Below are 57,493 nucleotides of genomic sequence, written 5' to 3'. Positions count from 1 at the left end.
CGTCGCGCCTGGAGATCGGCCGTGAACTTGAAGACGGGCGCGGGCAGCAGGTGCACCTCGTCGTAGACGATGAGTCCCCAGTCCCGGGAGTCGAACAGCTCCAGGTGGGGATAGACGCCCTTCCGCTTGGTCGTCAGCACCTGGTAGGTGGCGATGGTGACCGGGCGGATCTCCTTCCTCGTCCCGCTGTACTCGCCGATCTCGTCCTCGGTCAGCGAGGTCCGCTTCACCAGCTCGTGCTTCCACTGCCGGGCGGAGACGGTGTTGGTGACGAGGATGAGCGTGGTGGCCTTGGCCTGCGCCATGGACCCGGCGCCGACGAGCGTCTTCCCGGCTCCACAGGGCAGGACGACAACGCCCGACCCGCCGTGCCAGAAGTTCTCCACGGCCTGCTTCTGGTACGGCCGCAGCGCCCAGCCGTCCTCGGCCAGCTCGATCGGGTGCGCCTCCCCGTCGACGTAACCGGCGAGGTCCTCGGCCGGCCAGCCCAGCTTCAGCAGCGTCTGCTTGATCTGCCCGCGCTCGGAGGGGTGCACGGCCACGGTGTCCGGGTCGATCCGGTTGCCGACGAGCGGGATGATCCGCTTCGACCGCAGGATCTCCTCCAGGACGGGCCGGTCGGTGGTGGTCAGCACCAGCCCGTGGGCCGGGTGCTTGCTGAGGGTGAGACGGCCGTAGCGGTCCATCGTCTCGGCGATGTCGACGAGCAGCGCGTGCGGCACGGGGTAGCGGCTGAACTCGACGAGCGCGTCGACGACCTGCTCGGCGTCGTGGCCCGCGGCGCGCGCGTTCCACAGGCCGAGCGGCGTCACCCGGTAGGTGTGGATGTGCTCGGGCGCGCGCTCCAGCTCGGCGAACGGCGCGATGGCCCGACGGCAGGCGTCGGCCTGCTCGTGGTCGACTTCCAGGAGCAGGGTCTTGTCGCTCTGGACGATGAGGGGTCCGTTCACACCCGTCCCTTTCTGCGTGCCGTCACCCCGCGCGGATGACCGGCCAAACGTCCAGTGTGCCTCAAGGGGCGGTGATCACGGCTGGTCGTCGGCGAGCTCGGCGACCCCCGTCACGCGGTGCAACGGATAGGTGCGGACCTCGTCCGCGGTGTGGTCGTACGCCGTCACGAAGCCGCCCTCCACCCGGATCGGGGCGATCACGCGCTGGCTGGCGGCGCCCTCGGCGTTCACGTACCCGATCCACACCGCCTCACCGGTCATGACGGCGGCCTGCATGGTGGCGAGGGTCTCGGCGGAGCTGGTGCGCGGCAGCTCGCCGGTCCCCGGCGCCGGTGCCTGCGTGTCCTTGCGCGGGGTCGTGGAGGCCAGGTCACCGGCGCGGATGGCGCGGATCGCGGCACCGAGGAGGGTGGCGTCGGGCACCGGCGGACCGTCCGGGACCGGCACGGGGGCGGAGCGCGGCGGGGTGCGGTGGGCATGCGCGCGGGTGATCAGCACATCGCCCTCGGCGGACTCCGCGGCGGGCGCGAAACCCATCGAGCGCAGGCCCTCCAGCAGGGCCGCCGGGTCGGCCTGGGCGGCGAGCACGGTGGGTGCGAGGCGGCGCAGCCGCAGTCCCTGCGAGCGCTTGTCGGCGAGGATCTCGCTCAGCAGCGCGTCGTCGTCGCAGCGGACGTACGCCGAGGCCGCGCCGATCCGCAGATGGCCGTGCCGGCGCGCCACGTCGTCGATCAGATAGGCGAGCGGCTGCGGGACGGGCGTGCGGGAGTGGGCCGCGAGGAACGCGTGCAGGTCCGAGGCCGACCGGCCCGCGTCCAGAGCCCGCCGCACCGACCCCGGGGTGAAGCGGTAGACCGTCGCCCCGCCCTTCGACTCGACGTCCGCGAGCACGCCGAGCGTGTCGGCGAGGGGCCGCTCCAGCGGGCCGGGGGCGACGGCGGTCAGGTCCGCCTGGAGGAGGACGTGGTCCAGGGGCTCGGGCAGCAGCGGGGCGAGGAGCCGGGCGGCGTGGGCGACGGCGGCGGCCTGCTCGGCGGGGGAGCGCGGGGTTTCGGAGAGGGGGGCTTCGACGGCGGGGCGGTGGTGCTTGTGGGCGGGGAGCTTGTCGCCGGGACCGGACGGGGCGCGCGTCCCGGTCTCCCGCACGCTCGCCGACGGCAGCCCCAGCAGCGCCCGCCCCTGCGCCGAGAGGGCGCCCCGGCCGGTGACTCCCAGCAGCTCCGACTCGGACAGCGTCCACCGGGCGAGCCGGGCCCGCAGATCCTCGGCCGTGCTCCGGTCCCCGCGCAGCGGACGCTCCCACTGGAGGTGGGCGAGGACCGAGTCCGGGGTGGCGGCGGCGCCCTCGGGCAGGGTGGCGAGGAGGGTGAGGACGCGGTGGCGGACCTCGGGGGCCGCCGAGCGGTCGAGGCCGGGTCCCAGCGCCGACAACGTACGGTCCTTCGTGTCCCGCCCGCCGATCAGGCCCGCCGTGCGGGTCGCGGCCAGCCAGGCCGAGGCGAGCGTGGCCCACCGTTCGGCGGCGGGCCTCTCCAGCCACTCGTCATGGGCGGGGGTGGCCGCGTACCGCTCGTCGGCCTCCCCGTCCGAGGCCAGCAGTCCCGCCGCGTAGGCGAGCTCGACCCAGAACGCGGCCACCGGCTCCGCGACGTCCAGCGCCACCGCCGTCCGCTTCAGGTCCCGCACGCTGAGCCCACCGGCACGCAGTACGGCGGGCCCGCCCTCGTGCCAGTCCTTCAGCAGCTCCTCGACGGTGGCGAGAGCCGTGTACGCCTGGCCCGCCGCCGCACTGTCCACAACCTGTGGACGGTGCGTCCGCGCTGCCTCGACCGCCGGGGCCACCGGTTCCGTCGCCCGGTGCGCGCGGCCCGCCCGCAGATGCAGGGCGACCTCCCGGGGCAGTACGACCGTGCCGGGTGCCGTCGGCAGCAGCAGCCCGCGGTCGATCAGCCAGCGCAGGTGGCGTGCCGGGTCGGCGGTCACCTGGCCGTACGGCGGGCCCCACACCAGCCGGGACAGCACGTCCACCGCCTCGGCGGGGGCGGTGTCGAGGAGCGCCGACATCCGGGCCCGGTCGGTGAACAGCGCGGTGAGCGAGGTGACCGCGGAGACGGAGTCGTGGGTGGTCGGCAGTCCGGCCTCGGCCACGATCTCCTGGATACGCCCCGGGGACATCCCGGCCGTGGCTTCGGCGACGGTCGGGCCCAGGCCGGTGGGGGACGGGTGCTGAGGAGACGGCGCGAGCAGCTCGCGCGCCGTCCGTACGAGGCGCAGGCGGTCGTCGGGGCCCCACACCAGGGCCTGCTCGCGCAGCGTCCCCAGAGCGCGCGGGAACGCCGCCGTGACCGCGGGGTCCTTGTCGTCGCCCGCTAGGAGTGCGAGCAGTTCGTCGTGCGCCGCCGGGTCCGACGCGACGGCGAGGGCCTCCGCGGTCTGGAGCGCGAACCGGTCCAGGCGCTCCAGGGCGCGGACCACCGAGGCGCGGGTGCCGGCGCGGGTGGCGAGCTGGGTGAGGTCCGTGGGGACGGGGGTGATGAGGTCGGGGCGGGTGCGGAGGAGGGCCGACAGGGAGGCGTCGTCCCGGGCGCGGAGGGCTTCCGCGAGGGAGCGCGGAGCGGTGCCCTGCGGGGCGCGGTCCGGCTGGGGGTGCTCCTCTGTGCTCATCCGCTCAACGGTAGTGGTTTCTCGCCCCCGCCGCCCCTACCCACCCCATCCCCAGGGCTACGCCCCGCACCCCGGGTGTGTTGCTCAGTTGACGGCCGGTGGGGGCTGGCCGCGCAGTTCCCCGCGCCCCTGGGGCCCGGGGCTGCGCCCCGACGCCCCCACCCGGGGGTCTGGGGGCGAAGAACTCGGGGTGTACGCGGTACCGTCGTGGCCACGGGGTCTCTAACGTGCGCGCCCCGGAGGGGACTTCGTGGGGATTGAGAGCGACCAGCTCGTATTCGACTATCTGAGCCGCGTCGGAGACCTGGCCCAGCAGCGCCAGCTGCCCTCGGCCACCCGCATGCGACTCGTGTCGGAGCTGCGCAACGAGATCGACCGACGCCGGGCGAAGGCCCCCGTCGACAGCCCGGCCGCCGTCCGCCGCATCCTCTCCCGCCTCGGCACCCCGGACGACATCGTCGCCGCCGCCCGCGAGGGCGCCCCCGAGGCCGGTACGGACACCTGGGCCGCCGTCCCCACCCAGCGCGCCGGCCAGGACGCCGACCGCCCCAAGGGCCTGCGCCGAGTCGTCCCGAGGCCGCGCCCGGCGGAACCGAAACCCACGCCCCGCCCCACCGAGGCCGACGACGCCCCCTCCCCGCCCCACCTCGCGAGCACGCACGAACTGGGCGACAGCTCCGCGGATCCGGACTGGTGGCGCAAGGACACCAGCCCGTTCGGGCTGGGGGACAGCGTGCCGGGATTCGTCGGCGGCGTGGAGATCCCCGAGCTGCTCAAACCGCCACCGCAGCACGAGGACGACGACGAGGACGCGACCGGGGACGGGGACGATCCGGCCAAGTCCGCCAAGTCCTCCAGGTCTTCCAGGTCTTCCAAGCCCTCCAAGCCCTCCAAGTCGGTCAAGTCGCCCAAGGCCGAGAAGTCCGCCCCCGTCGAAGATTCCGACGTCGCCGCCGCGCCCCGTCGTCGGCTCCCCCGCCCCGGCAACTGGAGCAACCCCCTCCTTCTGCTGTCCGCCGTCCTCCTCGTCGTCGGCGCCGCCCTCGGCAACTGGTTCGCCCTCGGCCTCGGCTGGCTCATCGCCTGGGCCTCCCGCCGGCTGAGCCCCCTCGAGTCGAAGTGGGCCGTGCTCGGCATGCCGGGGCTGGCCGTGACGGCGGGCGTCGTCTGGCTGTGGGGCCGTACGGACGGCCGCTGGGGCGATCCGATCGTCAAGGGGCACATGAACGAGGCGGTCGCGCAGACCTGGCCGTGGGTGGTCAGGGGCGCGGCCGTGGCCTCGGCGCTGTACCTGGTGTGGCGCTCCCAGCGACGCCGCTGACCCGCGCGACCGACCGCCACCGGCCCTTACATGGGCACATGGGCGCGTGGGCACAATGGTCCATATGCCTATCGCATCGACGACCCCCCGGACTCCCCACCTGCTGACCGTCGGCTTCGACCTCGACATGACCCTGATCGACTCCCGCCCCGGCATCCACGCCTGCTACCAGGCACTTTCGGAGCGCACGGGGACGTACATCGACTGCGACCTGGCCGTCACGCGCCTCGGACCGCCGCTGGCGGAGGAGTTGATCAACTGGTTCCCGGCGGACCAGGTGCCCGCGATCGCCGACCTCTACCGCGAGATGTACCCCGCGCACGCGATCACGGGCACGCTCGCGATGCCCGGCGCCCGCGAGGCCGTCGCGGCGGTCCGCGCGGCGGGCGGGCGCGCGGTCGTGGTCACCGCGAAGTGGGAGCCCAACGCCAAACTGCATCTGGACCACCTGGGCATCGACGCCGACGCGGTCGTCGGCAACCTGTGGGCCGAGCAGAAGGCGCAGGCGCTGCGGGAGCACGGCGCGAGCGTGTACGTCGGCGACCACACCGGCGACGTCCGCGGTGCGCGCACCGCGGACGCGTACTCCGTCGCGGTCGCCACCGGCCCGTGCGACGCGGCGGAGTTGCGCGTGGCGGGCGCGGATGTCGTGCTGGCCGACCTGACGGAGTTCCCGGCGTGGCTGAGCGACTACCGGGGGGATTACCGGGAGGCAGTACGGGCCTGAATCGCGCGGGCCTGACGGCGTCCCGCGGCGATGGACCGGAACACCCCCGCCGCGGCGATCAGGAAGCCGACGCCCATGAGCATGCTCAAGCCGAACATATACGTCGGAAAAGGCGTCGTATGGAGGAGTAGCGGGGCCACAGTGAACAGTGTGGCCACGGCTCCGATGAAGAACACGATGGCACCGGCACGGATCAGCCGGTCACCGGGCTCGGCGGAATTCGGTTGGGTTTTGTCACGCACCGGACCAGGGTAGTTCCCAGCGCGAAGGAACAATCCGGCGACGTCTTGTCACCGGCCCCGGGACCATTAGCCTTGGTACCGGCGGGTCGACGACCCGCTGTAGTGCTATCCGGGGCAGTTTCCGACCGTTGCCCGTGCAACGGCCCGAGTGTGCGCCCGTGCAGTTTCAGAGCAGTTTCCGACGAGTACGAGGACGAGGACAGACGTGCCTACCGGCAAGGTCAAGTGGTTCAACAGCGAGAAGGGCTTCGGCTTTCTCTCCCGCGACGACGGCGGCGACGTCTTCGTTCATTCCTCGGTCCTGCCCGCCGGAGTAGATGTGCTCAAGCCCGGCCAGCGCGTGGAGTTCGGCGTCGTCGCCGGACAGCGCGGTGACCAGGCGCTTTCGGTGACCATCCTGGACCCGACCCCCTCCGTCGCGGCCGCCCAGCGCCGTAAGCCGGACGAACTGGCCTCCATCGTGCAGGATCTGACGACCCTTCTCGAGAACATCACGCCGATGCTGGAGAAGGGCCGCTACCCCGAGAAGACCTCCGGCAAGAAGATCGCGGGCCTTCTGCGAGCGGTCGCCGACCAACTCGACGTATAGCCCGCGGGCGGGCGGAAGGAAGCGCCGGAGGCGTATCCGGGCCGGGGGGCGTGAACTGCCTCCCGGCCCCGTCCATGCCGTCGGCCGGGGATCAGGGGAACGACAGGGCGTGGGGTCCGAGTGCCGGGACCAGTCCTTCGGCGGCGGCGCGGGTGAGCAGGCCCCGGATCGCGGCGTAGCCGTCCTCCCCGAGGTCGGCGGTGAACTCGTTGACGTACAGGCCGATGTGCTGGTCGGCGACGGCCGGGTCCATCTCCTGGGCGTGTTCGAGGACGTAGGGGCGGGAGATCTCCGGGTCGTCCCAGGCGGCGCGGACCGAGGCACGGACGGCGTCGGCGAGGCCCTTCAGACGCTCCTCGCCCAGCGCGCGCTTGGCGATGATCGCGCCGAGGGGGATGGGCAGTCCGGTCGTGCGCTCCCAGTGCTCGCCCATGTCGGCGAGCTTGTGCAGCCCGTAGTTCTGGTACGTGAAACGGGCCTCGTGGATGACGAGTCCGGCGTCGACCTTCCCGTCCCGTACCGCCGGCATGATCTCGTGGAAGGGCATGACGACGATCTCGCCGACCCCGCCGGGAACGGTGTCCGCGGCCCAGAGACGGAAGAGCAGGTAGGCGGTCGACCGCTCGCTCGGCACGGCGACCGTGCGCCCGGTCAGGTCCGCGTCCGGCTCACGGGTGAGGACCAGCGGCCCGCAGCCCCGGCCCAGTGCGCCCCCGCACGGCAGCAGCGCGTACTCGTCGAGGACGTACGGCAGGACGGCGTACGACACCTTCAGCACGTCGAACTCGCCGCGCTCGGCCATGCCGTTGGTGATGTCGATGTCCGCGAAGGTCACGTCGAGCGCGGGCGCGCCCGGGACGCGGCCGTGGGCCCAGGCGTCGAAGACGAAGGTGTCGTTCGGGCAGGGCGAGTACGCGATCTGCAGCGTCTTCTCAGGGCTGGTGGTCTGGGTCATGTGGGTTCCAACTCTCCAGGACGGGCGCGAGCTTCCCGAACGCCTCGGTGAGGGCCGCGAGAGCCTCCCCGATGCGCCAGGCGGCGCGGTCGCGCGGGCCGACGGGGTTGGAGACCGCGCGCATCTCCAGCACGGGCACACCGTGCGCGGCGGCCGCCTCGGCGACGCCGAAGCCCTCCATGGCCTCGGCGAGGGCGCGCGGGTGGCGGGCCCGCAGCTCGGCGGCGCGCTCGGCGCTGCCCGTCACGGTGGACACGGTCAGTACGGTTCCGGCGCGTCCACCCGTGGCCGACACGACTTCTCGTACGAGTGATGATGGCGGACGGTGGCTGACGGTCCCGAACCCGAGCTCGGTGACCGGCAGGAACCCGTCCGCGGTCTCGGCGCCCAGGTCCGCCACGGTGATCTCGTCGGCGACGACAAGAGACCCCACCGGAGCCTCCGGCTGAAAACCGCCCCCGATCCCGGTGGAGACGACGAGGTCGTAGGGGGCGCCGTCCAGGGCGGCCGCGGTGAGCGCGCCCGCGGTGGACGCGGCGGCCGGAGCGGGCCCCACCCCGGCGGCCAGCAGGTCGAGGCTCACGCGGGCGGACGTGCTGTCGCGGGCGGCCGGGGACAGCCGCTCCAGGGTCGTCCCGGGCAGCCGCAGCGAACGGCCGGTGGCCGTGAACGCCCCGGCCACCGCGTCCCTCTCCACGGGAACGGCGGTGGCCACCAGCACCTTCAGCCCAGCGGCAGCGATCAGGCGTCCTTCTTGAACTTGAAGGTCCACAGCCCGGTCACCGTCTTGTCGCCCTCCTTGATGGAGACCAGCGTGGAGTTGCCGCTCGCGCCGTACTGCGCGTTGAAGAACACGCTGCCCGGGATCGTGCGGTACGTCTTCTTGCTGGAGTCGGTCAGCGGCTGACCGTTCATCAGGATCGTCCAGCCGTTGTCGGCGATCTTCGGGTCCACACCGAACCGGACGGTCTCGTCGGGGTCGACCTTGATGGACTTGATGTCCGTGCCCTTGAGGCACTTGGCCAGGTCCGCGGCCTTCACCTCCTTGCCGTCGTTGTAGCAGTCGGTCTCGGAGCTGACGGAGTTCTTGCCGACCGTGATGGTGGCCAGCGGCGTCGGCTTGTCACAGGCGGACAGGACGAGAAGTCCGGCGGAAACGGCGCCGAGAGCGGCAACGGCGCGACGGCGATGTCCATTGGCGGCTCTGCCGCGGGGCAGGGAGGTCATGGCCGAAGGCTATCGGGCACGTCCACCGCTCTCCCCACGTGGGGTACGGCGTGCCGCCGTCAGGCCACGCGTGAGCGCGCCGGGCCCCCGCGCCGCGCCGCGCCGAGCAGCCCTCGCGTGGTGGTCAGCCATCCGACGGCGACGATCGCGGCGGCCACCGACAGGCCGAGCGTGCCGTTGAGGGGCAGCACGATGCCGATCGCGCCGCCGAACACCCAGGCCACCTGCAACAGCGTCTCCGAGCGCGCGAACGCCGACGTACGGACGAGTTCCGGCACGTCCCGCTGGATCAGCGCGTCCAGGGAGAGCTTGGCGAGCGCCTGCGAGAACCCCGCGACCGCCGTCAGACAGGCCACCAGGAAGGCCCCGAAGAAGAGGGCGGCGGTGATCGCGGCGCCCAGCACGCACGCGACGACCGTCACGATGATGATCTCCGGGGCGCGCGATTTCAGCCAGGCCCCGACCGCCGTGCCGAGCGCGTTGCCCGCGCCCGCCGAGACGCCCACTATCCCGAGCGAGACGGCCGCGCTCTCGCCGGTGAGCGGGTGCTCGCGGAGCAGGAAGGCGAGGAAGAAGATCAGGAAGCCGGAGAGACAGCGCAGGGCCGCGTTGGCGCCGAGGGCGTGGGTGACGGCCGTACCGACGGTGCGCAGTCCCGGCCGCCGCAGCTTGTCCTTGATGAGCTGCGGTCCGTGCAGATGCTCCTCGTCCGCGACCAGCAGCGCCCGGTCCTCGCCCTTGGCCGAGTCGACCTTGGGCGGCAGCGTGAACGACAGGAACGTGCCCGCGATGAAGATGACGAAGGCGCCGTAGAGCGGATAGCGCGGGCCGAGGGCCTGCAACCCCGCCCCGATCGGCGCGGCGATGCCGGTGGCCAGGAGTCCGCCCAGGGTGACCCGGGAATTCGCCTTCACCAGGGAGAACCGGGGTGGCAACAGCCGCGGCACCACGGCGCTTCGTACGACCCCGTACGACCTGGACGCGACCAGCACTCCCAGCGCGGCGGGATACAGCTCCAGGCTGCCGGTCACGACCGCGCCCGACAGCAGCAGCGCGAGCAGGGCCCGGGCGAACATCGCGCCCGCCATCGCGGCCCGGCGGCCGTGCGGCAGACGGTCCAGAAGCGGGCCGATCACCGGGGCGAGGACGGTGAACGGCGCCATGGTGATGGCGAGGTAGAGAGCGACGCGCCCGCGTGCCTCGTCGGTGGGCACCGAGAAGAAGACGGTGGAGGCGAGCGCGACGGTGATCATGACATCGCCGGCGCCGTTCACCGCGTGCAGCTCGATCAGTTTCCCGAGGCCGGATTCGCCCGCTCCGTGCGCGTGGGTCGCCTTGCGGATCCCGCGCGCCGTTCCGGTCACCGGGAAATGCAGGGCACGGCCCACCGCGCGGACGGAACCGGTCATCCGGCCCGATCCGCCACTTCTGGTGCCCCCCTTGGCAGCGCCGACACCGGCGGCTCCTTGGGGCGACCTTGCGGCTGCCACTCCGCAATAGTGCCCCGAGAAGTGCGTACGTAGTGGGGTTACCGCGCGTATGGCGGCCGAGTGGGCTGGTGACGGGCCGTATGCGGGGCGCGTGTCGGGGTGCCGAACCGGACCGGGGCGGGGGCGAGGAGCGTTTTCCGGCCGACCGCGACGGTTGTGCGAGGTTCTTTTCGATCCGTACGAGAGGGCGTGTGGGGTGGGAAAACACTGCCTCGGAGCGGTCCGGAAACCTGGCGCGGAGTGCGGAAGCGCCCCGCCGGTGTGGGCCCAGGGCTCAGGAGAAGGTAGCGTGCGTAGCGCGCCTGCGGCGGTTGTTCTCGGCCGCGCGCCTCTCGGTCATCCCGCAGAATGGATGACGTAGGTGCGCCCGAGTGCGATCGGGCGTGGACGTCGACGCGGCCCACCGGTCCGCTCCGTCCGCACTCCCGCCGAGGAATGGCGCACCCGTGAGACGGCGTAGGAGAGAAGCGATACCTGTGAGCGCAGCGACAACGCGAAGCCGCACCCCCGACCGCCTGTGCGCCGAGGCCGTCGACCTCGCGCGCACCGCCGCCGAGGAGGCCGCCGCCCCCGGCGTCGTCGGCGAGTACGTGGGACTGGTCTCCGAGGGGGACCGCGTTGTCACGCACTACTTCGAGTGCAAGGAGTTCGGGTACCGCGGCTGGCGCTGGGCCGTCACCGTCGCCCGTGCCTCCCGCGCGAAGGTCGTCACGCTCGACGAGACGGTGCTGCTGCCCGGCCCCGACTCCCTGCTCGCCCCCGAGTGGGTGCCGTGGAGCGAGCGGCTGCGTCCCGGGGACATGGGCCCGGGCGACCTGCTGCCCACGGACGCCGAGGATCTGCGTCTGGAGCCCGGTTTCTCCGGGGAGGACGAGCCCGCGCCGAACTCCGCGGTCTCCCAGGACATGGCGGAACTGGTCGAGGCGGAGGACGCCGAGGTCACCGCCGGTACCCCCGCGCACCTGCCGTTCGCCCCGCGCCGCGGCTCGATCGCGGCCGTCGCGGAGGAACTCGGCCTGCGCCGGGCGCGTGTCCTCTCCCGCTACGGCCTGCATGTCGCGGCCGACCGCTGGGAGGAGTCGTACGGCCCCAAGACGGCGATGGCCCAGGCCGCCCCCGCGTCCTGCGTCAGTTGTGGCTTCCTGAACCCCATCGGGGGCTCGCTCGGGCAGGCGTTCGGTGTCTGCGCGAACGAGTTCTCTCCGGCGGACGGGCGTGTCGTCTCGCTCTCCTACGGCTGTGGCGGCCACTCCGAGGCCGCGGTCATGCCCAAACCTCCCCGCCCGGCCCCTCCGGTCATCGACGAGACCCAGGTGGACCCCTTCCCCCTGCGCCCGTCCCCGGACTCCGGTTCGGTCTCCCTCACCCCCGACGAAACCGCAGCCGAACTGGGCCACTCGTAGGTTCCCTCGCCCCCGCCGCCCCTACCCGACCCATCCCAGGGGCTCCGCCCCTGACCCCCGCATCGGCCTGAACGGCCTCGTCCTCACATGCCGGACAGGCTGAAGATGCGCGCAGCGCCCCTGCAAGGGGCGCGGGGAACTGCGCGACCGGCCCCCGCCGGGCCCGCAGCCAAACGAATCGGGCGGGCGGAGGCACGGGCCCTGGAACGCCGGGTGCCCGCGGGTTTTCAGGGGCGCGGGGAACCGCGCGACCAGCCCCCACCGGCCCGCAGGCAGGGGATCTGTGGGCGGGGATTCCGGGGCGTAGCCCCGGTTCAGGCCCCCCGGCGGCTCGCACGCACCGTGGGCCGGGCCGGAACCCCTTCCGCCGCGCGGTACCTTCATGCCGCGGCCGAGCCCAGCGCTCGCGATCGCGCGAAGCGAGAGGGAGAGTGAACCGTGAGCAAGTTCGTGCGGCCGGCAGCCGAGGGCGCGGACCCGTTCGGCACGGCCCGCCTGCGCCGCGGCGTGCAGGACGCCTGGGCCACCAGCCCGGCCCGGTTCCGCGAGGACGCCAACGCCGAGGAGGACCTCGTCCTCGGCGGCTACCGGGACCGGCTCGTCGTCGAGCTCGCCCAGAACGCCGCCGACGCGGCAGCCCGCGCCGGCGTCCCCGGCCGTCTCCGCCTCACCCTCCGCGACGGAGTGCTCCTCGCGGCCAACACCGGCGCCCCCCTCGACGCGGCCGGCGTCGAATCGCTCGCCACCCTCCGCGCCTCCGCGAAGCGGGACGCGCACGACACCGCCGTCGGCCGCTTCGGCGTCGGCTTCGCGGCCGTCCTCGCGGTGACCGACGAGCCCGCCGTGGTCGGCCGGCACGGCGGCGTGCGCTGGTCCCTCGCCGAGGCCCGCGAACTGGCGGCGGACACCGCCCGCCACAGCCCGGGCCTCGGGGACGAGATCCGTCGGCGCGACGGTCATGTGCCGCTGCTGCGGCTGCCGTTCGCGGCCGAGGGCACCGCCCCGGACCCGTACGACACCGTCGTGATCCTCCCGCTGCGCGACCCCGCCGCCGAGGGCCTCGCCGAGCGCCTCCTGCAGAACATCGACGACGCCCTCCTGCTCGCCCTCCCGGGCCTGGAGGAAGTGATCGTCGAGGTCGGGGAGGGCGGCGAGGACGTCCGCACGCTGCGGCGCCGCGGCGACGAGCACGGCGTCACCATCGAGGACTCCCGCCACGGCACCACGCCCTACCGCACCGTCTCCCACCACGGCCCCCTCGACCCCGCCCTGCTCGCCGACCGCCCGGTCGAGGAGCGCCTGCGCCCGCACTGGTCGGTGACCTGGGCCGTCCCGGTGGACGAGGACGGCACGCCCGCCAGGCCCCGTACCAGCCCCGTCGTGCACGCGCCCACCCCCAGCGACGAACCCCTCGGCGTGCCGGCCCTCCTCATCGCCTCCCTCCCGCTCGACACCACCCGGCGCCATGCCGCGCCCGGTCCGCTCACCGAGTTCCTGGTGGAGCGCGCCGCGGACGCCTACGCCGAACTCCTCGCCGCCTGGCGCCCCGTGGACACCGGGATCATCGACCTCGTGCCCGGCCCCCTCGGCAAGGGCGAGCTGGACGGCACCCTGCGCCAGGCGATCCTGGACCGGCTGCCGCGTACCGCCTTCCTGCCGCCCGCCGTCCCGCAGGCCAAGGACCAGGACACTCCGGTGGACTGGCCCGAGGGCGAGAGCGACGCGACCGGGGCCGGGATCGCTCTCGCGGAGATCGCGGAGATCGCGGAGATCGCGGAGAACCCGGACGCCCTCCGGCCGCGCGACGCCGAGGTCGTCGAGGGCGCCGGTGCCGATACCGTCCGCGTCCTCGCCGAGGTGATCCCCAGCCTGCTGCCCGCCGGGCTGGAACGCCGGGTGGAGCTGCGGACGCTGGGTGTCGCCCGCGTCCCGCTCACCGAGGCCGTGGACCGGCTGGCCGGCCTGGAGAAGGACCCGGGCTGGTGGCGGCGGCTGTACGACAGCCTCGCCGGCGTCGACCCGGACCGGCTCTCCGGCCTGCCCGTACCGCTCGCCGACGGCCGTACGACCATCGGCCCCCGCCAGATCCTGCTGCCGCTCCCCGACGGACCTACTCCCGACGACACCTGGGCCGCCACCTCCGACGCCCTCGCCCGCCTCGGCCTCAAGGTCGCCCACCCGGACGCCGCCCACCCCCTCCTGGAGAAGCTGGGCGCCCTCCCGGCCACCCCCCGCGCCGTCCTCACCACCCCTCAGGTGCGTGCCGCCGTCGCCGCCTCCCTCGACGACGAGGGCGCGGCCTGGGACCAGGAGACCCCGGACACCGAGGAGCTGGCGGACCTCGTCCTCGCCCTCGTCCGCGACGCCGCCCTCGAACCCGGCGACGAACCCTGGCTCGGCGCCCTCGCCCTGCCCGACGAGGAGGGCGAACTCCTCCCCGCGGGCGAACTCGTGCTGCCCGGCAGCCCCTTCGCGCAGGTCATGCGCGAGGACGAACTCGCCCTCGTCGACGGCGAGCTGGCCGACCGCTGGGGCGAACAGCCGCTCGCGGCCTGTGGTGTGCTCGCCGACTTCACCCTCGTCCGCGCCACCGACGTCGTCCTCGACCCGGACGAACTGGAGCCCCGCGACTCGGACTTCGCCGAACCCGACGACGCGGGTCTGCTGGATGCCGTCGACGTGTGGTGCGAGGACGTCCTCGACCGGCTGCCCGACACGCCGGTGCCGCCGGTCGCGACGGAGATCGTCGCCGTACGGGACCTGGACCTGGTCGACGACGACCGCTGGCCGCAGGCACTCGCCCTGCTCTCCCGGCCGCCCCTGCGGGACGCGCTCACCCAGCCGGTGCGGATCCTCCTCCCGGACGGCACGCACGAGATCGTCCGGCCGTACACGGCGTGGTGGCTGCGCGACCACCCCGTCCTCGACGGCCGCCGTCCGGCTGGTCTGCGGGCCGAGGGCGGCGACCCCCTCCTGCACGGCCTGTACGACGCCGCCGACGCCACCGGTTTCGACGACGAGCAGGTCCTGCGGGCGCTGGGCGTACGCACGTCCGTGGCGGCCCTCCTGGGTGAGCCCGGCGGCGCCGCCGAACTCCTCGACCGGCTCGCCGACCCCGACCGCGAGGTCTCCGGAGCGCAACTCCACGCCCTCTACGGGGCCTTGGCCGACCTCGATCCCGAACAGGTGACCCTGCCGGACGAGGTGCGGGCCGTGGTGGACGGCGAGGTGGCCGTGGTGGACGCCGCCGACGCCGTGGTCGTCGACTCGCCCGACCTGCTGCCCTTCACCGGCGGCATGCCGCTGCTCCCCGTGCGGCCCGCGCGCGCCGCCGATCTCGCCGAGCTGTTCCAGGTGCGGCGGCTCAGCGAGTCGGTGACCGGCGAGGTGACCTCGGAGGGCACCGAGCACGACGTACCGGAGTCCGTGCGGGTCCTGCTGGGCCCCTCGACCCCCACCTCGTACGTCGAACACGAGGAACTCGTCGTCGACGGCACCGAATTGGACTGGCGCCGCACGCGGGACGGGGTGCTGCACGCCGCCACCCTGGAGGGCGTGGCGGCCGGCCTCGCCTGGGCGGCCGGACAGTGGCCGCGCCGCTTCGAGGTCGCGGCCCTGCTGGAGGACCCGTCCCGCACGGAGGAACTGGCCCGGGACCGCTGGTTCGACTGAGCTCGGGCAGGGGCCCGTCGGAGGGCGTACGCGGTCGTCCGCGTCCCCTCCGGCGGGCTCGTGCTGTGACCTTCGTCATACCCGCACAAAGGTTCCACAGGCCGTACAACCATTCGCTCGCCTCGCGAATCTGATCACCCGAGTCAACAGACTCCATGATCACTTGGGCCCCAAGGGAAGACGAGCCGTGAGGAACGACCACTCACCACCGGGGCCCCTTTCTCCACTTGGGGATCGCATGCGCATTCGCGCCACTGTGGCCGCCGTCTCCGGCGCCCTGGCCCTCTCTGCCTTCGTCGTGCCGGCCGCTCACGCCGACGAGGCCCATGGAGACACCAAGATCTCCAACGTCGTCGTCAACGGCGGCAAGGGGGTTGTCTTCGGCACGACCACGAAGAAGACCATCACGGTCACCTTCACGGCCTCCGACAACTCCGGCATCAAAATGGCGCTCGCGGTCCTGTACCACGGCGCGAACATCGACGACTCCGACAACGGCGCCGTGCCGAACGAGAACGGCGGCGCGAAGGCCACCTGCACCGCGGTCAGCAGCACGACCTCGAACTGCAAGGAGACCTTCACGATCCAGGCCAACGAGCAGCTGCTCAACGCGCACGCGGGCACCTGGAAGGTCTGGGCGATCGCGCAGGGCAAGGACGCCAACTACGTCCAGAAGGACAACGCCAAGAGCTTCTACGTCCAGCGCGCCTCCAAGCTGACGGTCAACGCGGCCCCGGAGCCGGTGAAGAAGGGCAAGACCATCACGGTCACCGGTGCCCTGACCCGCGCCGACTGGCAGACCGGCAAGTACACGGGTTACACGGGCCAGCCGGTGAAGCTGCAGTTCAAGAAGAAGGGCGCCAGCGCCTACACCACGGTCAAGACGATCAAGACGACCTCGGGTGGCGCGCTGAAGACGACGGTCACGGCGTCCGTCGACGGCACCTTCCGCTACTCCTTCGCGGGCACCACGACGACCCCGGCCGTCAGCGCCACGGGCGACTACGTCGACGTGCAGTAGTCACCACCAGCTGTTTTGTGCTTCTCCCCGCGTCCCATCCAGGGGCGCGGGTTCGTCGTTTGGCACCTCGCTCGGTTCGTCAGCCGGCACATCAACCCATGGGGGGAATCCATGCGCAAACGCACCACCACCGTCGCCCTGCTCGCGTCCTTCGCCGCAGCCGGAGCCGCTCTGGCGCCCGCGGCCTTCGCGGACGGCAGCCAGGGGGACACGAAGATCACCAAGGTCGTCGTGAACGGCGGCAAGGACGTCGTCATCGGCGCGGCGACCGTCAAGAAGTTCACGGTCTCGGTCACCGCCACCGACGACAAGGGCATCAAGGGCGCCGACATCACCCTCAACGGCCCCGGCTACGGCATCCTCACCACGTCCTCGGTGAAGTGCGTCGCCGCGAGCGCCACGACGTCGACCTGCTCCACCAGCTTCACCGTCGACCCGCGGGTGTACGACGTCACGAGCGACCAGGCGGGCACCTGGTACGTGGACGCCTGGGTCGACGCCAACGGCGACGACTCCCACTTCATCTGGAAGGAGAAGGCGGGCAGCTTCAAGCTCCAGCGCCTCTCCAAGCTGACGGTCAACGCGGCCCCCGAGCCGGTGAAGAAGGGCAAGACCATCACGGTCACCGGTGCCCTGACGCGCGCGAGCTGGGAGTACGGGAAGTACGTGGGCTACACGGGTCAGCCGGTGAAGCTGCAGTTCAAGAAGAAGGGCGCCAGCGCCTACACCACGGTCAAGACGGTCAAGACGACCAGCGGCGGCGCCCTGAAGACGACGGTCAAGGCGTCCGTCGACGGCACCTACCGCTATGCCTTCGCCGGCACCACGACCACCCCGGCGGTCAACGCCACCGGTGACTACATCGACGTGCGCTGACCCACGCGGGCCGCGACACGAAGGCCGGGTGCTGCCCTGTTGACGGGCGGCATCCGGCCTCTTCTCCTCCTGATGGGTTACGCCGGGAAGCGGCGGTCCACCCATTTCCACAGGAACTCCAAAGTGGCCGCCGCCACCACCGAGATGCCCACCGCGATCCACGGCATCTGCACGCCCACCAGCTTCAGGGCGAAGAAGTGCTGGAGCCACGGCACGATCAGCACGACGAGGAACGCCAGGCCCATCGAGGCCACCAGGGCGACGCGCCACCAGGTGTACGGGCGGGCGATGATCGCCAGCACCCACATCGAGATCAGGAACAGTGTCAGCGTGGCGGCGCTGGTCTCCGCGTCCAGCTCGCCCGGCCCGGTGTAGTGGTGACGGGCCACCAGATACGTGATGAAGGTGGCGACGCCCGCGACGACGCCGCCGGGGATCGAGTACCGCATGACCCGCCGGACGAAGTGCGGTCTCGCCCGCTCCGTGTTGGGCGCGAGCGCGAGGAAGAACGCCGGGATGCCGATGGTCAGCGTGGACAGCAGGGTCAGGTGCCGGGGCAGGAAGGGGTATTCGACCCGCCAGCACACCACCAGGATGGCCAGCAGCACCGAGTAGACCGTCTTCACCAGGAAGAGGGTCGCGACGCGGGTGATGTTGCCGATGACCCGGCGGCCCTCCGCGACCACCGAGGGCAGCGTCGAGAAGCTGTTGTTGAGCAGCACGATCTGGGCCACCGCCCGGGTCGCCTCCGAGCCCGATCCCATGGACACGCCGATGTCGGCGTCCTTCAGGGCGAGCACGTCGTTCACGCCGTCGCCCGTCATCGCCACCGTGTGGCCGCGTGACTGGAGCGCGCCCACCATGTCCCGCTTCTGCTGCGGGGTGACCCGTCCGAACACCGTGCCCTTGTCCAGCGACTTCGCCATCTCCTCCTTCTCGTCGGGAAGGTGGCGCGCGTCCACGACAGTGCCGCTCAGGCCGAGCTTCCCGGCCACCGCGCCCACCGAGATCGCGTTGTCGCCGGAGATGACCTTCGCCTTGACGTCCTGCTCGGCGAAGTAGCGCAGGGTGTCCGCCGCGTCCGGGCGCAGCCGCTGCTCCAGGACCACCAGCGCGGTGGGGCGGGCGCCCTCCGTCACCTTGGGGTCGTCGAGGTCCTTCGAGGCCTTGGCGAGCAGCAGCACCCGCAGCCCGTCCTCGTTCAGCCGCGCGGTCTCGGCGAGCGCCGGATCCCCGTCGGGCAGCAGGACGTCGGGGGCGCCGAGCAGCCACGTACTCGACTCGCCGTTGCCCTCGCTGAAGGACGCCCCGCTGTACTTGCGGGCCGAGGAGAACGGCAGCGACTCGGTGCAGCGCCAGTCCTCGCTGTCCGGGTAGGAGTTGATGATCGCCTGGAGGGAGGCGTTCGGGCGCGGGTCGGACTCGCCGAGCGCCCCGAGGGCCTTGCGTATGTACGTCTCGTCGGCGCCCTGGACGGGCCGCAGCTCGGTGACGTCCATGCCGCCCTCGGTGAGGGTGCCGGTCTTGTCGAGGCAGACGGTGTCGATGCGGGCGAGGCCTTCGATGGCGGGAAGTTCCTGCACGAGGCACTGTTTCCGGCCAAGCCGGATGACGCCGATCGCGAAGGCCACGGAGGTGAGCAGGACGAGGCCCTCGGGGACCATCGGAACGATCCCGCCGACCGTACGGGCGATGGAGTCCTTGAAGCCGTGCTGCTTGACCACGAGCTGGCTGATGACCAGACCGATCGCGGTCGGGATCATCATCCACGTCACGTACTTGAGGATCGTGGAGATACCGCTGCGCAGCTCGGAGTGGACCAGTGTGAACCGGGACGCCTCCTCGGCGAGCTGCGCCGCGTACGCCTCCCGGCCCACCTTCGTCGCGGTGAACGCGCCGCCGCCCGCGACCACGAAGCTGCCCGACATCACCTCGTCGCCGGCGCGCTTGACCACCGGGTCCGCCTCGCCGGTGAGCAGTGACTCGTCGATCTCCAGACCGTCCGCCTCGACGCACGAGCCGTCCACGACGATCTTGTCCCCGGGCCCGATCTCGATCACGTCGTCCAGCACGATCTCCGACGTACTGATCTCGCCCGCGACCCCGTCCCTGCGGACCGTCGGCTTCGCCTCGCCGATCACCGCGAGCGAGTCCAGGGTCTTCTTGGCCCGCCACTCCTGGATGATGCCGATCCCGGTGTTGGCGATGATCACGTACCCGAACAGGCTGTCCTGGAACGGCGCCACGAACAGCATGATCAGCCAGAGCACACCGATGATCGCGTTGAACCGGGTGAAGACGTTGGCGCGGACGATCTCGCCCATGGAGCGGCTGCTGCGCACGGGGACGTCGTTCACCTCGCCGCGGGCGACCCGTTCGGCCACTTCGGCGGCGGACAGCCCCGGAGCCCGCTTGGGGGCGGGCAGGGGCACGGGGTGAACAGGGTCGAGTTCGGCGCCCGCGTCGATGTGCGTCATGCATTCGACGGTACGTGTGGAAATACGGCTTCACCCGCCGAGTGCCCCAAAGATCCGACCAGGGGAGGACCGGGGCGGCGGCGCGTGATGCCGTGGTTGTAGGGGGAGCTGGTTACTCCGCAGCAGCGCCCGGTTACTCGGTAGTGGCGGAGGGCTGTTGCTCCGCTTCGGTGGCGGCTCTCTTGAGGGCGGCGTCGCGCCCGCGCACGTACCAGATACCGATCAGGCCGAGGCCCGCGCCGGCCAGGCAGGTCCACAGCCACCACAGGTGCCCGTGATCGTCGAACCAGCCGTAGAACGGCAGCTGCACCACGAAGAGGACGAACCAGAGGATCGTGCCGCCCGTGATGGTGGCGACGACGGGGCCCTCCAGGGGCTCCGGCGCCTCGTGCTTGGGGGTCCACTTCGCCATGGACACAGCTTACGAGGCCGTTCGCCCCGGCTCCGCCGGACCCGGGCGGGCCTTGTATACCAAGGGTCTACGCGCGGAGATAGCGATTTCGGACTCATATGTTCATACTGAAACGGTCCGAGTCTGGCTCTTTCTGTTCGTACGAAACTCCAACGGAAACATCTGAGAAACCTGTTGGTGATCGCGCGGCGGCCAGACTCGATCATGTTTCCCCCAGCCCGGCGCCTTCCCCCAAGCTCTCTGCTTCGCTCGAGCAGGGGGTACCCCCATCGCCCGGCGCCAGTCCTGGCCCGCAAGGCCCCGCACGTATGAGGTCACCCATGTCCACCTCGGCCACCACCAAGGCCCCCGCCCCGGACCAGCCGGGGTCCGGCCCCGCGCAGGGTGCGCTGGACCGCTACTTCAAGATCTCCGAGCGCGGCAGCTCCCTGCCCCGCGAGATCCGCGGCGGTTTCGCCACCTTCTTCGCGATGGCCTACATCATCGTGCTGAACCCGATCATCCTGGGCAGCGCGAAGGACATGTACGGGCACCACCTGGACAACGGCCAGCTGGTCACCGCGACCGCCCTGACCGCGGCCTTCACCACGCTGCTCATGGGTGTCATCGGCAACGTGCCGATCGCGCTGGCGGCGGGCCTCGGCGTGAACACGGTCGTCGCCCTCCAGCTCGCCCCGCGGATGTCCTGGCCGGACGCCATGGGCATGGTCGTCCTCGCGGGCTTCATCGTGATGCTGCTTGTCGCGACCGGTCTGCGCGAGCGCGTCATGAGCGCCGTGCCGCTGGGCCTGCGCAAGGGCATCGCGATCGGTATCGGCCTGTTCATCATGCTGATCGGCCTGGTCGACTCCGGCTTCGTCACCCGCATCCCGGACGTCGCCCAGACCACCGTTCCGCTCCAGCTCGGCGCCGACGGTCACCTCAACGGCTGGCCCGTCCTGGTCTTCATCCTCGGCACGCTGCTCACGCTCGCGCTGATGGTGCGCAAGGTGCCGGGCGCGATCCTCATCTCGATCGTCAGCATGACGGTCCTCGCGGTGATCATCAACGCCGTCGCGAAGGTCCCGTCCTGGGGCCTGACCACCCCGAAGTGGCCGGGCAACCCGGTCGCCACCCCGGACTTCGGTCTCGTCGGCAAGGTCAGCCTCTTCGGCGGCTTCGACAAGGTCGGCGTGCTGACCGGCATCCTCTTCGTCTTCACCGTGCTGCTGTCGACCTTCTTCGACGCCATGGGCACGATCATGGGCATCAGCGACGAGGCCCAGCTGACCGACGCGCAGGGCAACATGCCCGGCATCAACAAGGTCCTCTTCGTCGACGGCATCGCCGTCGCCGCGGGCGGCGCCACCTCCTCCTCGGCCACCACCTGCTTCGTGGAGTCCACGGCGGGCGTCGGCGAGGGCGCGCGCACCGGCTTCGCGAACGTCGTCACCGGCGCGCTCTTCGCCGTGGCCCTCTTCCTGACCCCCATCGCCACGATGGTTCCGTCCCAGGCCGCCACCCCCGCGCTCCTCGCGGTCGGCTTCCTGATCATGTCCCACTCGATCAAGGAGATCGACTGGGCGGACTACACGATCGCCATCCCGGCCTTCGTGACCATGATGATGATGCCGTTCACCTACTCGATCACGAACGGCATCGGCATGGGCTTCATCACCTTCGTGGTGCTGCGCCTGGCCGCCGGCCGTGCCCGGGAGATCCCGGTCGCGATGTACGTCGTCTCGGCGGTGTTCGCCTTCTACTACCTGATGCCGGCCCTGGGCCTGACGTAAGCGGCCCCAGGGGGCACGCGAGCGGCCCCACGGGGTCTCACGTGACCCCGCCGTAGAACTTCTCCGTCTCCTCGACCGCGGTCTGGAACCGCTCGTCGAAGTCATCGCGAATGAGCGTCCGGACGACATAGTCCTGGACGCTCATTCCGCGTTTGGCGGCATGGTGTCGGAGCCGGTCGAGCAGCTCCCCGTCTATCCGCAGGCTGAGCACGCTGGTCCCCATGCAGACGAGGGTCGCGGGACCAGGAGGGACGAGGGGTCACTTTCTGGAGGCGACTCACTCATATGGGTGACGTAAAGGTTCAGTGGCCCGTGTCACGGGCATCCTGTGGCTCTTTAGAGAGAGTAATGAGTTACCCTAAAGACATGGCTGACCTCACCCATGGCGACGACGCTGCCGCCGTGAACGCCCTGCGCTCCGCAGTAATGCGGCTGTCGCGTCGACTCAAGCACCAGCGGGTCGACGAGTCGCTGAGCCCGACCGAGATGTCGGTGCTCGGCACCCTCGCCCGCTGTGGCACCGCCACACCCGGCGAGCTCGCCCGTAAGGAGCATGTGCAGCCACCGTCGATGACCCGCATCGTCGCGTTGCTGGAAGCCAAGGGCCTGGTCAGGCTGGAGCCGCACCCCGAGGACCGGCGCCAGAAGGTCGTCACCCAGACCGACAAGGCCGAGACGATGCTCGAGGAGAGCCGCCGCAAGCGCAACGCGTTCCTTGCCGGACTGGTCGAGGCCCTCGACGAGGACGAGTGGGCGAAGGTCCGCGAGGCCGCGCCCGTCCTCGAAAAGCTCGCGCAACTGTGACAGGGGCGCACACCCGGCCCGGGCCCGCACGCGACGGGCGCGGCTTCGGCGCGGGCGCCGCGCGGCGGTCGCAGCCGCGCACGGCGGAGCGCCGGATGTGCGCCGGCCACGGTGTCCCGTGCACCGCGAGGGGCACGCCGTGACGGCCGTGCGCACTGTCCCGCACGCTCCGCCGTGCCCGAACCTCACCGTGACAGACGCGGCCGCGCCCGCGTGAAATGACGTCCCACGCCAGGAGGCGAATCCCTTTGAGTACGGGATCCGGAATACCTTCCGCCCCCGGACCAGCCACCCCCGACTCCCCGCCCGCCCCCGAGCGTTCCTCCCGTTCCCCCCGCTCCTCGATGTTCAGCTCGCTGAGGATCAGGAACTACCGGCTGTTCTTCCTCGGCCAGGTCGTCTCCAACACTGGCACCTGGATGCAGCGCATCGCGCAGGACTGGCTGGTCCTGAGCCTCACCGGCTCCTCCGCCGCGGTCGGCATCACCACCGCGCTGCAGTTCCTGCCGATGCTGCTCTTCGGGCTGTACGGCGGCGTCCTCGTCGACCGCCTCCCCAAGCGCCCCACCCTGCTGGCCACCCAGACCGCCATGGGCGTCACCGGCCTCGCGCTCGCCTTCCTGACCCTCTCCGGCCACGTCCAGGTCTGGCACGTCTACCTGGCGGCCTTCGCCGTCGGCCTCGCCACGGTCGTCGACAACCCCGCCCGCCAGTCCTTCGTCTCCGAGATGGTCGGCCCGGGCCAGCTGCAGAACGCGGTCAGCCTCAACTCCGCCAACTTCCAGTCCGCCCGCCTGGTCGGCCCCGCCGTCGCGGGCGTCCTGATCACCGGCGTGGGCACGGGCTGGGCGTTCCTCTTCAACGGCCTGTCCTTCGTGGCCCCCATCGTCGGCCTGCTCCTGATGCGCGCCCGCGACCTGCACCCGGTCGAGCGGGCGCCGCGCGGCAAGGGCCAGCTCCGCGAGGGCCTGCGCTATGTCGCCGGCCACCCCGAGCTGATCTGGCCGATCGTCCTCGTCGGCTTCATCGGCACGTTCGGCTTCAACTTCCCGGTCTGGCTCTCGGCGTACGCGGACGACATCTTCCACGCGGGCGCCGGCGGGTACAGCCTCTTCAACACGCTGATGGCGGTCGGCTCGGTGGCCGGTGCGCTGCTCGCCGCCCGCCGCGGCACGGCGAGACTGCGCATCCTGATCGCGGCGGCCGTGGCCTTCGGCATCCTGGAAGTGGTGGCGGCCCTGGCCCCGTCCTTCTGGCTCTTCGCCCTCCTCATGGTCCCCATCGGGATCTTCGGTCTCACCGTCAACGTCACGGCGAACACCGCGGTCCAGATGGGCACCGACCCGGCCATGCGCGGCCGGGTGATGGCACTGTTCATGATGGTCTTCATGGGTGGTACGCCCCTGGGGGCGCCCCTGGTCGGCTGGGTCACCGACGCCTACGGCGCCCGGGTCGGCTTCGCCCTCGGCGGCCTGGTCTCGGCCGTCGCCGCGACCACCGTCGGCCTGGTCCTGGCCCGTGTCGGCGGCCTGCGCCTGTCGGTGGGCTGGCATCACGGCCACCCGCAGGTCGGCTTCGTACCGAAGGACGCCGGGGAGCAGAAGGAGCGGCTGGCCACGGCGGTGTGACGACTTCCCTGGAAGGGTGACGCGCATGAGACTCTTTGCGGCCGTGCTGCCACCGGAGGCGGTGGTACGTGAACTCGGCAGGGTGGTGGACGAGTTGCACCGCCTGCCCGGCGCGGACGGACTGCGCTGGACGGGCCGCCCCGGCTGGCACTTCACGCTTGCGTTCTACGGGGAGGTGGCGCAGGAGCTGGTCTTGGACCTGTCGGACCGCCTGGCACGCGCGGCCCACCGCACACCCTCCTTCCCCCTCTCCCTCCACGGCGGCGGCCACTTCGGCGGCCGGGCGCTGTGGACCGGGGTGTCGGGAGAGGCCCGTACGCTGCGGCTGCTGGCCGACCGGGCGGAGGCGGCAGCGCGGAAGGCGGGCGTCGAGATGAGCGAGCACCGTCGCTACCGCCCGCACCTGACGGTGGCCCGCAGCCGGGACACCGCGGACTTCTCCCCGTACGTCACCGCCCTGAACGCCTTCGCCGGGCGCGAGTGGACGGTGGATGAGCTGTGTCTCGTACGCAGCAATCTGCCCAGGTCGGGGGCGCCGGGGGAACAGCCGCGGTACGAGACGGTGGGGCGGTGGCCGCTGGACGGGGCAGGCGGCTGAAGGTCCTCGGGGGCGGCCGGTTAACCTCGATGGCGTGAACCCGAAGACCCGAAACCAAATCATGGCCGGTGTACTCGTGCTGATGTTCGTCGTGGTGGCGCTGGCGGCGGCGGTCAAGTAGAGCCGACCGCCACCGCCGTGACCCCCAGGAGGGGGCGGTCTACCAGGCGAAGGCCTCCGGGGACGGTCCCGGCCCCGGGAAGACCTCGTCCAGGCCCGCCAGCAGCTCGTCCGACAGCTCCAGCTCGACCGCGCGCAGGGCCGAGTCGAGCTGTGCGGCGGTGCGGGGGCCGACGATGGGGCCGGTGACGCCGGGACGGGTCAGCAGCCAGGCCAGGGCGGCCTCGCCGGGCTCGATCCCGTGCTTGTCGAGCAGATCCTCGTACGACTGGATCTGTGCGCGGATGGCGGTGTTGGCGAGGGAGTCGGCGGCCCGGCCGCTCGCCCTGCGCCCGCCCTCGACCTCCTTCTTGATGACCCCGCCGAGCAGTCCGCCGTGCAGCGGCGACCAGGGGATGACCCCGAGGCCGTACTCCTGCGCGGCCGGGATGACCTCCATCTCCGCGCGCCGCTCGGCGAGGTTGTAGAGGCACTGTTCGCTGACGAGGCCGATGGTGCCGTGGCGCCGGGCGGCGATCTCGTTGGCCTGGGCGATCTTGTAGCCGGGGAAGTTGCTGGACCCCACGTAGAGGATCTTGCCCTGCTGCACCAGTACGTCGACGGCCTGCCAGATCTCCTCGAAGGGAGTGCGGCGGTCGATGTGGTGGAACTGGTAGACGTCGATGTAGTCGGTCTGCAGCCGCTTGAGGGAGGCGTCCACGGCCCGCCGGATGTTGAGGGCCGACAGCTTGTCGTGGTTGGGCCAGGCGTCGCCGTCGGCGGCCATGTTCCCGTACACCTTGGTGGCGAGCACGACCTTGTCGCGCCGCTCACCGCCCTTCGCGAACCAGTTCCCGATGATCTCTTCCGTACGGCCCTTGTTCTCGCCCCAGCCGTACACGTTCGCGGTGTCGAAGTAGTTGATCCCTGCGTCCAGCGCCGCGTCCATGATGGCGTGGCTGTCGGCTTCGTCGGTCTGCGGACCGAAGTTCATGGTGCCGAGGACGAGTCGGCTGACCTTGAGTCCCGTGCGTCCGAGCTGCGTGTACTTCATGACTCCCTAGCCAACGACGTGGAGTGCGCTCTAGGCAAGGGAGGTGCCCGCGTGGCGGGTCAGTCGCGGGGGAAGTCCTCGGTTTGGAGGGTGAGGCCTACGGGGGTCGTGGTGAGGTCGATGTCCACCCCGAAGGCGACGGACAGCTCACTGACGTACTCGCCGTCCTTGGGCTGGGTGAAGAGATGGCATCTGCCCTGGTAGGGGTCGGCGATGAGGTAGACGGGGACTTCGGCGAGCGCGTACGCGGTCTTCTTGGGGCCGTAGTCGTTGGAAGCCGTACTCTGCGAGATGACCTCGGCGACGAACTCGACGTTCTCGTAACGCCAGCGGCCCTCGTCGTCCTTCTCGGCGGAGTCGCTGAGCTTGGCCACATCCGGGCAGAAGCCGTTCTCGTGGCCCGGGAAGTCGATCCGGACGTCCGAGAAGACCTTGACGTCCATCCCGAACCTGTCTTCGACGGACCGCACGATCCTGCGGATGATCTCCCAATGGGTGTCACGCTGCGGCGTCATATGAACGGTGCCCCCGACGATCTCGACCCTGAATCCTTCGGGGACGGGCATACGCTCAAGCCGCTGGAACCATTCGTCCAAGCGCTTGGTGTTGGCGTCGGCCATCTCGATCCTGTCTTCAAGGACGGTCATCGTGGCGCTCCTCCCCGGCCGCCCGACGGACGAGTGCGGCCGCGCGGTACAACGATACGCACGGTGACCTGGTCACGAGCCGTGGTCGTACCGGGACGCCGGGGCGGCCTGTCCGCGGCGTTGCCGGTGCCCTTGACCTCCATCATGGTTCAGGTAGCAGGCTGGGGCCATGACCACTGAGCCCGTTCGTTCCGCTCACGCCGCCATCAGCCTGCTCGTCAGCCGGTTCTTCCGCTCCCTGGATGTGAGGGAGTTCGACGAGGCGTGGGCGCGGGAGTACTTCACGGAAGACGTGCGCGAGCGGACTCCCGTCGGGGCGGCCGAGGGGCGGGACGCCGTGCTGCGGCACACGGTCGAGGCGCTCGGGAGTTTCGCCCGTACTCAGCACATCGCCACCGACGTGATGAGTGAGGTGGCGCAGGGCGGGGCGGCGGCCGTCGCCTCCTGGAACGCGTTGATGACGCACGTTCACCACGACGGCACCCTCTTCACCGTGGGTGGTCACTTCCGGGCCGAACTCCGGCGCACCCCCGACGGCTGGCGCTTTTGCGACACGGCCGTCGAGGCGATCTGGACCCGGGGAAACCCGCCGGCCGACGTCGGCGGTCAGGCCGAGTAGGGCTCGCCCAGGTCCCAGGCCTGGTACATCGCCTCCGCGAAGGCCTCCGCGATCTTGTGCTCGCCGGCCGCGTTGGGATGCGTGCCGTCGTACGTGTCGTGGTGGATGTCGTAGCCGGGGGGCGGGGAGGCGAGGAGGACGGGGGAGCGGGATTCGTCCAGGTCGGCCGCCGCCTTCGCCAGGAGTTCGTTGAAGGCGGCGACCTCGGCGGCGAAGGGCGCGTCGGACTCCGCGCGGACGTTCGGTATCACCGGGAGGAGGACCAGGTGGATGCGCGGGTTCGCCGCACGGGCCTCGGCGACGAAGGCGCGGACGTTCGCGGCCGTCTGTACGGCGTTCGTGTAGAAGCCCAGGTCGATCAGGCCGAGGGAGACCAGGAGCACGTCCGCGCGCTGGGTGCGGACCGCCTCACCGATCAGGGGCACCATGTGCTGCCAGCCCTCGCCCCAGCCCGCGAGGTGGGCGCGCGGGAAGTCCGGGTCCGCGTACTCGTGAGAGTCGGGGGACTCCGTCGCCTTGTCGTACAGCGTCTCGCGCGGGCCGACGACACGGAACGGGCCCCCGTACGTCGCGCGCAGGTGCTGCCACATTCGGTAACGCCATGTGTGTTCGCCCGCGCTTCCGATCGTCATGGAGTCGCCGACGGGCATGAACCTGAGCATCCGCTCATCATGGATGATCGGGCGGGCGATCAGTAAGGGCCGTGTGGGGTGCGAGGTGTGAGGATGGACACGCCCGGGGCGGCGGCTCCCCGCGGGCTCACCGGGTCCCGGCGGCTCCGGGATGGCAGGCTTGGGCCATGCGCCGATCGCCCTCGTTCCTCGCCGGAGCCGCCTCCGCGGCAGCCGTTCTCGCCCTCGCGCTGCCGGCACCGGCCCTCGCCGCCGACGGGGACGGGGGGTTCACGATCAAGGATCCCCGGATCACCGAGTCGAGCGGGCTCGCCGCCTCGCATCTCCACCCAGGCATCTACTGGACCCACAACGACAGCGACGACGGTCCCTACCTCTACGCCGTCGACAGCAGGACCGGCGAGACCGTCGCCACCATCACCCTGCGCGGCGTGGGCGCGCCGCGCGACGTCGAGGCCATCTCCCTCGGGCCCGACGGTGACCTCTACGTCGGCGACATCGGCGACAACCTCGGCGGCAAGTGGTCCTACGTGTGGATCTACAAGCTGCCCGAGCCGAAGGTGCTCAAGGACCAGACGATCCGGGCCACGCAGTACGTCGTGAAGTACGCGGACGGGCCCCGCAACGCCGAGGCACTGATGGTCCATCCGAAGACCGGACGGGTCTACATCGCCGACAAGAACGAGGACGGCGGCCACCTGTACGAGGGTCCGGCCCGGCTCTCCACGTCGGGCACCAACATCTTCCGGCCCGTCGCCACCATCGACCTCTGGGTCACCGACGGCGCCTTCTCGCCCGACGGCGAACAGCTCGTCGTGCGGGGGTACTTCGGCGGGATCGCGTACGCCTGGAACGACGGGAAGCTCAAGCGCCAGGGGCGGTTGAACGTGCCGCTCCAGCGGCAGGGGGAGTCGGTCACGTACACCCCCGACGGGTCCGAGCTCATGTACGGCAGCGAGGGCAAGGACAGTCCGGTCCAGCCCGGCTCGGTTCCCGGGGGCGGGTCCGACTCCAAGTCGCCTTCGAAGGGCGGGGGTTCGGCGTCGGCCGGCGGGAGCGGTGGCGGCATGAGCTCCGGTGCCAAGGGGGCGCTCGCCCTCGCCGCGGTTCTGGCGGTGGGGTTCGGGCTGAAGAGGTTGCTGCGCAAGTCGTAGTCGCCCCATGGATGCCGCTGGATTCGGCTCAGATCCTTGACGTGCTCATGAACCATCCGTTCCATGGGGAGTACGCGGCACATGGGAGCGCTCCCATCCGTTCCGGGGCCGCGCCTCCCCGAGAGGAACCCGCACATGTTCCGCAGTTTGCGAAGAGCGCTGTGTGCCGTGGCCGCCGGGCTTCTGCTGCCGCTCGCGGCCGTACAGGGGGCGCACGCCGCCACCGCGGCGGCGCCGGGCGCCGGGTACTGGCACACCAGCGGCCGTCAGATCCTCGACGCGGCAGGTCAGCCCGTACGGATCGCCGGAGTCAACTGGTTCGGCTTCGAGACCGGGAACCACGTCGTGCACGGCCTCTGGTCGCGCGACTACAAGAGCATGATCGACCAGATGAGGTCGCTGGGGTACAACACCGTCCGGCTTCCCTACAGCGACGACCTGTTCAAGGGCGGCGGCGCCGTCCCCGACAGCATCGACTTCTCCAGCGGCAAGAACGCCGACCTGCAAGGGCTGAACTCGCTCCAGGTCATGGACAAGATCGTGGCCTACGCCGGCCAGGACGGCCTGAAGGTCATCCTCGACCGGCACCGGCCGGACGCGGGCGGGCAGTCGGCGCTCTGGTACACCTCGGCGGTTCCCGAGTCGACGTGGATCGCCGATCTGAAGGCCCTGGCGGCGCGGTACGCGGGCCAGGACACCGTCATCGGCATCGACCTGCACAACGAGCCCCACGATCCGGCCTGTTGGGGCTGCGGGGACACGGCGACGGACTGGCGGCTGGCGGCGCAGCGGGCCGGGAACGCCGTGCTGTCCGTCAACCCGGACCTGCTGATCTTCGTGGAGGGCGTGCAGACGTACGCGGGTGTCTCCGGGTGGTGGGGCGGCAATCTGATGGGCGCCGGCCAGTATCCGGTGCAGCTGAGCGTCGCCGGCCGGGTCGTGTACTCCGCGCACGACTACGCGACGAGCGTCGCCCAGCAGAGCTGGTTCAGTGACCCGTCCTTCCCCGACAACATGCCGGGCGTGTGGGACAAGTACTGGGGTTATCTGTTCAAGCAGAACATCGCCCCCGTGTGGGTGGGCGAGTTCGGGACCACCCTCCAGTCGACCGTGGACCAGAAGTGGCTGGCCGCGCTCGTCTCCTACATGCGGCCGACGGCCACCTACGGCGCCGACAGCATCTCCTGGACCTTCTGGTCGTGGAACCCCAACTCCGGTGACACGGGCGGGATCCTGAAGGACGACTGGGTGACCGTGGACACGGTGAAGGACGGGTATCTGGCGAGCGTGAAGGCACCCGGGTTTCCGGGCAGTGGCGGGGGCGGCGGGGGTGGCGGCGGCAGTACGGCTGCCTGTGCCGCCGTCTACACCGTCAGCAGTGACTGGGGCAGTGGCTTCAACGCCGACGTGAAGGTGACCAACACGGGGACGGCCGCTCTCAAGTCCTGGAAGGTGAGCTGGACCTGGGGCGGGGCGCAGCAGGTCACCACCATGTGGAACGCGAGCTACACGCAGAGCGGGGCGAGCGTCACCGCGTCGAACGCCGATCACAACGGGGCCGTCGCGGTGGGCGGTTCGGTGAGCTTCGGGTTCGGGGGAGCGCCGGGGGGTGGGGCCGTGCCGACGGTGACGTGCGCGGCGACGTGAGGATGCGTACGGCATGAGAAAGGGGCGCCCGGCGCGATTGCCCGCGCCGGGTGCCCCTGTCCGCGTACGAAAAGTCCGTACGAAAAGACCGTACGAGTGAGGACTACAGCTTTTCGATCACGTAGTCGACGCACTTCGTCAGCGCCTCGACGTCCGCCGGGGCGATCGCCGGGAACATCGCGATACGGAGCTGGTTGCGGCCGAGCTTGCGGTAGGGCTCGGTGTCGACGATGCCGTTGGCACGCAGGACCTTGGCGACGGCGGCGGCATCGATCTCGTCGGCGAAGTCGATCGTGCCGATGACCTGCGAGCGCTTGGCGGGGTCGGCGACGAACGGGGTCGCGTACTTGCTCTCCTCGGCCCAGGTGTAGAGGCGGGTCGAGGAGTCCTTCGTACGGCCCGTGGACCACTCCAGACCGCCCTGGCCGTTGATCCACTCCAGCTGCTCGTTGAGCAGGAACAGGGTGGCGAGGGCCGGGGTGTTGTACGTCTGGTTCTTGCGGGAGTTGTCGATCGCGGTGGGGAGCGAGAAGAACTCCGGCACGTGACGCCCACTCGCGTGGATGCGTTCGGCGCGCTCGATGGCGGCGGGGGAGAAGACGCCGATCCACAGGCCGCCGTCGGAGGCGAAGGACTTCTGCGGGGCGAAGTAGTAGACGTCCGTCTCGGTGATGTCGACCGGGAGGCCGCCGGCGCCGGAGGTGGCATCCACCAGAACGAGTGAACCCTCGTCGGCGCCATGGACGCGCTTGAGGGGGGCGGCGACGCCGGTGGAGGTCTCGTTGTGGGTGTAGGCGTAGACGTCCACGCCCGCCTCGGCCACCGGCTCGGGGTGCGTGCCCGGGTCGGAGGAGATGACGGTGGGCTCGGCGAGCCACGGGGCGAGCTTGGCGGCCTTCGCGAACTTGGAGCTGAACTCGCCGAAGGTGAGGTGCTGGGACTTGTTGTCGATCAGGCCGTGGGTCGCGACGTCCCAGAAGGCGGTGGAGCCGCCGTTGCCGAGGACGACCTCGTAGCCGTCGGGGAGCGAGAACAGGTCGCGCACACCCTCGCGGACCTTGCCGACCAGGTTCTTCACCGGGGCCTGGCGGTGGGAGGTGCCGAGCAGGGAGGTACCGGTCGCGGCCAGCGCGTCCAGCGCCTCCGTCCGCACCTTGGAGGGGCCCGCGCCGAAACGTCCGTCGGCGGGCTTGATGTCAGCGGGGATCTGGATATCAGCCACGGTGGGAGCGTATCCGTTATGCGAAACGTGGTGGAAACGTCGTCCGGCCGGTGAGACGGGGTGGCGGTCCACTTTTCCTCGCCCCCGCCACCCCTTCAGAGACGGCGGGAGCGAGGGAGCGGGTCAGGGGGTCGGGGCCAGGCGCACGGGGAGTTCGTGGAGGTCGTTCTGGGTCACTACCGGCTTGTTGCGGAGTTCTGAGGAGGGGATCGCCAGGTCCAGGGACGGGAAACGGGCGTACAGGGCCGGGAGGGCGACGCCCGCCTCCAGTCGGGAGAGGGCGGCGCCGGGGCAGACGTGGGGGCCGTGGCCGAAGGAGATGTGACGGTTCTGGGTGGTGCGGGTGATGTCGAAGTCGCCCGCGCTCGGACCGTGGGCGTTCTCGTCGCGGCCGATCGCACCGTACGAGACGATCAGGGCGTCGCCCGCGGGGATCACCTTGTCCCCGACGGGTACGTCCTCCGTCGCGAAGCGGATCAGGACGTGCGAGGTCGGAGTCGAGTAGCGGAGGGTCTCCTCGACGACCGCCGACCAGTCCGCCTCGCCGGAGAGGACGAGGGCGCGCTGCTCGGGGTGGGCGGAGAGGTTGACCACCGCGTTGACGATCAGGGAGATCGTCGTCTCGTGGCCCGCCGCGACCATCAGTTGGAGGGTGGAGACGATCTCCTCGTCGGTGAGGTGGTCGCCGTCCTCGGAGGCCAGGATCAGGGCGGAGGTCAGGTCGTCGCCAGGTTCGGCGCGTTTCGCGGCGACCGTCGCCGCCATGATCCCGGCCAGCTCCGTCAGCGTGGCGATGACCTCCGCGGGCGGGGTCTGCGTCGAGAAGAACTTCTCGAAGAGTTCCTTGAGGCGGGGGAGCCGGGACTCCTCGATGCCCATGAGGTCGGCGACGACGTACATGGGGAGGGGGTAGGCGAAGTCGGCCTTCAGGTCGACGATCCCGCCCGGGCTCGGCACGAGGGCGTCCAGCAGACCCTCCGTCATTTTGGTGATGCGCTCCCGCATCTGCTCCACCCGGCGCGGGGTGAGCGCCTGCGCGACCAGCGTGCGCATCCGGCGGTGGTCCGCGCCGTCCACCGTGAGCATGGAGCGGCCGGGGTTGGCGAGCCCGATCAGCGGCCAGTCGGGGGCTATCTCGCCGCGCTGCCAGGCACCCCAGACGTTGATGTCCTTGACCAGCCGGGGGTCGGTGAGCAGGGCGCGTGCCTCGGCGTGGTGGGTGACGGCCCAGACCGGGACGCCGCCGGGCAGTTCGACGGCGGCGAGCGGGCCCGCCTCCCTGAGCCGGGCGCTCTCGCCGTCCAGGTCGGACACGAACGGGTCCAGGGCGATACGACTGGTCATGCGGGGGTGCCTCCCAGGGCCGGGGTCGGGGTGAAGCGCACAGGCAGTTCGGTCAGGCCCCGCAGCCACGGTGAGGGGCGCCGGGTCAGGGAGTCGGCCGGGACCGCCAGGTCGATGTCCGGCAGGCGGTCCAGTACGACCTCGATCCCCGTCCGCGCGATGACCTCCGCGACCTCCTGCGCCGGGAACGGGCAGCGGTGCTCCCCGTGGCCGAAGGAGAAGTGGGCGTTGTTGCCGCCGGTGAGGGCGGAGCCGTCGGTGCGGACCTGGGGGTCGGAGTTGGCGCCCTGGAGGCCGAGGAGGAGGAGATCGCCCGCGCGGACGCGGTGACCGCCGAGCTGGGCGTCGCGGGAGGCCCAGCGCCCGGCCACGTTCTGGGTGGGGGTGTCCTCCCAGAGGACCTCGTTCATGGCCTCGGCGACGCTGTTGCGGCCGCCGAAGAGCGAGGCGGCGAAGCGTTCGTCGGTCAGCATCAGGCGCAGCGAGTTGCCGATCCAGTCCGCGGTCGGCTGGTGGCCGGCGGCCATCATGACCATCAGGTCCTGGATGATCTCCTCGTCCGTGAAGCCGGCCGTGTTCGCGAGCATGCGGGACACGACGTCGTTCGCGGGCGCGACCTTCCGGTCGGCGATCAACCGGGCCATGGAGTCGGCCAGGTGCTGCTGCCCGGCCAGCGCGTTCTCCCGGCCGTTGACCATGTCGTTGAGGGCGGTGACGAGGCCGGGGCCCTGTTCCTCGGCGAAGCCGTAGAGCATGGCGAGGACACGGACGGGCAGCAGGGCGGCGTAGTCCCCGATGAGGTCCGTCTCGCCCTTGGCGCACGCCGCGTCGATGAGTTCGTCGGCGAACCTCTCGGCCTGGGCGCGCAGTTCGAAGGGGTCGACGGCTTCGAGGGCGTCGCTGATCATCGCGGCGCGCTCGCGGTGGCGTTCGCCGACGGTGTAGAGGATCGAGGGCTGTCTGCGGCCGATCATCGGCAGCAGTGGCCAGTCGTCCGGGATGCGGTCCCACTGGTTCCACAGCTCGGAGTCGCGGCTGAACAGCACGGGGTCGCCGGTGACCTGGTGCAGTTCGCGGTAGCCGAGCACCAGCCACGCCGGGATGTCGCCGTCCAGGACGACGGGCGTCACGGCACCGTGGTCGCGTCGCATCTCCCGGTACAGCTCGGCGGGTTCGGTCTGGAACCGGGGCCCGCTGAGGGGCACGGGGGCGGGGGTCACAGGGCCAACTCCGGTGATGTGAGGGCGCTTTCGGCGGCGTACAAGGTCTTGAGGTGCTCCACCAGCGTGATCAGCACCCGTTTGCTGGACTCCCGCGAACGCGCGTCGCAGTCGAGCAGCGGGACCTGCGGATCGAGGTCGAGGGCCTCGCGGATCTGGGCGGGGGTGTGCGCGGAGCCGCCGAAGTCGTTGCAGGCCACGATGAACGGCGTCCCGTGGTGCTCCAGCCGGTCGATCGCGTACCAGGAGTCGTCGATACGGCGGGTGTCGACGAGGACGACGGCCCCGAGCGTGCCGGAGAACAGCCGGTCCCACAGGAACCAGAAACGCTCCTGGCCCGGCGCGCCGAACAGGTACAGCACATTGCGGGCGTCCAGCGTGATGCGCCCGAAGTCGAAGGCGACCGTGGTCGCGGACTTGCCGCGCACCTCGCTGATGTCGTCGACCGCAGCGCCGGCCTGCGTCATCGTCTCCTCGGTGTTGAGGGGACGTATCTCGCTCACGGAGCGGACCAGGGTGGTCTTGCCGACGCCGAAGCCGCCCACGATGACGATCTTCAGACCGTTGTCGGCCTGTGCCCCCAGGGGCGTACGGGTGTCGGCCCCCTGGGACGTTCGGGCATCAGAGGTTACGGAGTCCAACGAGCACCTGCTCCAGGATGTCGGGATCGGGAAGAGCGGCCTTCTGGGGGTGGCGGGCGCTGACGCGGCCCGCGGCGAGCAGGTCGGAGAGCAGGATGCGGGTGATGGACACCGGCAGCTTCAGCACGGCGGCGATCTCCACGACCGCCGTCGGCCGCTCGCACAACCGCAGGATCGCCGCGTGCTCCGACTGCATGCCCACCGCCGGATCGCACTCGGCGACCACGAGTGTCACCAGGTCGAACGGGGTGTCGGGCGCGGACCGGCTGCGCCCTCCGGTGAGGGTGTAGAGCCGGTCGGGCGCGTCGTCCCTGCCCGGACGGCTCATGACGTCCGGGGCTGCGCGCTCAGGTGTTCGCCGAGTTGTTCCACGAGCTCGCTCATGTTGTGCCCGACCAGACCGGCGTCCGCGTCCTCGGCGGTGACCACGGCGAGGTGGGCGCCGTCGCCCGCCTCCACGATGAACAGGACCCCGCCGTAGAACTCGGTCATCGCCGAGCGCACGCCCCCGCTGCCGTCGCCGAACTCCACGGACGCCCCGTGGGACAGCGACTGGATGCCGGCGGCGATCGCGGCGAGCTGGTCGGCGCGGTCGACGGTGAGCTCCGGCGTGCGGCACAGCTTCAGGCCGTCCCGGGAGAGCACGAGCGCGTGCCGGGCGCCCGGGGTGCGCTCGAGGAGGCCCTCGATGAGCCAGGAGAGCTTCTCGTCGGCGGTGGTGGTGCCGGTCATGAAGTGGTGTCGCCTTCCGGATGCGAGGAGGTGTGCGAGGGATGTGCGGGGGCGGGCTCCCGTACGGCTTCTTCGCCGCGTGCGGCGTTCCCGGATTCGTCCTGTGCGGATTCGACCCGTACGGGTTCGTCCTGCGTGAATTCGTCCCGTACGGCGTCTTCGGTGGTGTACGCGGTGGTGCGTACGGCGTCGTCCTCGGGCACCGTTCCCTGGACCGCCGCCTGGTCCGGCGCGGTGCCCCGGACGGCCTGGCGGAAGCTGCTGAAGCGGGCGGCGGTGGTCTTGGAGTCGGTCGTACGGGGCTCGGGGTCGGCCTGGTTCGTGAGGTGGGTGCGGCTGCGCTCGGCGTGCGCGAGGGTCCGGCCGCGGCGGCGCTTGGGGAGGCCGCCGGTCGCGGCAGTGCCGGTCGTGGGGGTGCCGTTCGGCGGGGTGTCGGTGGCGTGCCGGGGCGACTCGTGGGTGGGGACCGGGTCCGGGTCGAGGTCCTCGGGGGTGCGGGCGGCGGCGTACGACGCCTGGGGACGCGGCTCGGCGAGCGGGCGGTCCTCGGCGGGCGGGGTGGCCGCGGCGGGCTTGACCTGGGGTTGCGTCGACGCCGGGGCGGCCGGGGCCGCTGCGGAGGGCAGGCTCAGGATGTCCTGGGGGATGAGCACCAGGACGCCCGTGCCGCCGCGCGCGGAGGGCCGGAAGGACACCTTCAGGCCGTGCTTGCGCGCGAGCCGGCCGACCACCGCGAGGCCGAGCCGGGTGCCGGTGAGGCCGCCGAGGTCGGCGGCGTTCTCGGCGTCCGCGGAGACGGCGCGTTCGGCGCGGCGCAGCTGGACGTCGCCCATGACGAGGCCGCTGTCCTCGACGGAGACGATGACACCGGCCGGGACCTCCTCGACGTAGACGTGAACCTCGGCGGTCGGCGGGGAGAAGTTCGCGGCGTTGTCGAGGAGTTCGGCGAGCGCGTGCATCACGCCCTCGGCGGCGTGCCCGGCGACAGCGGCGTCGCTCGCGGAGTGGACACGCACCCGCTGGTAGCCGCCGATGCGGCCCATGGCGCCGCGCAGGATCGACTCCATGACGATGGGGCGCGCCCAGCGGCGGCCGGAGCGGGCGCCCGCGAGGACGGCGACGGAGTCGGCGAGGCGGCCCGCCTGCGCGGTGCGGTGGTCGAGGTGGAGGAGGTCGGCGAGGACCTCCTCGTCGGAGTGCTTCTCCTCCATGGCGCGCAGGTCGGCGAGCATGCCGGTGGACAGTGCCTGCATCCGCCCGGCCGCGTTGGCGGTGGCCGAGATCGCGGCGGCCCGGTCACTGCCCGCCCGCCGCATGCGCTCGGACAGCCGGGTGTTCTCCTCGGTGAGCTCGGCGAACCGCCGCCGCTCCTCGGCGATCTCGGTGGTGAGGCGCTGCCGCTCCTCCTCGAACCCCTGCGTGAGCAGGGCGCGTTCGCGGGCGTCGGCGTCGGCCAGGCGCGCGCGGTCGCGGGCGGACTCCTCCGCGAGCCGGGACCGTTCCTGGTTGAACTCCTCCGCCATGCGGGCCCGTTCTTGCAGGAGCCGTCCGGCGTCCTGGGCCACGGCGTCGAGGCGGCGGCGCGCGAGCTTCGCGCTCTGCAGGGCGCGCGCGGCGACCGCGACGGCGACGCACAGCAGCACGGCGGCGGCGCCCGTGCCCCAGGCGAGCGGGACGCGTGCCGAGTCGGGTGCCAGGGAGACGGCGACGACGATCGCGACTGCCGCCGCGACGGCGGTGAGCAGGGGCGCGGGGGCGCTCGCGCGGAGGGTGGGTCGTTCGCCGGAGGGGATGGGCGCGGTCATGAATCGTGTCCTCGGTCGTGTCCTGGGCGAAGTTCCTGGGGGCGAGGTACCTGGGGGGAGGTTCCTGGGCGAGAGCCGACACCGATTGCTCAATTTGCCGTCACTATATGAGAGTTCGTGATCGTATTGGGAAGGTTCCGGATGCGAGCTCGTAAACCGCTGGTGATCGGTCCGTGATCGCGCTGGTGATCGGTCCGTGATCGGCCAGGGATCGGTCAGTGATCGGCCGGTGGCCGGCCGGTGATCGATGCGTCACGGTTACGGACCGTTGTCGGTGTGCGGGGTCATCCTGGAGACATGACGGATCTTGGCGCGAAGGACGGCACGAGCGGCGCGGCGGACCCGCCCGACGTGGACGGGCTGCGGGCCGCCCTCGCGGCGGAGATGCGCGGCGACGTCGCCTTCGACGTGACCGCGCGGGCGCTGACCACCATGGACGCGTCCAACTACCGCCGGGTCCCGCTCGGCGTGGTCCGCCCGCGCGACGCCGACGACGTGGCGGCCGCCCTGTCCGTGTGCCGGGCCCACGGGGTGCCCGTCGTGCCACGCGGCGGCGGCACGTCGATCGCGGGACAGGCGACCGGCACCGGGGTCGTCCTCGACCTCACCCGCCACATGAACCGGATCACCGCGCTCGACCCCGAGGCGCGCACGGCCGTCGTGCAGCCCGGTGTCGTCCTCGACCGCCTCCAGGAGGCCGCGGCCCCGCACGGCCTGCGCTTCGGACCCGACCCCTCCACGCACAGCCGCTGCACCCTCGGCGGCATGATCGGGAACAACTCGTGCGGCTCGCACTCGGTGGCCTGGGGCACGACGGCGGACAGCGTGCGCGAACTGTCGGTGGTCAAGGGGAACGGCTCCGTCGTACGGCTGGGACAGAGCTGGCAGGGCGCCCCGGACGGCCTGCGGACCTTGGTCGAGGGCGAGCTGGCCCGCCTGCGCACGGGCTTCCCGGACCTGCCCCGCCGCATCTCCGGCTACGCGCTCGACGCGCTGCTCCCCGAGAAGGGCGCCGACGTCGCCCGCTCCTTCTGCGGCTCCGAGGGCACGCTCGGGGTGCTCACGGAGGCGGTCGTACGCCTGGTCGAGGCACCGCGCGCGCGGGCGCTGGCCGTGCTGGCGTACGCGGACGAGAGCGCGGCGGCCGAGGCGGCGGCCGGGCTGCTGCCGCTCGCGCCGCTCACCGTGGAGGGGATGGCCGCGGACCTCGTACCACCGGACGCGGGGCTGCCGCGCGGCGGCGCATGGCTGTTCGTGGAGACGGGCGGCGCGGACCCGGCAGAAGCACGCGCGCGTGCGGACGCGATCGTCCGGGCCGCCGACGTCCTCGACGCCCTCGTGGTCACCGACCCGGCCGGACAGCACGCCCTGTGGCGGTTGCGCGAGGACGCGAGCGGCACGGCGACCCGGATGCCGGACGGGAGCGAGGCATGGCCGGGCTGGGAGGACTGCGCGGTGCCGCCGGCCCGGCTCGGCGCGTATCTGCGCGACTTCCGGCACCTGCTCAGCGCCCACGACCTGCGCGGCACCCCGTACGGGCACTTCGGCGACGGCTGCATCCACGTCCGCATCGACTTCGACCTGCTGACCGGTGCGGGCATCGGCCGCTTCCGCCGCTTCTCCGAGGAACTGGCCGAACTGGTGGTGTCCCACGGAGGCTCCCTCTCGGGTGAGCACGGGGACGGGCAGGCACGGGCCGAACTGCTGCCAAGGATGTACGGCACGGAGCTGGTCGGCCTCTTCGAGCGTGCCAAGGACCTCTGGGACCCGGACGACCTGCTCAACCCCGGGATGCTGGTGCGCCCGCACCGGCTGGACGAGAACCTGCGGTTCGCGGTGCTGCCGCGCGAGCCGGTGGACGTGGCGTTCGGATATCCGGCGGACGGCGGGGACTTCTCGGCGGCGGTGCGCAGATGCGTGGGGGTCGCCAAGTGCCGTACGACGGCCGCCGACGCGGGCGTCATGTGCCCGTCGTTCCGGGCGACGGGCGAGGAGGAGCACTCCACGCGGGGGCGGGCCCGGCTGCTGCACGAGATGCTCGCGGGTGAGGTGGTCACCGACGGCTGGCGCTCGACCGAGGTCCGGGACGCGCTCGACCTGTGCCTGTCCTGCAAGGGCTGCCGGTCCGACTGCCCGGTGGGCGTCGACATGGCCACGTACAAAGCGGAGTTCCTGCACCACCACTACGAAGGCAGGAGGCGCCCCGCCGCGCACTACACGATGGGCCGGCTGCCGGTATGGCTGCGCATGGTCGACCGCACGGGAACGGCGCCGCTGCTCAACTCCCTCGCCTCCGTACGCCCCTTCGCGGCGCTCGCCAAACGGCTCGGCGGGATCGCACCCGAGCGGGAGATCCCGCGCCTGGCACCGGAGACGTTCAGCCGGTGGTGGGAGCGGCGGTTCAAGGAGCGGGTGCGGCGGATGATGCGGGAGGGGGCGTACGGCCCTGAGGTGAAGCTCGACGGGCCCCCGAGAGAGGTGGCGATCCTCTGGCCGGACACCTTCACCGAGCACCTGTCGCCCTCCGTGGGGCAGGCGGCCGTACGGGTGTTGGAGGCGGCTGGAGTGGACGTGATGCTCCCGCCGACGGTAGTGATGCGCAAGCGGACGCCGCGGGCCGGGGAGGGCGTGGCCCTCTCGCACCACCCCTGGTCGGTGGGCGCGCGGGGCCATGTCTGCTGCGGGCTGACCTACGTCTCCACGGGCCAACTCGACCGCGCCCGCGCGGTGATGCGCCGCACGCTCGACCTGATGGGCGTGTTCCTGGACCCGGACGTCCACCCGCGGCCACCCGCCGTCGTCGTCCTCGAACCGAGCTGCGCCGCCGCCCTGCGCACGGACCTCCCTGAGCTCCTGCACGACGACCCGCGCGCGGCGCGCCTCGCCTCGGCGGTGCTGACGTTCGCCGAGGCCCTGGAGCGTCTCGCCCCGGACTGGGCACCCCCGCCCCTCGACCGTCCGGTGACCGGCCAGACCCACTGCCACCAGCACGCCGTCCTCGGCGACGGCGCCGACCGCCGGCTGCGCGAGGCGGCAGGCCTCACCGGCTCCCTCGCGGGCGGCTGCTGCGGACTCGCGGGCAACTTCGGCTTCGAGAAGGGCCATGACGAGGTGTCGAAGAGCTGCGCGGAGGAACAGCTGCTCCCGGCCGTGCGGGCCGCCACGCCCGACACCCTGCTTCTCGCGGACGGTTTCTCCTGCCGCACACAGCTGGAACAGCTCGCGGGGCGCAAGGGGCGGCATCTGGCGGAGGCGCTGGCCGAGGCGCTGGACCAAGGGCCGGATCAAGGGGTGGACCCGGAGGCCGACCAAGGGTCGGACTGACGGCGTGGATATCCAATACCCAGGGTTTTTAGGAAACTCTCAGGTTTCATAAGGGGATTCACAGTCGTCATGTGCTGCATTTTGCTGTGCCTTGGGACGCGGGGCGTGTAGGTTCCTTCATGTCGGGCGGCAGGGAATACCGAGGTGACGACCAGGAATTCCCGCCCGTATCCATAGAGAATTCTCGCACCATCGCACTATTGCGCTCGCTATTGCGTAGCCAGAAACCTCAAGGAGTTGGCATGAGCTTCAAGAAGCTTGCCCCCCTGCCCCCCAAGCCCAAGTCGAAGCAGCTCCCGCCCCCGCCGGCGCCGAAGCCGCGCAAGAAGGCGCACAAGCCGCTCCCCAAGCCGTTCCCCAACGACGAACGCTGATCGAGCGGTAGCAGAGAGGTCGACGGTGCGCCGTCGGCCTCTCTCTTTTGAATTCCACGGCGCGGCCTGCAATTCACATGAGGAGGGCCATGACCCGGCAAAGGCAGAATCAGGGGTACGAGAAACAAAAGGAATACGCGGAAACCGGCGTCGGCGCGGTCGCGGACGATCGGTACGAGGATCACGAGTACGAGGACGATGCGTACGAGGACGACGATGAACTCGACCACGACACGCCGACCATCCCCGCCCGTACCGCCTTCCGGCGCTTCTGGCCGCTGACCAAGGGGTTGCGGAGCTGGCTGCTGGCCATCTGGCTGTGCACGGTTCTGGCCGCCCTCGCCGAGACCGCCGCCATCCTCCTCTTCAGCGATCTGACCGACCACGCCCTGCAACAGGGCTCCCTGGCCGCGTTCTGGGCCCCGGCCGCCGAATGGCTGGCCGTCGCCGTGCTCGGCGCCGCCGTCGCCTACGCGGGCAACTCCCTCGCCACCTGGGTCACCGAGCGCTTCGTGATGCGGCTGCGCGAGCATGTCTTCGACCACGTACAGCAGTTGCCGCCGCACTTCTTCCAACGCCACCGCCAGGGCGACCTGTTGTCCCGGCTGACCAGCGACGTCGAGTCGATCGAGACGATGGTCGTGTCCGGGCTCGTGGGCGCCGCGTCGGCGGCGTTCAGCGCGCTGTTCTACGCGGCCGCCGCCTTCTGGCTGCGCTGGGACCTGGCCGCGGCGACCTTCGTGCTCGCACCCCTGTTCTGGCTGGCCGCCCGCCGCTTCTCCGGCTCCATCAAGTCCGTCTCGCGAGACGGCCGGGTCGCCGACGGCGCGATCACCTCCGTCGTCGAGGAGTCCCTCGGCAACATCGTCCTCACCCAGGCGTACGACCGCCGTGACGCCGAGCGGCGGCGGCTGAACCAGGAGGCGAACGCCTGGTTCAGGGCCTCCGTGCGCTCCGGGCGCCTCAACGAGCTGTACGAGCAGCTCGTCCAGGTCATCGAGACGATCTGCGTGCTCGCGGTCATCGGCCTCGGCGTGTGGGAGATCTCCGGCGGTCGGATGACCCTCGGCCAGCTGCTCGCCTTCGCCGCGTTCCTCGGCTACCTCTACCCGCCCGTGCGCGGCCTGGCCCAGCTCGGTCTGACCATCGCCGCCGCCACCGCCGGCGCCGAACGGCTGATCGAGATTCTCGATGTGCGGCCCGCGGTCGCCGATCCGACGCGCTCGGCGGAGAGCCGGCTCGGCCGCCCCGACGGCGCCGTGGAGGTCCGCGACGCCACCTTCCGCTACCCCGGTGCGGAGACCGACGCCCTGCGCGGCCTGTCCTTCACGGTCAACCCCGGCGAACTCGTGATCGTCACCGGCCCGAGCGGCGCGGGCAAGTCCACCGTGTCCAAGCTCCTCCTGCGCTTCTACGACCCGGACGCCGGCTCCGTGCTCCTCGACGGCGTCCCGGTGGGCGACTTCCCACTGGCCCGGCTGCGCGAGTACGTCACGCTGCTGCCGCAGGAGACCCTCGTCCTGCACGACACCGTCCGCGCCAACATCGGCTGCGGGCGTCCCGGCGCGAGCGACGAGGCGCTGGTGGAGGCCGCGCGCGCCGCCGACGCGCACGACTTCATCATGAAGCTGCCGGACGGCTACGACACCAAGATCGACCCCAACTCGGCCCGCCTCTCCGGCGGCCAGCTCCAGCGGCTCGCCATCGCCCGCGCCATCCTGCGCGACGCCCCCGTCCTCGTCCTCGACGAGCCGACCACCGGCCTGGACGCGATGGCCGCGCGCCGCGTGATCAAGCCGCTGCGGCGCCTGATGCAGGGCCGTACGACGATCATGATCACCCACGACCTCAACCTCGCGCCCGACGCCGACCGCATCCTCGTCGTCGACCGCGGCCGTGTGGTCGAAACCGGCCGCCACGACGAACTCCTGGCCCGCGGCGGCGCGTACGCCCGTCTGCACGGATCGCAGAACAACGCGCTGATGGACACCGGAGAGCTGCGGCTGCCGCTGTTCACAGAGGCGGAGGTTCCGGTGGGCGGCTCGGTGCCGGTGGGGATGCCGACGGGGATGCCGGCGGGCGTGCCTGTGGGGGTGCCCGCCGGGGTGCCGACGGATTACGCGGGGGGCTTCGTCGCGGAAGCGGCTCCGCAGTACGCGTACTACGGGGCCGCTGGGCAGTCCGGGGCCGAGGGAACCTGGTACCCCGGTGCGTTTCCCGACCCCTATCCCCTCCCCGGCCCCTACCCCCGCCCCGACCCGGGCTCCCTCCCCGATCCCGCCTCCCTCCCCGATCCCGATCCTCTGCGGGACCCCCTTGACGGCTATCTGCCCGACGGCCGCCCCCTCTTCCGCGACGAGACCCCCTGGACAGGCGCATAAGGGGTTCACGTGCCTGACTTAGTCCATTACTGTGGACTGAGAAGTGCATCTTGATGCACGACTCCTGAGTCGAGCCCGTGGAAGGCCCCGTGAACAGCCCCAGCGCCGCCCCGTCCTCTCCGGCGTCTTCGCCCCCGGCGTCTGCGTCCTCGGTCGCCCCGGCGATGGCGCCCGCGCCCACCCCGGGTGAGGGCGCACCGAGCCGGAGGGGTGCCCTCGGCCCCGTGGGACTGGTCCTGGCCGGAGGCATCTCGGTGCAGTTCGGCGGCGCGCTGGCGGTCACCCTCATGCCGCGCACGGGCGCGCTCGGGGTCGTCACCCTGCGCCTGCTGGTGGCCGCGATCGTGCTGATGGCCGTCTGCCGGCCCAAGGTGCGCGGGCACTCGCGGGCGGACTGGGGCACGGTCGTGATCTTCGGTCTCACCATGGCCGCGATGAACGGCCTCTTCTACCAGTCGGTCGCCCGTATCCCGCTGGGCCCCGCCGTCACCCTCGAGGTCCTCGGCCCGCTCGTCCTCTCGGTCCTCACCTCCCGCCGCGCCCTGAACCTCCTCTGGGCGGGCCTCGCCCTCGGCGGCGTCTTCCTGCTCGGCGGCGGAGGCTTCAGCTCCCTCGACCCGGTCGGCGTCGCCTTCGCCCTGTCCGCGGGCGCGATGTGGGCGGCGTACATCGTCTTCAGCGCACGTACGGGCCGACGCTTCCCCCAGGCGGACGGGCTCGCGCTCGCCATGGTGGTCGCGGCGGTGGCGTTCCTGCCGCTGGGGATCGCCGAGGCCGGGACCCGGCTGATCAACCCGACGACCGTGGCCCTGGGCGGCGCGGTCGCCATCATGTCCTCGGTGCTGCCGTACACCCTCGAACTGCTCGCGCTGCGCCGCCTTCCCGCCGCCACCTTCGCCATCCTGATGAGCCTGGAGCCCGCCGTCGCCGCGACCGCCGGCTTCCTCGTCCTGGACCAGGCCCTCTCCGCCAGCGAGGCCCTCGCGATCGCCCTGGTCATCGCGGCGAGCATGGGGGCGGTACGGACACAGTTGACATCCTCCCCCTCTTAAAAGAGGGGGATTCCAACCCGTGCGGGTTGAGGTTCACGGACGCTCGAACGGCCGGTGGCCGCTGTCGTCCCTCCGGCACCGGCTGATCGCCGGGGGCGGGGGAACCCGCCCTGTCCCGCCGCGACATTGATGCTTGCGTTCTCGTCAGCGTTGCAGGTGAACCCGCAGGACACGCAGACGAAGTCGACTTGGCTCTTGCGCGACTTCTTCTCGATCCATCCGCAGGCGCTGCACCGCAGGGAGGTGAAGGGTGCGGGTACGTCCTCGACCCGGCCGGGAGCCTTCTGCTGCGTGCGTTGCCGCAGCAGGCCCCAGCCCTGGGCGAGGATCGCCCGGTTCAGCCCAGTCTTCTGCCTGACGTTCCTGCCGGGCTGTTCGACCGTCCCCTTCGCGGAGGCGGTCATGTTCCTGATGTTCAGTTTCTCGAACCGCACCAGGCCGTAGGTGCGGGCGAGCATGGTGCTGGTCTTCTCGCACCAGTCCTTGCGCCGGTCTGCTTCACGTGCCCTGAGTCTGGCGACCCTGGCGTACCCGGCGGTCTTGGCCGCGCTGCCCTTGGGCGCGCGGGCGGCCCGGCGTTGGTGCTTGCGGATCTGCGCACGTTCCTTCACGGTCAGCTGCGGGCAGTTCAGCTTCCGCCCGTCCGAGAGGGCGGCGGTGATCTTCACGCCTCGGTCAATGCCGATGACGTCGCCCGTCGCGGGCGCGGCGACCGGTTCGGGGGCGACGGCGAACGCGATGTGCCACTGCCCGTTACGGTAGGTGACGCGGAACGTCTTCGCCTTCGGCAGCTCGGCACGGGTGAGCCGGAAACGCACCCACCCGCAGCCGGGCACCTTGACCTGCGCCCAGCGCCCGTTCAACCTCCGCACCACGACCGAGCGGCCCATGACCTGCCTGCCCCCGGCGTTCAGCTTCGGCGACCCGTCCGCCTCGAACTCCGGCACGCGGTCGGTGCCGATGACACGGAAGCCTTCGTGCACATACTTCTTGCGCCACCTCGGCTCACCGAAGCCGGAGGTGAACCTGGCGGTCTTGGCCCTGGCGAAGTCCTTCAACGCCTGCTGCTGCACGTCGGCGTTACCACCGCGCAGCCATTCACTCTCACGCCGGGCCTCGGTGAGCTGGCGGCACTGCTCGGCGAAGCCGGGCGCCGCCCTACGGCCTTTGTACCAGTGTGCATGCTGCTCGACGGCGAGGTTCCACACATACCGGGCGTGCGCGCAGTGGCCGAGCATGACGCCCGCCTGCTCGTTCGTCGGGTACATCCGGAATCGTGCCATGCCACGAACCTAGTCACCCCGTTCCCCTCCCGCGCACGCCATCGATCAGCATCACCCGTGAGAGTGACCGGCATGCCCTGCCTTCCAGGGCAACCGCGACCGCGGGGCCCTCACCCGCCATCGTCACCAACTGCTTGAGGTCACCCTCAAGTTCGTGGACGGAGGCGCCGAATCGCCCTGACGGCGATTCGGCGCCCCCTGCCCCGCTATGCGGGAGCGGGCATTCACCCCGGCCCTGAAGGACCGGGCACCCTACCCGAAAGCAAGGTGGACGACCCCTCCTGGGCGGGGCTCACGACAGCCGACGTACTCGCCGCGGTCTCCGCCGACGACGAACTGGCCGTCGTCTTCCTCGCGGACGGCGTCGCCCTGCGCACCGGCCAGGGGGCTCTGCTGGCGGTGTCCACCCTGACCAGGGAAGAGTGCGAGAGCGACGAGGAGTTCGAGGCCGAAGGCGGCGAGTTCCGCACCGCCCCGGCCGGGATCCACGAGATTCACGCCAACCTGATGATCGCCAATCTCGACTTCTCCGATTTCGCCGAGGCGGCCGAGGCGGCACCGGACGGCGTCTTCCGCTCCCTGTAGTCCGCGCGGAACCTCTCCCCGTAGCCCGCGCGGCACATCAATTAATGCAAGCATGCTTGCTTGTTTCTGTGCCCGCTGCCATGCTCCAGAGCGCATCGCGAAAGACTCCGCACGCCCGCCGCGCATCGCCGCACATCGCGGCGCATCGCCGCGCGCCGCCGCACACCGTCGTGCCCCGAGGGGAGCTCCATCGTGTCCGACCCGTCGTCAGTGATCGACGATCTGCATCGGGAGAGCGAAGAACTCGACCTGCTGGTAAGGGATGTGGCGGAGAGCCGCTGGGCACTCGCCACCCCCGCCGCCGGCTGGACCGTCGCTCACCAGATCGCCCACCTGGCCTGGACGGACCGTTCCGCCCTGCTCGCCGTGACGGACGCCGAGGCCTTCGCCAAGGAGGTCGAGAAGGCGATGGCCTCGCCCGGTGGATTCGTGGACGAAGGCGCGGAGGAGGGGGCCGGGCTGCCGCCCGCCACGCTGCTCGGCGACTGGCGGGCGGGGCGAACGGCGCTGGAAGAGGCCCTCCGCGCGGCCCCCGCAGGCACCCGCTTCCCCTGGTACGGCCCGCCCATGTCGGTCGCCTCCATGGCCACCGGCCGTCTGATGGAGACCTGGGCCCACGGCCAGGACGTGGCGGACGCGCTGGGCGTGGCGCGCACTCCCACCGACCGCCTCCGCCACGTCGCCCGCATCGGCGTACGGGCCCGGGACTTCGCCTTCCACGTACGGGGGCTCACTCCGCCCGCCACCGAATTCCGCGTCGAACTGGTCGGACCCAAGGGCGAGTTGTGGACGTACGGGCCCGAAGGAGCACCCCAGCGCGTCACCGGCCCCGCCCTCGACTTCTGTCTCCTGGTCACCCAACGGGCCCACCGCGGCGACCTCGCCGTACGGGCGGACGGCCCCGACGCCGACCGCTGGCTGGACATCGCACAGGCCTTCGCGGGTCCACCCGGACAGGGCCGCGCGCCCAAGGGAGACGCCAGGTGACCGTCGCGCCCCTGCGGATAGGCAACGCCTCTGGCTTCTACGGCGACCGCTTCGACGCGATGCGCGAGATGCTCACCGGCGGCCCCCTGGACGTCCTCACCGGCGACTACCTCGCCGAACTCACCATGCTCATCCTCGGCCGCGACCGCCTCAAGAACCCCTCCGGCGGCTACGCCCGCACCTTCCTCGGCCAGTTGGAGGAGTGCCTCGGCCTCGCGCACGAGCGGGGCGTGCGGATCGTGGCGAACGCGGGCGGCCTCAACCCCGGCGGACTCGCCGACGCCGTACGGCAGTTGGCCGACCGCCTCGGCATACCGGTGCGCGTCGCCCACGTCGAGGGCGACGACCTGACCGCCGGCCACCCCAGGAGCCTCGCCGCGCACGCCTACCTCGGCGGTGCCGGGATCGCCGCCTGTCTGCGCGAGGGCGCGGACATCGTGGTGACCGGGCGGGTCACGGACGCGGCGCTGGTCACCGGGCCCGCCGTCGCCCACTTCGGCTGGACGCCGGACGCGTACGACCGTCTCGCCGGTGCCGTCGTCGCCGGTCACGTCCTGGAATGCGGCACCCAGGCGACCGGCGGCAACTACGCCTTCTTCAAAGAGCTCACCGACCACGACCCGGCGCGCCTGCGCCGCCCCGGCTTCCCCGTCGCCGAACTCCACGAGGACGGCACCAGCGTCATCACCAAGCACGACGGCACCGGCGGCCTCGTGGACATCGGCACCGTCACCGCGCAACTCCTCTACGAGACCTCCGGCGCCCGGTACGCGGGCCCCGACGTCACCGCCCGCCTCGACTCGGTCCGCCTCACCCAGGAGGCCCCCGACCGCGTCCGCATCTCCGGTGTACGCGGCGAGGCCCCGCCCCCCACCCTCAAGGTCGGCCTCAACCGCCTCGGCGGCTACCGCAACGAAGTCGTCTTCGTCCTCACCGGCCTCGACATCGAGGCGAAGGCCGCCCTCGTCCGGGACCAGATGGAGACGGCCCTCGGCGCGGCCGAGTCGCGCCCCACGGAGGTCCGCTGGGACCTCGCCCGCACCGACCACCCCGACGCGCCCACGCAGGAGACCGCGAGCGCCCTCCTGCGCCTCGTCGTACGCGACCCCGACCAGGACGCGGTCGGCCGCACCCTCAGCGGCGCCGCCATCGAACTGGCGCTGGCCAGCTACCCCGGCTTCCACGTGATCGCACCCCCGGGAAAGGGCTCCCCGTACGGGGTCTTCGAGGACGTGTACGTCCCCCAGGGCGCCGTGGAGCACGTGGCGGTCCTCCATGACGGGCGACGGGTGCCGGTTGCCCCGGCCACCGACACCCTCGTACTCGAACCGGCGCTCGAGCCCGCTCTGCCCGAACCGCTCCCTCCGGGGCCGACGCGACGCGCTCCTCTGGGCGTGGTCGCGGGTGCGCGCAGTGGGGACAAGGGAGGGAACGCGAATGTCGGGGTGTGGGTGCGATCGGACGACGCGTGGCGCTGGTTGGTTCATCAGCTGACAGCTGACAGATTTCAGAATCTGATAACTGAAAGCCGTCAGCTGAAAGTTGTCCGTCACCGTCTGCCGAACCTCCGCGCCCTCAACTTCGTCGTCGAAGGAATCCTCGGCGAAGGCGTCGCCTCCCAGCACCGCTTCGACCCCCAGGCCAAGGCCCTGGGCGAATGGCTCCGCTCCCGCCACCTCGACATCCCGGAGGCTTTGCTGTGACGGTCCTGGCGTCCGCCCTGGACACCTCCGCCCCCGACTACACCGCCCACCGCGAGACCATGCTCGCCAAGCTCACCGAGCTGGACGCCGAGCACGCCAAGGCGCTCGCGGGCGGCGGCGAGAAGTACGTGGCCCGGCACCGCAAGCGCGGCAAGCTGCTCGCCCGGGAACGCATCGAGCTGCTGCTCGACCCCGACACACCATTCCTGGAACTGTCGCCGCTCGCGGCCTGGGGGAGCGAGTACGCGGTCGGCGCGTCGCTGGTGACCGGGATCGGGGTCGTCGAGGGCGTGGAGTGCCTGATCACCGCGAACGACCCGACCGTGCGGGGCGGCGCCAGTAATCCCTGGAGCCTGAAGAAGGCCCTGCGGGCGAACGACATCGCCCTCGCCAACCGGCTGCCCTGCATCAGCCTGGTGGAGTCGGGCGGCGCCGATCTGCCGTCGCAGAAGGAGATCTTCATCCCCGGGGGAGCGATTTTCCGCGACCTCACCAGGTTGTCGGCGGCGGGGATCCCGACCGTCGCCGTCGTCTTCGGGAACTCCACCGCCGGGGGCGCGTACATCCCCGGCATGTCCGACCACGTGATCATGGTCAAGGAGCGGGCGAAGGTCTTCCTGGGCGGGCCGCCGCTGGTGAAGATGGCGACCGGCGAGGAGAGCGACGACGAGTCCCTGGGCGGCGCCGAGATGCACGCGCGCGTGTCGGGTCTCGCGGACTACTTCGCCGTCGACGAACAGGACGCCCTCCGCCAGGCCAGGCGCGTCGTCGCCCGGCTCAACCACCGCAAGGCGTTCGGCGATCCCGGTCCGGCCGAGCCCCCGAAGTACGACGAGGACGAGCTCCTGGGGATCGTCCCCGGCGACCTGCGACACCCCTTCGACCCGCGCGAGGTCATCGCCCGTGTGGTCGACGGCTCCGACTTCGACGAGTTCAAGCCCCTCTACGGGACGAGCCTCACGACCGGCTGGGCAACCCTCCACGGCTATCCCGTCGGCATCCTGGCCAACGCCCAGGGAGTGCTGTTCAGCGCCGAGTCCCAGAAGGCCGCCCAGTTCATCCAGCTCGCCAACCAGCGCGACATCCCCCTCCTCTTCCTGCACAACACCACCGGCTACATGGTCGGCAAGGAGTACGAGCAGGGCGGGATCATCAAGCACGGCGCGATGATGATCAACGCCGTCTCCAATTCGAAGGTCCCCCACCTGTCCGTCCTCATGGGGGCCTCCTACGGAGCCGGCCACTACGGCATGTGCGGGCGCGCCTACGACCCGCGCTTCCTGTTCGCCTGGCCCAGCGCCAAGTCCGCCGTCATGGGCCCCCAGCAGCTCGCGGGCGTCCTGTCGATCGTCGCCCGGCAGTCGGCCGCGGCCAAGGGGCAGCCCTACGACGAGGACGCCGACGCGGCCCTGCGCGCCATGGTGGAGCAGCAGATCGAGTCGGAGTCCCTGCCGATGTTCCTGTCGGGGCGGCTGTACGACGACGGGGTCATCGACCCCCGCGACACCCGCACCGTCCTCGGCCTGTGCCTGTCCGCGATCCACACGGCCCCCTACGAGGGTGCGCGCGGTGGCTTCGGCGTCTTCCGGATGTGAGGTCCCAGTGATTGCTTCTGTCCTCGTGGCCAATCGGGGCGAGATCGCCTGCCGGGTCTTCCGCACCTGCGGTGAGCTGGGGATCCGGACCGTCGCCGCGTACTCGGACGCCGACGAGAACGCCCTCCACACGCGTGTGGCCGACGAGGCGGTACGGCTGCCGGGGGCGGCGCCCTCGGACACGTATCTGCGCGGCGACCTGATCGTGAAGGCGGCCCTGAGCGCCGGCGCGGACGCCGTGCACCCCGGGTACGGCTTCCTCTCCGAGAACGCCGGCTTCGCGCGGGCCGTCCTCGCCGCGGGCCTCGTCTGGATCGGGCCGCCGCCCGAGGCCATCGAGGCGATGGCCTCCAAGACGCGCGCCAAGAAACTGATGGGGCTCGAACCGCTGGAGACGGTCACCGCCGCCGATCTCCCGGTGCTCGTCAAGGCGGCCGCGGGCGGCGGCGGACGCGGCATGCGCGTCGTACGCGAGCTCGACGCCCTCGACGCCGAGCTGACCGCCGCCCGCGCCGAGGCCCTCAGCGCCTTCGGCGACGGCGAGGTCTTCGTCGAGCCCTACGTAGAGGGCGGTCGGCATGTGGAAGTGCAGATCCTCGCCGACGCGCACGGCACGGTCTGGGCGCTCGGCACCCGCGACTGCTCCCTCCAGCGCCGCCATCAGAAGGTCGTCGAGGAGGCCCCGGCCCCCGGTCTCGGAGACCTGACGGAAACCCTCTACGACCTGTCCGTGCGGGCGGCCCGTGCCGTCGACTACGTGGGCGCGGGAACGGTCGAGTTCCTGGTCGCCGACGGCAAGGCCCACTTCCTGGAGATGAACACCCGCCTCCAGGTCGAACACCCGGTGACGGAGGCGGTCTTCGGCGTCGATCTCGTCGCGCTCCAGCTCCAGGTGGCGGAGGGCGGGGCGCTCGCGAACGACCCGCCACGCGCGCGTGGGCACGCGATCGAGGCCCGCCTGTACGCCGAGGACCCGGCGCGGTCCTGGGCCCCGCAGACCGGCACCCTGCACCGCCTCGCCGTCCCGGAGGGCGTCCGCCTGGACACCGGTTACACCGACGGCGACCCGATCGGCGTCCACTACGACCCGATGCTGGCGAAGGCGATCGCCTACGCGCCCACCCGCGCGGAGGCCCTGCGCAAGCTGTCGGGGGCCCTGGAACGTGCCGACATCCACGGCCCGGCGACCAACAGGGATCTGCTCGTGCGCTCCTTGCGGCACCCGGAGTTCGCCGAGGCCCGTATGGACACCGGGTTCTACGAGCGCCACCTCGCCGCCCTCACGACGCCGTCCCCGGACCCGTACGCGCCCCTGGCGGCGGCCCTGGCGGACGCGCGGGGCCACTCCCGCTCCCGGTTCGGCGGCTGGCGCAACCTCCCCTCGCAGCCCCAGACCAAGCGTTACGACCTGGCCGGCACCGAGCACGAGGTGCGCTACCAGCACACCCGTGCGGGCCTCACGGCCGACGGGGTGCGCGTGGTGCACGCCGACGCCCGTCTCGTCGTACTCGAAGTGGACGGCGTACGCAGGAAGTTCGAGGTGACGCGGTACGGCGACCAGGTGTTCGTGAACGCCACCGCCCTCACCGCCCTGCCCCGCTTCCCCGACCCCACCGCCCAGCAGGCCCCCGGCTCCCTTCTGGCCCCCATGCCCGGAACCGTCGTCCGCGTCGCCGAGGGACTGGCCACGGGAGCCGCCGTACGGGCCGGAGAGCCCCTCCTGTGGCTGGAGGCGATGAAGATGGAACACAAGATCTCCGCGCCGACGGCAGGCACGCTCAGCGCCCTGCACGCCATCCCCGGCCAGCAGGTGGAAGTCGGGGCTCTCCTGGCAGTAGTAGATCCAACTCCGTGAGACAAGCGCCCCGTCAGGGGCGCGGGGCCGTCCCAGCATGCGGCTCCGCCGCGTGGGCGCGACCAGCCACAAACAACCCGCACTCTTCGTACTCAGCAGGAGCCCCCATGAGCCCCGCAACAGAAACCGAAGAACACAAGGCCCTCCGGTCCGCCGTGGCCGCCCTAGGCAAACGCCACGGCCGCGACTACGACATCAACACCCTCTGGTCCGAGGCCGCCAAGCTCGGCTACCTCGGCGTCAACCTGCCGGAGGCCTACGGTGGCGGGGGCGGCGGCATAGCCGAACTCTCCATCGTCCTGGAGGAACTCGGCGCCGCGGGCTGCCCCCTCCTGATGATGGTCGTGTCGCCGGCGATCTGCGGCACGGTGATCGCCCGCTTCGGCACCGAGGCCCAGAAACAGGAGTGGCTCCCGGGCCTGGCCGACGGCACCCGCACCATGGCCTTCGGTATCACCGAACCCGACGCGGGTTCCAACTCGCACCGCATCACCACCACCGCGCGCCGGGACGGTGCCGACTGGCTCCTGAACGGCCGCAAGGTGTTCATCTCCGGCGTCGACATCGCGGACGCCACCCTCATCGTGGGGCGCACGGAGGACGCGCGGACGGGTCGCCTCAAGCCCTGCCTGTTCATCGTCCCGCGCGACGCCGACGGCTTCGGGCGGCGGCGGATCGACATGGAACTCCACAGCGCGGAGAAGCAGTTCGAGCTGACCCTCGACGACGTGCGGCTGCCCGCCGACGCGCTCGTCGGCGACGAGGACGCGGGCCTGCTCCAGCTCTTCGCCGGGCTCAACCCCGAGCGGGTGATGACGGCCGCGTTCGCGATCGGCATGGGCCGTTACGCGCTCTCCAGGGCCGTCGAGTACGCCCGCGAGCGCACCGTCTGGAAGCAGCCCATCGGCGCCCACCAGGCCGTCGCCCACCCCCTCGCGCAGGCCCACATCGACCTCGAACTCGCCCGTCTGATGATGCAGAAGGCGGCCTACCTGTACGACTCCGGGGACGACGTCGGCGCAGGTGAGGCCGCCAACATGGCCAAGTACGCGGCGGGCGAGGCCTGTGTGAGGGCCGTCGACCAGTCCGTGCACACCCTCGGGGGCAACGGCCTCACCCGCGAATTCGGCCTCGCCTCGTTGATAACGGCCTCGCGCGTGGCTCGTATTGCTCCGGTGAGCCGGGAGATGATTCTCAACTACGTCTCCCACCAGACCCTGGGCCTGCCCAAGTCGTACTAGCCCGCCGCTCCACGAGCCGCTCCAGGAGGAACCGTGTTCCGCAGCGAGTACGCCGAAGTCCCGGCCGTAGAGGAACCCATTCACGAGGCGGTCCTCGGCCGCGCCGCCGAGCGCGGCGACACGCCCGCGCTGATCGACGGAGTCGACGGCACCACGCTCACCTACGGGCAACTGGACCGGTTCCACCGGCGGCTGGCCGCCGCGTTCGCCGACGCGGGCGTCCGCAAGGGCGACGTCCTCGCCCTGCACAGCCCGAACACCATCGCCTTCCCGACGGCGTTCTACGCCGCCACGCGCGCGGGGGCGTCGGTCACGACCGTGCACCCGCTCGCCAGGCCCGAGGAGTTCGCCAAGCAACTGCGGGACAGCGCCGCGAACTGGATCGTGACCGTGTCCCCCCTCCTGGAGGCGGCGCGGCAGGCCGCCGAGCTCGCCGGCGGGGTGCGGGAGATCTTCGTCTGTGACAGCGCGCCGGGGCACCGCTCGCTGATCGACCTGCTCGGTTCGACCGCGCCCGAACCGGAGATCGACATCGACCCGGTGACGGACGTCGCGGCTCTGCCATACTCCTCCGGGACGACCGGCATACCCAAGGGGGTGATGCTCACCCACCGGTCCATCGCCACCAACCTGGCGCAGCTGGTGCCCTTCTTGCCGATGAGCGAGGGCGAACGCATCCTCGCGGTGCTGCCCTTCTTCCACATCTACGGGCTGACGGCCCTCATGAACGCGCCCCTCAGACAGGGCGCCACCGTCGTCGTACTGCCCCGCTTCGACCTCGACACCTTCCTCGCGGCCATCGAGAAGCACCGCATCAGCGGCCTCTTCGTGGCGCCGCCGATCGTGCTGGCCCTGGCCAAGCACCCGGCCGTCGCGCGGTACGACCTGTCGTCCCTGAAGTACATCGTCTCCTCCGCCGCGCCCCTGGACGCCAAGCTCGCGCTGGCCTGCGCCGAGCGGCTGGGGCTGCCGCCCATCGGCCAGGGCTACGGGATGACGGAACTGTCTCCCTGCACGCACCTGGTCCCCGTGGACGCCGCCCAGCAGGCGCCCCCGGGAACGGTCGGCAGGCTCGTCCCGGGCACCGAGATGCGCATCGTCTCCCTCGACGACCCCGGCAAGGACCTCGGCGTCGGAGAGGCGGGCGAGATCGTCATCCGCGGTCCCCAGGTCATGAAGGGCTATCTGGGGCAGCCCGACGCCACCGCCGCGATGATCGACCCGGACGGCTGGCTGCACACCGGAGACGTCGGCCATGTGGACACCGAGGGCTGGCTGTTCGTCGTCGACCGCGTCAAGGAGCTCATCAAGTACAAGGGCTTCCAGGTCGCGCCCGCCGAACTGGAGGCACTGCTCCTCACCCACCCCGGTATCGCGGACGCCGCGGTCGTCGGGGTCTACAACGAGGACAACAACGAAGTCCCGCACGCCTTCGTGGTGCGCCAGCCCTCCGCGGCCGGTCCGGCCGGTCCGGCGGCGGACGACGTGTCCGACGTCCCCGGCCTCTCCGAAGGAGAGGTGATGATGTACGTCGCCGAGCGCGTCGCCCCGTACAAGAGGGTCCGCGGCGTCACCTTCATCGACGCCGTCCCACGGGCGGCCTCCGGAAAGATCCTGCGCCGGGAACTGCGGGGCCTGTCATGACCGTTGAACCGGTTGAATCGCTGGTCCGAGTGACGCACGACCGCGCCGTCACCACCCTCACCCTCGACTCGCCCGCCAACCGCAACGCCCTCTCCACCGCCCTCGTGGGCGAGCTCGCGGACGGGCTCACCCGGTGCGGCAAGGACCGAGACGTCCGCGCGGTCGTCCTCGCCCACACGGGGAACACGTTCTGCGCGGGCGCCGACCTGCGCGACCCCCCGCACCCGGAGGCGCTCGTCGCCCTGCTGCGGCAGATCGTCGAACTGCACAAGCCCGTGGTGGCCCGGGTGACGGGCCATGTGCGGGCGGGCGGACTGGGGCTCCTCGGAGCCTGCGATCTGGCGATCGCCTCCAAGGAGGCCACGTTCGCCTTCACGGAGGTACGCATCGGCGTCGCGCCCGCCGTGATCTCCCTTCCCCTGCTGCCCCGTACGGACCCCCGCGCCCTCGCCCGCTACTACCTCACGGGCGAACGTTTCGACGCGTCGGAGGCGGTACGGACGGGACTCCTGACGGCGACCGGCGACGACGTCGACGTCACCCTGGAACCCGTCCTGGACGGCCTGCGCCGCGCCTCCCCCCAGGGCCTGGCCGAGACGAAAGGGCTGCTCACGGCTAGGGTGCTGGAGGCCTTCGACCGGGACGCGGACGCCCTGACCGCGCTCTCGGCCGAACTGTTCTCCTCCGCGCAGGCCCGCGAGGGGATGACGGCCTTCCTCGAACGACGGGATCCCGCATGGGTGGTGTGAGCACGACGGAAGCCGCGGAGCGCGCGGAGCGCACGGACGCGACTACGAATGCCACGGACACGACCACGGACGCGACACAGTCGGCCGAAATCGCCCCCCGCAGTCCCCGGCTTCCGCACGTTCCCAAGCAGGACCGCAGCCGCGCCACCCGGCAGCGGCTGCTCGCGGCCGCCGTGGCCTGTCTCGCCGAGCACGGCTGGGCGGGCTCCACGGTCTCCGTCGTCGCCGAGCGCGCGGGAGTGTCCCGGGGGGCCGCCCAGCACCACTTCCGTACCCGCGAGGACCTGTTCACCGCCGCGGTGGAGTACGTCGCCGAGGAGCGCTCCACCGCACTGCGCGCCCTGTTCCCGGAGGGCGCCGCCGACCGCCGCGAGGTGGTCGTGGCCCTGGTCGACCTCTACACCGGCCCCCTCTTCCGCGCCGCCCTCCACCTCTGGGTCGCCGCCTCCAACGAGGAGCAGCTCCGCCCCAGGGTCACCGAGCTGGAGGCCCGCGTGGGCCGCGAGACCCACCGGATCGCCGTGGAACTCCTCGCCGCCGACGAATCCCGCCCGGGCGTTCGCGAAACGGTCCAGGGCCTGCTGGACATGTCCCGCGGCCTCGGCCTCGCCAACCTCCTCACGAACGACGTGGGGCGACGGGAACGGGTGGTGGCGCAGTGGGGCGTACTGCTGGACGAGGCGCTGGGCTGAGCCCCGCCGACGTCACGGGCTGAGCCCCGCGGCATCACGGACTGAGGCGCTCCGCCCGCCAGCTGCCGTCCGGCTCCACCACGTACCGCAGCCGGTCGTGGAGGCGGTTCTCGCGGCCCTGCCAGAACTCGACCGTCCGGGGGGCGATGCGGAAGCCGCCCCAGTGCGGGGGCACGGGGACCTGTTCACCCTCCGGGTAGCGGGCGCTCAAATCCTCGTAGGCGGCGTCGAGCTCGTCCCGGGAGGAGATGACCGAGGACTGGGCGCTGGCCCAGGCGCCGAGCTGGGAGCCGTGCGGGCGGGTGCGGAAGTACGCGGCGGTCTCGTCGCGTCCGGTGCGCCGCGCCGTTCCGGTGACGATGACCTGGCGGGCCATCGGGTGCC

At 71.5% G+C, this 57,493-nt stretch carries 49 protein-coding genes (2 of these 49 cut by a window edge); 27 read left to right on the top strand and 22 right to left on the bottom strand.

Features of this window, described 5'->3' with window-relative positions; translation table 11 throughout:
* Together ACIRA5_RS10575 and ACIRA5_RS10570 are read right to left on the bottom strand one after the other, a co-directional pair.
* Window positions 1-950, bottom strand: the 5' portion of a protein-coding gene (locus ACIRA5_RS10575) for a DNA repair helicase XPB (protein ID WP_351308044.1). The gene continues 694 nt to the left of window position 1, outside the view; only the first 950 of its 1,644 coding nucleotides appear in the window; it begins with the start codon at window positions 948-950; its stop codon lies beyond the left edge, outside the window.
* Window positions 951-1,025: 75 nt separating this feature from the next.
* Entirely contained in the window at window positions 1,026-3,614 is a 2,589-nt protein-coding gene (locus tag ACIRA5_RS10570) for a helicase-associated domain-containing protein (RefSeq protein ID WP_403689424.1), read from the bottom strand.
* Window positions 3,615-3,864: 250 nt separating this feature from the next.
* Between ACIRA5_RS10570 and ACIRA5_RS10565 the strand changes: the two genes are divergently transcribed.
* Together ACIRA5_RS10565 and ACIRA5_RS10560 are read left to right on the top strand one after the other, a co-directional pair.
* Window positions 3,865-4,935 carry a hypothetical protein gene (locus ACIRA5_RS10565; protein ID WP_403689422.1) on the top strand — a complete coding sequence of 357 codons (1,071 nt, stop codon included), beginning with the start codon at window positions 3,865-3,867 and terminating at the stop codon, window positions 4,933-4,935.
* Between the two features lie 55 nt (window positions 4,936-4,990).
* Window positions 4,991-5,662: an HAD family hydrolase gene (locus ACIRA5_RS10560; RefSeq protein ID WP_403689419.1), complete on the top strand. Its 672-nt coding sequence runs from the start codon at window positions 4,991-4,993 to the stop codon at window positions 5,660-5,662.
* On the opposite strand, the gene ACIRA5_RS10555 is transcribed toward ACIRA5_RS10560, so the two are convergent.
* On the bottom strand, window positions 5,638-5,904 hold the full coding sequence (locus ACIRA5_RS10555) for a hypothetical protein (protein WP_403689417.1): 267 nt from the start codon (window positions 5,902-5,904) through the stop codon (window positions 5,638-5,640). The two genes, ACIRA5_RS10560 and ACIRA5_RS10555, sit on opposite strands and share 25 nt — an antisense overlap.
* 205 nt (window positions 5,905-6,109) lie before the next feature.
* Between ACIRA5_RS10555 and ACIRA5_RS10550 the strand changes: the two genes are divergently transcribed.
* Entirely contained in the window at window positions 6,110-6,493 is a 384-nt protein-coding gene (locus ACIRA5_RS10550) for a cold-shock protein (RefSeq protein WP_352044096.1), read from the top strand.
* Window positions 6,494-6,584: 91 nt separating this feature from the next.
* On the opposite strand, the gene ACIRA5_RS10545 is transcribed toward ACIRA5_RS10550, so the two are convergent.
* Genes ACIRA5_RS10545 through ACIRA5_RS10530 form a run of 4 tightly spaced genes read right to left on the bottom strand, consistent with a single transcriptional unit; the run spans window position 6,585 to window position 10,165 of the window.
* Complete coding sequence (locus ACIRA5_RS10545; RefSeq protein ID WP_403689415.1) at window positions 6,585-7,448, bottom strand: 1,4-dihydroxy-6-naphthoate synthase; 864 nt, start codon at window positions 7,446-7,448, stop codon at window positions 6,585-6,587.
* Complete coding sequence (locus ACIRA5_RS10540; protein ID WP_403689413.1) at window positions 7,426-8,163, bottom strand: futalosine hydrolase; 738 nt, start codon at window positions 8,161-8,163, stop codon at window positions 7,426-7,428. Before ACIRA5_RS10540 ends, ACIRA5_RS10545 begins: the two co-directional genes overlap by 23 nt.
* Window positions 8,164-8,189: 26 nt before the next feature.
* A complete protein-coding gene (locus ACIRA5_RS10535; RefSeq protein WP_382183447.1) occupies window positions 8,190-8,675 on the bottom strand; it encodes a DUF2771 domain-containing protein in 486 nt (161 codons plus the stop codon).
* A gap of 59 nt (window positions 8,676-8,734) precedes the next feature.
* A complete protein-coding gene (locus ACIRA5_RS10530; protein ID WP_403689410.1) occupies window positions 8,735-10,165 on the bottom strand; it encodes an MFS transporter in 1,431 nt (476 codons plus the stop codon).
* A gap of 476 nt (window positions 10,166-10,641) precedes the next feature.
* On the opposite strand from ACIRA5_RS10530, the gene ACIRA5_RS10525 reads away from it, so the two are divergent.
* From ACIRA5_RS10525 to ACIRA5_RS10510, 4 genes are all read left to right on the top strand, one after another.
* Window positions 10,642-11,568: a DUF3027 domain-containing protein gene (locus tag ACIRA5_RS10525; RefSeq protein WP_403689407.1), complete on the top strand. Its 927-nt coding sequence runs from the start codon at window positions 10,642-10,644 to the stop codon at window positions 11,566-11,568.
* A 438-nt stretch (window positions 11,569-12,006) separates the two neighbouring features.
* On the top strand, window positions 12,007-15,240 hold the full coding sequence (locus ACIRA5_RS10520; RefSeq protein ID WP_403689405.1) for a sacsin N-terminal ATP-binding-like domain-containing protein: 3,234 nt from the start codon (window positions 12,007-12,009) through the stop codon (window positions 15,238-15,240).
* Between the two features lie 238 nt (window positions 15,241-15,478).
* Complete coding sequence (locus ACIRA5_RS10515; RefSeq protein ID WP_403689403.1) at window positions 15,479-16,261, top strand: DUF5707 domain-containing protein; 783 nt, start codon at window positions 15,479-15,481, stop codon at window positions 16,259-16,261.
* Between the two features lie 111 nt (window positions 16,262-16,372).
* Entirely contained in the window at window positions 16,373-17,137 is a 765-nt protein-coding gene (locus ACIRA5_RS10510) for a calcium-binding protein (RefSeq protein ID WP_403689401.1), read from the top strand.
* Window positions 17,138-17,214: 77 nt separating this feature from the next.
* Here ACIRA5_RS10510 and ACIRA5_RS10505 read toward each other — a convergent pair whose 3' ends face one another.
* Both ACIRA5_RS10505 and ACIRA5_RS10500 read right to left on the bottom strand, forming a co-directional pair.
* Entirely contained in the window at window positions 17,215-19,614 is a 2,400-nt protein-coding gene (locus tag ACIRA5_RS10505; protein WP_403689399.1) for a cation-translocating P-type ATPase, read from the bottom strand.
* Between the two features lie 133 nt (window positions 19,615-19,747).
* On the bottom strand, window positions 19,748-20,026 hold the full coding sequence (locus tag ACIRA5_RS10500; RefSeq protein ID WP_403689396.1) for a DUF2530 domain-containing protein: 279 nt from the start codon (window positions 20,024-20,026) through the stop codon (window positions 19,748-19,750).
* A gap of 320 nt (window positions 20,027-20,346) precedes the next feature.
* On the opposite strand from ACIRA5_RS10500, the gene ACIRA5_RS10495 reads away from it, so the two are divergent.
* On the top strand, window positions 20,347-21,798 hold the full coding sequence (locus tag ACIRA5_RS10495) for an NCS2 family permease (RefSeq protein WP_403689395.1): 1,452 nt from the start codon (window positions 20,347-20,349) through the stop codon (window positions 21,796-21,798).
* 37 nt (window positions 21,799-21,835) lie between these two features.
* Here ACIRA5_RS10495 and ACIRA5_RS10490 read toward each other — a convergent pair whose 3' ends face one another.
* On the bottom strand, window positions 21,836-22,021 hold the full coding sequence (locus ACIRA5_RS10490) for a ribbon-helix-helix protein, CopG family (protein ID WP_403689393.1): 186 nt from the start codon (window positions 22,019-22,021) through the stop codon (window positions 21,836-21,838).
* Window positions 22,022-22,164: 143 nt separating this feature from the next.
* On the opposite strand from ACIRA5_RS10490, the gene ACIRA5_RS10485 reads away from it, so the two are divergent.
* The 3 genes from ACIRA5_RS10485 (at window position 22,165) to thpR (ending at window position 24,828) form a co-directional block, all read left to right on the top strand.
* Entirely contained in the window at window positions 22,165-22,602 is a 438-nt protein-coding gene (locus tag ACIRA5_RS10485) for a MarR family transcriptional regulator (protein ID WP_352044107.1), read from the top strand.
* A 344-nt stretch (window positions 22,603-22,946) separates the two neighbouring features.
* Entirely contained in the window at window positions 22,947-24,230 is a 1,284-nt protein-coding gene (locus tag ACIRA5_RS10480; RefSeq protein ID WP_403689391.1) for an MFS transporter, read from the top strand.
* Between the two features lie 25 nt (window positions 24,231-24,255).
* Window positions 24,256-24,828 carry an RNA 2',3'-cyclic phosphodiesterase gene (gene thpR / locus ACIRA5_RS10475; protein WP_403689388.1) on the top strand — a complete coding sequence of 191 codons (573 nt, stop codon included), beginning with the start codon at window positions 24,256-24,258 and terminating at the stop codon, window positions 24,826-24,828.
* Between the two features lie 160 nt (window positions 24,829-24,988).
* On the opposite strand, the gene ACIRA5_RS10470 is transcribed toward thpR, so the two are convergent.
* Together ACIRA5_RS10470 and ACIRA5_RS10465 are read right to left on the bottom strand one after the other, a co-directional pair.
* Window positions 24,989-25,981 carry an aldo/keto reductase gene (locus ACIRA5_RS10470; protein ID WP_403689386.1) on the bottom strand — a complete coding sequence of 331 codons (993 nt, stop codon included), beginning with the start codon at window positions 25,979-25,981 and terminating at the stop codon, window positions 24,989-24,991.
* Between the two features lie 59 nt (window positions 25,982-26,040).
* A complete protein-coding gene (locus tag ACIRA5_RS10465) occupies window positions 26,041-26,628 on the bottom strand; it encodes a Uma2 family endonuclease (RefSeq protein ID WP_403689385.1) in 588 nt (195 codons plus the stop codon).
* A gap of 169 nt (window positions 26,629-26,797) precedes the next feature.
* Between ACIRA5_RS10465 and ACIRA5_RS10460 the strand changes: the two genes are divergently transcribed.
* A complete protein-coding gene (locus tag ACIRA5_RS10460; RefSeq protein WP_403689382.1) occupies window positions 26,798-27,247 on the top strand; it encodes a nuclear transport factor 2 family protein in 450 nt (149 codons plus the stop codon).
* Here ACIRA5_RS10460 and ACIRA5_RS10455 read toward each other — a convergent pair.
* Window positions 27,235-27,909: an SGNH/GDSL hydrolase family protein gene (locus ACIRA5_RS10455; protein ID WP_403689380.1), complete on the bottom strand. Its 675-nt coding sequence runs from the start codon at window positions 27,907-27,909 to the stop codon at window positions 27,235-27,237. The two genes, ACIRA5_RS10460 and ACIRA5_RS10455, sit on opposite strands and share 13 nt — an antisense overlap.
* Before the next feature lie 137 nt (window positions 27,910-28,046).
* Here ACIRA5_RS10455 and ACIRA5_RS10450 point away from each other — a divergent pair, with 137 nt between their 5' ends.
* Window positions 28,047-29,033, top strand: coding sequence for a WD40 repeat domain-containing protein (locus ACIRA5_RS10450; RefSeq protein ID WP_403689377.1), 987 nt, complete (start codon window positions 28,047-28,049; stop codon window positions 29,031-29,033).
* Window positions 29,034-29,168: 135 nt separating this feature from the next.
* A complete protein-coding gene (locus tag ACIRA5_RS10445; protein ID WP_403689375.1) occupies window positions 29,169-30,680 on the top strand; it encodes a cellulase family glycosylhydrolase in 1,512 nt (503 codons plus the stop codon).
* A 103-nt stretch (window positions 30,681-30,783) separates the two neighbouring features.
* On the opposite strand, the gene serC is transcribed toward ACIRA5_RS10445, so the two are convergent.
* From serC to ACIRA5_RS10410, 7 genes are all read right to left on the bottom strand, one after another.
* The gene (gene serC, locus ACIRA5_RS10440) at window positions 30,784-31,902 is read right to left on the bottom strand and encodes a phosphoserine transaminase (protein WP_403689373.1); all 1,119 of its coding nucleotides are present in this window, start codon (window positions 31,900-31,902) and stop codon (window positions 30,784-30,786) included.
* A gap of 123 nt (window positions 31,903-32,025) precedes the next feature.
* Window positions 32,026-33,246: a cytochrome P450 gene (locus tag ACIRA5_RS10435; RefSeq protein ID WP_403689371.1), complete on the bottom strand. Its 1,221-nt coding sequence runs from the start codon at window positions 33,244-33,246 to the stop codon at window positions 32,026-32,028.
* A complete protein-coding gene (locus ACIRA5_RS10430) occupies window positions 33,243-34,466 on the bottom strand; it encodes a cytochrome P450 (protein WP_403689369.1) in 1,224 nt (407 codons plus the stop codon). Before ACIRA5_RS10430 ends, ACIRA5_RS10435 begins: the two co-directional genes overlap by 4 nt.
* Entirely contained in the window at window positions 34,463-35,107 is a 645-nt protein-coding gene (locus ACIRA5_RS10425; protein ID WP_403689366.1) for a GTP-binding protein, read from the bottom strand. Before ACIRA5_RS10425 ends, ACIRA5_RS10430 begins: the two co-directional genes overlap by 4 nt.
* Complete coding sequence (locus ACIRA5_RS10420) at window positions 35,088-35,435, bottom strand: DUF742 domain-containing protein (RefSeq protein WP_067371922.1); 348 nt, start codon at window positions 35,433-35,435, stop codon at window positions 35,088-35,090. The genes ACIRA5_RS10425 and ACIRA5_RS10420 overlap by 20 nt, the downstream gene beginning before the upstream one ends.
* On the bottom strand, window positions 35,432-35,839 hold the full coding sequence (locus ACIRA5_RS10415; RefSeq protein ID WP_148008979.1) for a roadblock/LC7 domain-containing protein: 408 nt from the start codon (window positions 35,837-35,839) through the stop codon (window positions 35,432-35,434). Before ACIRA5_RS10415 ends, ACIRA5_RS10420 begins: the two co-directional genes overlap by 4 nt.
* Window positions 35,836-37,644 (bottom strand): ATP-binding protein, encoded by a 1,809-nt coding sequence (locus ACIRA5_RS10410; RefSeq protein WP_403689362.1) that lies wholly within the window; start codon window positions 37,642-37,644, stop codon window positions 35,836-35,838. The genes ACIRA5_RS10415 and ACIRA5_RS10410 overlap by 4 nt, the downstream gene beginning before the upstream one ends.
* Window positions 37,645-37,941: 297 nt before the next feature.
* Between ACIRA5_RS10410 and ACIRA5_RS10405 the strand changes: the two genes are divergently transcribed.
* From ACIRA5_RS10405 to ACIRA5_RS10390, 4 genes are all read left to right on the top strand, one after another.
* Window positions 37,942-40,968, top strand: coding sequence for an FAD-binding and (Fe-S)-binding domain-containing protein (locus ACIRA5_RS10405; protein WP_403689360.1), 3,027 nt, complete (start codon window positions 37,942-37,944; stop codon window positions 40,966-40,968).
* 242 nt (window positions 40,969-41,210) lie between these two features.
* Window positions 41,211-41,342, top strand: a complete 132-nt coding sequence (locus ACIRA5_RS10400; RefSeq protein ID WP_256258009.1) for a hypothetical protein — start codon at window positions 41,211-41,213, stop codon at window positions 41,340-41,342.
* 89 nt (window positions 41,343-41,431) lie between these two features.
* Window positions 41,432-43,723 carry an ABC transporter transmembrane domain-containing protein gene (locus ACIRA5_RS10395; protein WP_403689357.1) on the top strand — a complete coding sequence of 764 codons (2,292 nt, stop codon included), beginning with the start codon at window positions 41,432-41,434 and terminating at the stop codon, window positions 43,721-43,723.
* An 89-nt stretch (window positions 43,724-43,812) separates the two neighbouring features.
* Window positions 43,813-44,775: an EamA family transporter gene (locus tag ACIRA5_RS10390; RefSeq protein WP_403689355.1), complete on the top strand. Its 963-nt coding sequence runs from the start codon at window positions 43,813-43,815 to the stop codon at window positions 44,773-44,775.
* On the opposite strand, the gene ACIRA5_RS10385 is transcribed toward ACIRA5_RS10390, so the two are convergent.
* Entirely contained in the window at window positions 44,772-46,058 is a 1,287-nt protein-coding gene (locus ACIRA5_RS10385) for an RNA-guided endonuclease InsQ/TnpB family protein (RefSeq protein ID WP_403689354.1), read from the bottom strand. The two genes, ACIRA5_RS10390 and ACIRA5_RS10385, sit on opposite strands and share 4 nt — an antisense overlap.
* A 267-nt stretch (window positions 46,059-46,325) precedes the next feature.
* Between ACIRA5_RS10385 and ACIRA5_RS10380 the strand changes: the two genes are divergently transcribed.
* The 9 genes from ACIRA5_RS10380 (at window position 46,326) to ACIRA5_RS10340 (ending at window position 57,109) form a co-directional block, all read left to right on the top strand.
* Complete coding sequence (locus ACIRA5_RS10380; protein WP_403689352.1) at window positions 46,326-46,643, top strand: DUF6924 domain-containing protein; 318 nt, start codon at window positions 46,326-46,328, stop codon at window positions 46,641-46,643.
* A 192-nt stretch (window positions 46,644-46,835) separates the two neighbouring features.
* Window positions 46,836-47,630 carry a TIGR03084 family metal-binding protein gene (locus tag ACIRA5_RS10375; RefSeq protein WP_403689351.1) on the top strand — a complete coding sequence of 265 codons (795 nt, stop codon included), beginning with the start codon at window positions 46,836-46,838 and terminating at the stop codon, window positions 47,628-47,630.
* Window positions 47,627-49,333 carry an acyclic terpene utilization AtuA family protein gene (locus ACIRA5_RS10370; protein ID WP_403689348.1) on the top strand — a complete coding sequence of 569 codons (1,707 nt, stop codon included), beginning with the start codon at window positions 47,627-47,629 and terminating at the stop codon, window positions 49,331-49,333. The genes ACIRA5_RS10375 and ACIRA5_RS10370 overlap by 4 nt, the downstream gene beginning before the upstream one ends.
* Window positions 49,330-50,928: an acyl-CoA carboxylase subunit beta gene (locus ACIRA5_RS10365; protein ID WP_403689346.1), complete on the top strand. Its 1,599-nt coding sequence runs from the start codon at window positions 49,330-49,332 to the stop codon at window positions 50,926-50,928. Before ACIRA5_RS10370 ends, ACIRA5_RS10365 begins: the two co-directional genes overlap by 4 nt.
* A 7-nt stretch (window positions 50,929-50,935) precedes the next feature.
* Window positions 50,936-52,783: an acetyl/propionyl/methylcrotonyl-CoA carboxylase subunit alpha gene (locus tag ACIRA5_RS10360; RefSeq protein WP_403689344.1), complete on the top strand. Its 1,848-nt coding sequence runs from the start codon at window positions 50,936-50,938 to the stop codon at window positions 52,781-52,783.
* A 107-nt stretch (window positions 52,784-52,890) separates the two neighbouring features.
* A complete protein-coding gene (locus tag ACIRA5_RS10355) occupies window positions 52,891-54,024 on the top strand; it encodes an acyl-CoA dehydrogenase family protein (RefSeq protein ID WP_403689342.1) in 1,134 nt (377 codons plus the stop codon).
* Between the two features lie 33 nt (window positions 54,025-54,057).
* Window positions 54,058-55,668 carry a 4-coumarate--CoA ligase family protein gene (locus ACIRA5_RS10350; protein ID WP_403689340.1) on the top strand — a complete coding sequence of 537 codons (1,611 nt, stop codon included), beginning with the start codon at window positions 54,058-54,060 and terminating at the stop codon, window positions 55,666-55,668.
* Entirely contained in the window at window positions 55,665-56,417 is a 753-nt protein-coding gene (locus ACIRA5_RS10345; protein WP_403689338.1) for an enoyl-CoA hydratase family protein, read from the top strand. The genes ACIRA5_RS10350 and ACIRA5_RS10345 overlap by 4 nt, the downstream gene beginning before the upstream one ends.
* A gap of 89 nt (window positions 56,418-56,506) precedes the next feature.
* A complete protein-coding gene (locus ACIRA5_RS10340; RefSeq protein ID WP_403689757.1) occupies window positions 56,507-57,109 on the top strand; it encodes a TetR/AcrR family transcriptional regulator in 603 nt (200 codons plus the stop codon).
* 34 nt (window positions 57,110-57,143) lie between these two features.
* On the opposite strand, the gene pdxH is transcribed toward ACIRA5_RS10340, so the two are convergent.
* A protein-coding gene (gene pdxH / locus ACIRA5_RS10335; protein WP_403689754.1) for a pyridoxamine 5'-phosphate oxidase crosses the window boundary here: on the bottom strand, window positions 57,144-57,493 show its 3' portion. Its footprint extends 289 nt past the window's final position; the window shows 350 of its 639 coding nt (coding positions 290-639); its start codon lies beyond the right edge, outside the window; the stop codon is at window positions 57,144-57,146.

The organism is Streptomyces sp. NPDC096311, from assembly GCF_044763085.1.
Taxonomy (GTDB): Bacteria; Actinomycetota; Actinomycetes; order Streptomycetales; family Streptomycetaceae; genus Streptomyces.
Note: the sequence above shows the minus strand (reverse complement) of the source record. Positions and strands in the feature narration are given on the sequence as shown.

Excerpts from the sequence above, each read along its gene's own strand:
- ACIRA5_RS10400 (WP_256258009.1), top strand. The coding sequence starts at position 41,211 with ATGAGCTTCAAGAAGCTTGCCCCCCTGCCCCCCAAGCCCAAGTCGAAG.
- ACIRA5_RS10545 (WP_403689415.1), bottom strand. The coding sequence starts at position 7,448 with ATGACCCAGACCACCAGCCCTGAGAAGACGCTGCAGATCGCGTACTCG.
- ACIRA5_RS10395 (WP_403689357.1), top strand. The coding sequence starts at position 41,432 with ATGACCCGGCAAAGGCAGAATCAGGGGTACGAGAAACAAAAGGAATAC.
- ACIRA5_RS10485 (WP_352044107.1), top strand. The coding sequence starts at position 22,165 with ATGGCTGACCTCACCCATGGCGACGACGCTGCCGCCGTGAACGCCCTG.
- ACIRA5_RS10500 (WP_403689396.1), bottom strand. The coding sequence starts at position 20,026 with ATGGCGAAGTGGACCCCCAAGCACGAGGCGCCGGAGCCCCTGGAGGGC.
- ACIRA5_RS10535 (WP_382183447.1), bottom strand. The coding sequence starts at position 8,675 with ATGACCTCCCTGCCCCGCGGCAGAGCCGCCAATGGACATCGCCGTCGC.
- ACIRA5_RS10415 (WP_148008979.1), bottom strand. The coding sequence starts at position 35,839 with ATGACCGGCACCACCACCGCCGACGAGAAGCTCTCCTGGCTCATCGAG.
- ACIRA5_RS10505 (WP_403689399.1), bottom strand. The coding sequence starts at position 19,614 with ATGACGCACATCGACGCGGGCGCCGAACTCGACCCTGTTCACCCCGTG.
- ACIRA5_RS10445 (WP_403689375.1), top strand. The coding sequence starts at position 29,169 with ATGTTCCGCAGTTTGCGAAGAGCGCTGTGTGCCGTGGCCGCCGGGCTT.
- ACIRA5_RS10570 (WP_403689424.1), bottom strand. The coding sequence starts at position 3,614 with ATGAGCACAGAGGAGCACCCCCAGCCGGACCGCGCCCCGCAGGGCACC.
- ACIRA5_RS10510 (WP_403689401.1), top strand. The coding sequence starts at position 16,373 with ATGCGCAAACGCACCACCACCGTCGCCCTGCTCGCGTCCTTCGCCGCA.
- ACIRA5_RS10465 (WP_403689385.1), bottom strand. The coding sequence starts at position 26,628 with ATGACCGTCCTTGAAGACAGGATCGAGATGGCCGACGCCAACACCAAG.
- ACIRA5_RS10515 (WP_403689403.1), top strand. The coding sequence starts at position 15,479 with ATGCGCATTCGCGCCACTGTGGCCGCCGTCTCCGGCGCCCTGGCCCTC.
- ACIRA5_RS10455 (WP_403689380.1), bottom strand. The coding sequence starts at position 27,909 with ATGCTCAGGTTCATGCCCGTCGGCGACTCCATGACGATCGGAAGCGCG.
- ACIRA5_RS10345 (WP_403689338.1), top strand. The coding sequence starts at position 55,665 with ATGACCGTTGAACCGGTTGAATCGCTGGTCCGAGTGACGCACGACCGC.
- ACIRA5_RS10355 (WP_403689342.1), top strand. The coding sequence starts at position 52,891 with ATGAGCCCCGCAACAGAAACCGAAGAACACAAGGCCCTCCGGTCCGCC.
- ACIRA5_RS10460 (WP_403689382.1), top strand. The coding sequence starts at position 26,798 with ATGACCACTGAGCCCGTTCGTTCCGCTCACGCCGCCATCAGCCTGCTC.
- ACIRA5_RS10410 (WP_403689362.1), bottom strand. The coding sequence starts at position 37,644 with ATGACCGCGCCCATCCCCTCCGGCGAACGACCCACCCTCCGCGCGAGC.
- ACIRA5_RS10490 (WP_403689393.1), bottom strand. The coding sequence starts at position 22,021 with ATGGGGACCAGCGTGCTCAGCCTGCGGATAGACGGGGAGCTGCTCGAC.
- thpR (WP_403689388.1), top strand. The coding sequence starts at position 24,256 with ATGAGACTCTTTGCGGCCGTGCTGCCACCGGAGGCGGTGGTACGTGAA.
- ACIRA5_RS10560 (WP_403689419.1), top strand. The coding sequence starts at position 4,991 with ATGGTCCATATGCCTATCGCATCGACGACCCCCCGGACTCCCCACCTG.
- ACIRA5_RS10420 (WP_067371922.1), bottom strand. The coding sequence starts at position 35,435 with ATGAGCCGTCCGGGCAGGGACGACGCGCCCGACCGGCTCTACACCCTC.
- ACIRA5_RS10470 (WP_403689386.1), bottom strand. The coding sequence starts at position 25,981 with ATGAAGTACACGCAGCTCGGACGCACGGGACTCAAGGTCAGCCGACTC.
- ACIRA5_RS10495 (WP_403689395.1), top strand. The coding sequence starts at position 20,347 with ATGTCCACCTCGGCCACCACCAAGGCCCCCGCCCCGGACCAGCCGGGG.
- ACIRA5_RS10435 (WP_403689371.1), bottom strand. The coding sequence starts at position 33,246 with ATGACCAGTCGTATCGCCCTGGACCCGTTCGTGTCCGACCTGGACGGC.
- ACIRA5_RS10405 (WP_403689360.1), top strand. The coding sequence starts at position 37,942 with ATGACGGATCTTGGCGCGAAGGACGGCACGAGCGGCGCGGCGGACCCG.
- ACIRA5_RS10450 (WP_403689377.1), top strand. The coding sequence starts at position 28,047 with ATGCGCCGATCGCCCTCGTTCCTCGCCGGAGCCGCCTCCGCGGCAGCC.
- ACIRA5_RS10480 (WP_403689391.1), top strand. The coding sequence starts at position 22,947 with ATGTTCAGCTCGCTGAGGATCAGGAACTACCGGCTGTTCTTCCTCGGC.
- ACIRA5_RS10385 (WP_403689354.1), bottom strand. The coding sequence starts at position 46,058 with ATGGCACGATTCCGGATGTACCCGACGAACGAGCAGGCGGGCGTCATG.